At 68.6% G+C, this 55944-nt stretch carries 52 protein-coding genes and 3 pseudogenes (1 of these 55 only partly in view); 21 read left to right on the top strand and 34 right to left on the bottom strand.

The window, feature by feature from the left end:
- Window positions 1-3, bottom strand: partial view of a hypothetical protein gene (locus ABT009_RS25650; RefSeq protein ID WP_351299336.1) — the 5' end (the start) only. It extends 540 nt beyond the left edge of the window; the window shows 3 of its 543 coding nt (coding positions 1-3); the start codon lies at window positions 1-3; the stop codon falls past the left edge of the window.
- Window positions 4-232: 229 nt separating this feature from the next.
- On the opposite strand from ABT009_RS25650, the gene ABT009_RS25645 reads away from it, so the two are divergent.
- Window positions 233-640, top strand: a complete 408-nt coding sequence (locus ABT009_RS25645; protein WP_351299333.1) for an SgcJ/EcaC family oxidoreductase — start codon at window positions 233-235, stop codon at window positions 638-640.
- A gap of 68 nt (window positions 641-708) precedes the next feature.
- Here the strand turns inward: ABT009_RS25645 and ABT009_RS25640 are convergent, their stop codons facing one another.
- Window positions 709-1701 carry an RNA polymerase subunit sigma-70 gene (locus tag ABT009_RS25640; protein ID WP_351299330.1) on the bottom strand — a complete coding sequence of 331 codons (993 nt, stop codon included), beginning with the start codon at window positions 1699-1701 and terminating at the stop codon, window positions 709-711.
- 648 nt (window positions 1702-2349) lie between these two features.
- Between ABT009_RS25640 and ABT009_RS25635 the strand changes: the two are divergent.
- Window positions 2350-2523, top strand: a pseudogene (locus ABT009_RS25635) (DUF1272 domain-containing protein); the annotation flags it as partial.
- Window positions 2524-2684: 161 nt separating this feature from the next.
- Here ABT009_RS25635 and ABT009_RS25630 read toward each other — a convergent pair.
- Window positions 2685-3030: pseudogene (locus tag ABT009_RS25630) on the bottom strand (C40 family peptidase); the annotation flags it as partial.
- A gap of 271 nt (window positions 3031-3301) precedes the next feature.
- Between ABT009_RS25630 and ABT009_RS25625 the strand changes: the two are divergent.
- Window positions 3302-3571: pseudogene (locus ABT009_RS25625) on the top strand (carboxymuconolactone decarboxylase family protein); the annotation flags it as partial.
- 5 nt (window positions 3572-3576) lie between these two features.
- On the opposite strand, the gene ABT009_RS25620 reads toward ABT009_RS25625, so the two are convergent.
- On the bottom strand, window positions 3577-4296 hold the full coding sequence (locus ABT009_RS25620) for an SDR family oxidoreductase (protein WP_351299327.1): 720 nt from the start codon (window positions 4294-4296) through the stop codon (window positions 3577-3579).
- Between the two features lie 54 nt (window positions 4297-4350).
- Here ABT009_RS25620 and ABT009_RS25615 point away from each other — a divergent pair, with 54 nt between their 5' ends.
- The 3 genes from ABT009_RS25615 (at window position 4351) to ABT009_RS25605 (ending at window position 7127) form a co-directional block, all read left to right on the top strand.
- Window positions 4351-4983: a TetR/AcrR family transcriptional regulator gene (locus ABT009_RS25615; RefSeq protein WP_351299324.1), complete on the top strand. Its 633-nt coding sequence runs from the start codon at window positions 4351-4353 to the stop codon at window positions 4981-4983.
- Window positions 4980-5813, top strand: a complete 834-nt coding sequence (locus ABT009_RS25610; protein WP_351299321.1) for an SDR family NAD(P)-dependent oxidoreductase — start codon at window positions 4980-4982, stop codon at window positions 5811-5813. The genes ABT009_RS25615 and ABT009_RS25610 overlap by 4 nt, the downstream gene beginning before the upstream one ends.
- Window positions 5814-6062: 249 nt before the next feature.
- On the top strand, window positions 6063-7127 hold the full coding sequence (locus ABT009_RS25605; protein ID WP_351299318.1) for an IS630 family transposase: 1065 nt from the start codon (window positions 6063-6065) through the stop codon (window positions 7125-7127).
- A 16-nt stretch (window positions 7128-7143) separates the two neighbouring features.
- On the opposite strand, the gene ABT009_RS25600 is transcribed toward ABT009_RS25605, so the two are convergent.
- The 3 genes from ABT009_RS25600 to ABT009_RS25590 form a co-directional block, all read right to left on the bottom strand.
- On the bottom strand, window positions 7144-7632 hold the full coding sequence (locus tag ABT009_RS25600; RefSeq protein WP_351299315.1) for a hypothetical protein: 489 nt from the start codon (window positions 7630-7632) through the stop codon (window positions 7144-7146).
- 245 nt (window positions 7633-7877) lie between these two features.
- Window positions 7878-8417, bottom strand: a complete 540-nt coding sequence (locus ABT009_RS25595; protein WP_351299312.1) for a GNAT family N-acetyltransferase — start codon at window positions 8415-8417, stop codon at window positions 7878-7880.
- 343 nt (window positions 8418-8760) lie between these two features.
- Window positions 8761-9897: an amidinotransferase gene (locus tag ABT009_RS25590; protein WP_502989952.1), complete on the bottom strand. Its 1137-nt coding sequence runs from the start codon at window positions 9895-9897 to the stop codon at window positions 8761-8763.
- Window positions 9898-10752: 855 nt separating this feature from the next.
- Between ABT009_RS25590 and ABT009_RS25585 the strand changes: the two genes are divergently transcribed.
- Complete coding sequence (locus tag ABT009_RS25585; RefSeq protein WP_351299351.1) at window positions 10753-11361, top strand: MmyB family transcriptional regulator; 609 nt, start codon at window positions 10753-10755, stop codon at window positions 11359-11361.
- A gap of 320 nt (window positions 11362-11681) precedes the next feature.
- On the opposite strand, the gene ABT009_RS25580 is transcribed toward ABT009_RS25585, so the two are convergent.
- The 5 genes from ABT009_RS25580 to ABT009_RS25560 form a co-directional block, all read right to left on the bottom strand.
- On the bottom strand, window positions 11682-12551 hold the full coding sequence (locus ABT009_RS25580; protein ID WP_351299309.1) for a class I SAM-dependent methyltransferase: 870 nt from the start codon (window positions 12549-12551) through the stop codon (window positions 11682-11684).
- Entirely contained in the window at window positions 12544-12921 is a 378-nt protein-coding gene (locus tag ABT009_RS25575) for a VOC family protein (RefSeq protein ID WP_351299307.1), read from the bottom strand. The genes ABT009_RS25580 and ABT009_RS25575 overlap by 8 nt, the downstream gene beginning before the upstream one ends.
- The gene (locus ABT009_RS25570) at window positions 12911-13090 is read right to left on the bottom strand and encodes a ribbon-helix-helix domain-containing protein (protein WP_351299304.1); all 180 of its coding nucleotides are present in this window, start codon (window positions 13088-13090) and stop codon (window positions 12911-12913) included. Before ABT009_RS25570 ends, ABT009_RS25575 begins: the two co-directional genes overlap by 11 nt.
- A 98-nt stretch (window positions 13091-13188) precedes the next feature.
- Window positions 13189-13284, bottom strand: a complete 96-nt coding sequence (locus ABT009_RS25565) for a hypothetical protein (RefSeq protein WP_351299301.1) — start codon at window positions 13282-13284, stop codon at window positions 13189-13191.
- A gap of 102 nt (window positions 13285-13386) precedes the next feature.
- Window positions 13387-13782 (bottom strand): recombinase family protein, encoded by a 396-nt coding sequence (locus tag ABT009_RS25560; protein ID WP_351299298.1) that lies wholly within the window; start codon window positions 13780-13782, stop codon window positions 13387-13389.
- 477 nt (window positions 13783-14259) lie between these two features.
- Here ABT009_RS25560 and ABT009_RS25555 point away from each other — a divergent pair, with 477 nt between their 5' ends.
- Together ABT009_RS25555 and ABT009_RS25550 are read left to right on the top strand one after the other, a co-directional pair.
- A complete protein-coding gene (locus tag ABT009_RS25555; RefSeq protein WP_351299295.1) occupies window positions 14260-14928 on the top strand; it encodes a S1 RNA-binding domain-containing protein in 669 nt (222 codons plus the stop codon).
- Between the two features lie 825 nt (window positions 14929-15753).
- The gene (locus ABT009_RS25550) at window positions 15754-17022 is read left to right on the top strand and encodes a YeeE/YedE family protein (protein ID WP_351299292.1); all 1269 of its coding nucleotides are present in this window, start codon (window positions 15754-15756) and stop codon (window positions 17020-17022) included.
- 444 nt (window positions 17023-17466) lie between these two features.
- Here the strand turns inward: ABT009_RS25550 and ABT009_RS25545 are convergent, their stop codons facing one another.
- From ABT009_RS25545 to ABT009_RS25525, 5 genes are all read right to left on the bottom strand, one after another.
- Window positions 17467-18630 (bottom strand): LLM class flavin-dependent oxidoreductase, encoded by a 1164-nt coding sequence (locus ABT009_RS25545; protein WP_351299289.1) that lies wholly within the window; start codon window positions 18628-18630, stop codon window positions 17467-17469.
- 72 nt (window positions 18631-18702) lie between these two features.
- On the bottom strand, window positions 18703-19140 hold the full coding sequence (locus ABT009_RS25540; RefSeq protein WP_351299286.1) for a nuclear transport factor 2 family protein: 438 nt from the start codon (window positions 19138-19140) through the stop codon (window positions 18703-18705).
- Window positions 19141-19638: 498 nt separating this feature from the next.
- Window positions 19639-20484, bottom strand: coding sequence for an SDR family NAD(P)-dependent oxidoreductase (locus ABT009_RS25535; RefSeq protein ID WP_351299283.1), 846 nt, complete (start codon window positions 20482-20484; stop codon window positions 19639-19641).
- A gap of 210 nt (window positions 20485-20694) precedes the next feature.
- Window positions 20695-21222, bottom strand: a complete 528-nt coding sequence (locus ABT009_RS25530; RefSeq protein WP_351299280.1) for a flavin reductase family protein — start codon at window positions 21220-21222, stop codon at window positions 20695-20697.
- On the bottom strand, window positions 21219-21551 hold the full coding sequence (locus ABT009_RS25525; RefSeq protein WP_351299278.1) for a hypothetical protein: 333 nt from the start codon (window positions 21549-21551) through the stop codon (window positions 21219-21221). Before ABT009_RS25525 ends, ABT009_RS25530 begins: the two co-directional genes overlap by 4 nt.
- A 580-nt stretch (window positions 21552-22131) precedes the next feature.
- Between ABT009_RS25525 and ABT009_RS25520 the strand changes: the two genes are divergently transcribed.
- From ABT009_RS25520 to ABT009_RS25495, 6 genes are all read left to right on the top strand, one after another.
- Entirely contained in the window at window positions 22132-23703 is a 1572-nt protein-coding gene (locus tag ABT009_RS25520; RefSeq protein ID WP_351299275.1) for a class I adenylate-forming enzyme family protein, read from the top strand.
- A 289-nt stretch (window positions 23704-23992) separates the two neighbouring features.
- Window positions 23993-24913, top strand: a complete 921-nt coding sequence (locus ABT009_RS25515) for a TIGR03619 family F420-dependent LLM class oxidoreductase (protein ID WP_351299273.1) — start codon at window positions 23993-23995, stop codon at window positions 24911-24913.
- Entirely contained in the window at window positions 24910-25359 is a 450-nt protein-coding gene (locus ABT009_RS25510) for a nuclear transport factor 2 family protein (protein WP_351299270.1), read from the top strand. The genes ABT009_RS25515 and ABT009_RS25510 overlap by 4 nt, the downstream gene beginning before the upstream one ends.
- Window positions 25360-25399: 40 nt before the next feature.
- A complete protein-coding gene (locus tag ABT009_RS25505) occupies window positions 25400-26173 on the top strand; it encodes an SDR family NAD(P)-dependent oxidoreductase (RefSeq protein WP_351299267.1) in 774 nt (257 codons plus the stop codon).
- 274 nt (window positions 26174-26447) lie between these two features.
- A complete protein-coding gene (locus ABT009_RS25500; RefSeq protein WP_351299264.1) occupies window positions 26448-27356 on the top strand; it encodes an alpha/beta fold hydrolase in 909 nt (302 codons plus the stop codon).
- Between the two features lie 65 nt (window positions 27357-27421).
- Window positions 27422-28468: a phosphotransferase gene (locus ABT009_RS25495; protein ID WP_351299262.1), complete on the top strand. Its 1047-nt coding sequence runs from the start codon at window positions 27422-27424 to the stop codon at window positions 28466-28468.
- Between the two features lie 664 nt (window positions 28469-29132).
- Here ABT009_RS25495 and ABT009_RS25490 read toward each other — a convergent pair.
- The 5 genes from ABT009_RS25490 to ABT009_RS25470 form a co-directional block, all read right to left on the bottom strand.
- Window positions 29133-30107 (bottom strand): ABC transporter ATP-binding protein, encoded by a 975-nt coding sequence (locus ABT009_RS25490; protein ID WP_351299259.1) that lies wholly within the window; start codon window positions 30105-30107, stop codon window positions 29133-29135.
- A complete protein-coding gene (locus tag ABT009_RS25485) occupies window positions 30097-31110 on the bottom strand; it encodes an ABC transporter ATP-binding protein (protein ID WP_351299256.1) in 1014 nt (337 codons plus the stop codon). Before ABT009_RS25485 ends, ABT009_RS25490 begins: the two co-directional genes overlap by 11 nt.
- Window positions 31111-31143: 33 nt before the next feature.
- Entirely contained in the window at window positions 31144-32592 is a 1449-nt protein-coding gene (locus ABT009_RS25480; RefSeq protein ID WP_351299253.1) for an ABC transporter substrate-binding protein, read from the bottom strand.
- A 208-nt stretch (window positions 32593-32800) separates the two neighbouring features.
- Window positions 32801-33703 (bottom strand): ABC transporter permease, encoded by a 903-nt coding sequence (locus tag ABT009_RS25475; RefSeq protein ID WP_351299250.1) that lies wholly within the window; start codon window positions 33701-33703, stop codon window positions 32801-32803.
- A complete protein-coding gene (locus ABT009_RS25470; protein ID WP_351299247.1) occupies window positions 33700-34653 on the bottom strand; it encodes an ABC transporter permease in 954 nt (317 codons plus the stop codon). Before ABT009_RS25470 ends, ABT009_RS25475 begins: the two co-directional genes overlap by 4 nt.
- A 274-nt stretch (window positions 34654-34927) precedes the next feature.
- Between ABT009_RS25470 and ABT009_RS25465 the strand changes: the two genes are divergently transcribed.
- The 4 genes from ABT009_RS25465 (at window position 34928) to ABT009_RS25450 (ending at window position 39101) form a co-directional block, all read left to right on the top strand.
- Window positions 34928-36154, top strand: coding sequence for an LLM class flavin-dependent oxidoreductase (locus ABT009_RS25465; protein WP_351299244.1), 1227 nt, complete (start codon window positions 34928-34930; stop codon window positions 36152-36154).
- 122 nt (window positions 36155-36276) lie between these two features.
- Entirely contained in the window at window positions 36277-37065 is a 789-nt protein-coding gene (locus tag ABT009_RS25460) for an SDR family NAD(P)-dependent oxidoreductase (protein WP_351299241.1), read from the top strand.
- Window positions 37066-37180: 115 nt separating this feature from the next.
- Window positions 37181-38233, top strand: a complete 1053-nt coding sequence (locus tag ABT009_RS25455; RefSeq protein WP_351299239.1) for a 2,3-butanediol dehydrogenase — start codon at window positions 37181-37183, stop codon at window positions 38231-38233.
- 28 nt (window positions 38234-38261) lie between these two features.
- Window positions 38262-39101 (top strand): enoyl-CoA hydratase/isomerase family protein, encoded by an 840-nt coding sequence (locus ABT009_RS25450; RefSeq protein WP_351299236.1) that lies wholly within the window; start codon window positions 38262-38264, stop codon window positions 39099-39101.
- Between the two features lie 48 nt (window positions 39102-39149).
- Here ABT009_RS25450 and ABT009_RS25445 read toward each other — a convergent pair whose 3' ends face one another.
- Together ABT009_RS25445 and ABT009_RS25440 are read right to left on the bottom strand one after the other, a co-directional pair.
- Window positions 39150-39938 (bottom strand): hypothetical protein, encoded by a 789-nt coding sequence (locus tag ABT009_RS25445; RefSeq protein ID WP_351299233.1) that lies wholly within the window; start codon window positions 39936-39938, stop codon window positions 39150-39152.
- 11 nt (window positions 39939-39949) lie between these two features.
- The gene (locus ABT009_RS25440; protein ID WP_351299230.1) at window positions 39950-40717 is read right to left on the bottom strand and encodes an enoyl-CoA hydratase-related protein; all 768 of its coding nucleotides are present in this window, start codon (window positions 40715-40717) and stop codon (window positions 39950-39952) included.
- Between the two features lie 107 nt (window positions 40718-40824).
- Here ABT009_RS25440 and ABT009_RS25435 point away from each other — a divergent pair, with 107 nt between their 5' ends.
- A complete protein-coding gene (locus ABT009_RS25435) occupies window positions 40825-41619 on the top strand; it encodes a FadR/GntR family transcriptional regulator (RefSeq protein ID WP_351299228.1) in 795 nt (264 codons plus the stop codon).
- A gap of 63 nt (window positions 41620-41682) precedes the next feature.
- On the opposite strand, the gene ABT009_RS25430 is transcribed toward ABT009_RS25435, so the two are convergent.
- The 7 genes from ABT009_RS25430 to ABT009_RS25400 all read right to left on the bottom strand — a co-directional run bounded on the left by ABT009_RS25430 (window position 41683) and on the right by ABT009_RS25400 (window position 49619).
- Window positions 41683-42603, bottom strand: a complete 921-nt coding sequence (locus ABT009_RS25430; protein ID WP_351299225.1) for a TIGR03619 family F420-dependent LLM class oxidoreductase — start codon at window positions 42601-42603, stop codon at window positions 41683-41685.
- A gap of 189 nt (window positions 42604-42792) precedes the next feature.
- On the bottom strand, window positions 42793-43710 hold the full coding sequence (locus tag ABT009_RS25425; RefSeq protein WP_351299222.1) for an SDR family oxidoreductase: 918 nt from the start codon (window positions 43708-43710) through the stop codon (window positions 42793-42795).
- 54 nt (window positions 43711-43764) lie between these two features.
- Window positions 43765-44970, bottom strand: a complete 1206-nt coding sequence (locus tag ABT009_RS25420; RefSeq protein ID WP_351299219.1) for an acetyl-CoA C-acetyltransferase — start codon at window positions 44968-44970, stop codon at window positions 43765-43767.
- A gap of 74 nt (window positions 44971-45044) precedes the next feature.
- Window positions 45045-45965 carry a TIGR03619 family F420-dependent LLM class oxidoreductase gene (locus ABT009_RS25415; RefSeq protein ID WP_351299216.1) on the bottom strand — a complete coding sequence of 307 codons (921 nt, stop codon included), beginning with the start codon at window positions 45963-45965 and terminating at the stop codon, window positions 45045-45047.
- On the bottom strand, window positions 45962-46936 hold the full coding sequence (locus ABT009_RS25410; RefSeq protein ID WP_351299213.1) for an acyl-CoA dehydrogenase family protein: 975 nt from the start codon (window positions 46934-46936) through the stop codon (window positions 45962-45964). Before ABT009_RS25410 ends, ABT009_RS25415 begins: the two co-directional genes overlap by 4 nt.
- Window positions 46927-48126 (bottom strand): acyl-CoA dehydrogenase family protein, encoded by a 1200-nt coding sequence (locus ABT009_RS25405; RefSeq protein ID WP_351299210.1) that lies wholly within the window; start codon window positions 48124-48126, stop codon window positions 46927-46929. The genes ABT009_RS25410 and ABT009_RS25405 overlap by 10 nt, the downstream gene beginning before the upstream one ends.
- Before the next feature lie 251 nt (window positions 48127-48377).
- Entirely contained in the window at window positions 48378-49619 is a 1242-nt protein-coding gene (locus tag ABT009_RS25400; protein WP_351299207.1) for an amidohydrolase family protein, read from the bottom strand.
- 228 nt (window positions 49620-49847) lie between these two features.
- On the opposite strand from ABT009_RS25400, the gene ABT009_RS25395 reads away from it, so the two are divergent.
- Window positions 49848-51014, top strand: coding sequence for an acyl-CoA dehydrogenase family protein (locus ABT009_RS25395; RefSeq protein ID WP_351299204.1), 1167 nt, complete (start codon window positions 49848-49850; stop codon window positions 51012-51014).
- A 126-nt stretch (window positions 51015-51140) separates the two neighbouring features.
- Here the strand turns inward: ABT009_RS25395 and ABT009_RS25390 are convergent, their stop codons facing one another.
- The 3 genes from ABT009_RS25390 to ABT009_RS25380 all read right to left on the bottom strand — a co-directional run bounded on the left by ABT009_RS25390 (window position 51141) and on the right by ABT009_RS25380 (window position 55334).
- Window positions 51141-52787 carry an MFS transporter gene (locus tag ABT009_RS25390; protein WP_351299201.1) on the bottom strand — a complete coding sequence of 549 codons (1647 nt, stop codon included), beginning with the start codon at window positions 52785-52787 and terminating at the stop codon, window positions 51141-51143.
- A gap of 429 nt (window positions 52788-53216) precedes the next feature.
- Window positions 53217-54161, bottom strand: coding sequence for an LLM class flavin-dependent oxidoreductase (locus tag ABT009_RS25385; protein WP_351299198.1), 945 nt, complete (start codon window positions 54159-54161; stop codon window positions 53217-53219).
- A gap of 237 nt (window positions 54162-54398) precedes the next feature.
- Entirely contained in the window at window positions 54399-55334 is a 936-nt protein-coding gene (locus ABT009_RS25380; protein WP_351299196.1) for an alpha/beta hydrolase, read from the bottom strand.
- Between the last annotated feature and the right edge of the window lie 610 nt (window positions 55335-55944).

Below are 55944 nucleotides of genomic sequence, written 5' to 3'. Positions count from 1 at the left end.
CATCCGCCACCCTCCTCCACCACCACGGTAGAGAGGAGCAGCCCGGAACACAGCCCGTCCGCATCGTCCACGCCCTCCCGTCGGCTTTCAAGCGCCGGCAGGCCGACGGTGCAGAGGGGACTGCGCTCCGAAGAGAAGATCTTGAGGTTCGCGCGATGAGTTCCGAAAGGGACGCCGGTATGTACTCACGGGCCCCTTCGGTCCCGACCAAGTGCAATGACTGGAGAGAACGATGTCCGACAACCGCGCAAACGACACGGCCGCGATCACTGCCGTCCTTGAGAGCCTCTACAAGGCATGGGACGCCGGCGACGCCGACGCCTTCGTCGCCGACTACACGCAGGAGGCCACCGCGATCATGCCCGGCTCCTACCGCGCATCCCGCGAGGAGGTTCGGCAGGGCATGGCGGCGGGGTTCGCCTCCTTCCTGAAGGGCACCACGACGACCAACCGGCAGCTGGGGATTCGGTTCCTGGGTCGCGACGGCGCGATCGTCGTGAGCGAGGCCGGCATCCTCTTCCCCGGCGAGTCCGAGGTTCCCGCCGACCGGATCGTGTACGCGACCTGGGTGTTGGAGAAGCGTGACGACGCCTGGCTGATCGCCGCCTACCACAACAGCCCGGTCAAGTCCGATAGCTGATCGAGAGTCAGTCCTGCCCGGGTCCGCCCGCACCTGTCGGGCGGGCCCGCCCGACAGGTGCGGGCGGATCAGCCGTCGACCTTCGGCGCCAAGCCGAAGGCGGCGAACACGTCGGCGTGCTGGAAGACCGAGATACGGCTGATGCCGCCAGCCGTGACCGTGAACACCTGCAGGGTGTGCAGCTCGAACACGCCGGCGTCCCCGCGCCGATAGGCGGCGAAGCCGGACTGCCCGTTGGCCCGCACCGGCAGCAACCGCCAGGCCTTGCCGGCCTTGGCGAATACCCAGCCCATGAAGCTCGCGTAGTTCTCCCGGCCGGTGAACCAGTTGACCATGGGCGGCATCTCCATGAGGACGTCCTCGGTCACCACCTGCAGCAGCCCTTGGATGTCCGCCCGGACGAAGGCCGCCATGTACCGGTCCACCCACGACCGTTGCTCTGCGTCGGAAGGCTCAGCGACCTGCTCCTGCAGCACTCCCGCGGCCCGGATCCGGGCGCGAGCCCGCTGCAGCGAGCTGTTTACGGCCGCGACCGAGGTCTCCAGGATGTCCGCTGCCTCCGCCGCCGGGTAGTCGAGCACGTCGCGCAGGATCAGGACGGCGCGCTCTCTCGGTGACAGCAATTGCAGTGCTGCGACGAAGGCCAGCCGCAGGCTGCCCCTGTCGATCGCCGCGGTGGCCGGGGCGCCCAGGCCGAGCAGGCTATCCGGGAGTGGCTGCAACCAGGTTGCCTCCCCGCCGTGGACGAGCGGGCGCAGCGGTTCGCTCTCGGTGACCAGACCCGAGGGCATGGGGCGGCGGCCGAGCCCGTCCAGCGCGGTCAGACACGCATTCGTGGCGATCCGGTACAGCCAGGTCCGCAGGGAGGCACGCGACGGGTCGTAACGGTCCCGCGCGCGCCACGCCCGCAGACACGTCTCCTGCACGAGTTCCTCGGCGTCGTGGACCGAGCCGAGCATCCGGTAGCAGTGCGCCAGCAGCTCCGGCCGGTACCGCTGCACCAAGGTCTCGAAGTCCCCCGTCGACGTCATCCCGCGCTGCCGCCCTTCCGGTCTGCTCATCCGCCCCTACGGTAGCCGCCTCACGGGGCCGGTTGTAGCCGTTCTGCTGCCGGGAACATTCGGTCGCGGCGGGCGCTGTGCTCTCGCCGCGTCCAGCGCGGAGCAGGCGGGTACGTGAGGAACCGAGCGGTTCCACGCCGCCCACGAGCACCCGCGCCTCTACCCACCCCGACCAGCAGGATTACGACCTCACCGCTTGATCGCGAGCTTCACTCGAAACGAACCGCACCCGCCCGCGTTGGCGAGTGCCTCGCACACGCACGTCGGGAGGGCCGGCATGGCGAGATCGAAGGGCTCCGCGCCAGCCTGCCCGGCGCCGAGTCCAAGATCAGTCAGATCGACGCCGCACTCCTCGGCGGACCGGTGAATCTCGGCCTGCCTACTCGACGGAAGAAACGGTGACGCGCGAGCTAAACAGCGCCTGAACAGCTAGTTCAGAAAAGCCCAGCGCACGGCATCCGCGCCCACGTCGAACCCCAATCCCTCCCACCCTCAACAGTCACGGCAGCTGTAGATGTGTCCGTGCGGACTGGTGGCCCGATCACGTTGATTCTTGTCCTTCCTGGTGCTTTCGCGTCCGTCGTGTGTGCGAAGGATGAGATCTGCAGGTCGTCGAGTCGCGATGCCTGCGTGGAGAGGAGAAGCACCATGGCCCTGGAGATGCGTGAGCGATGCGAGCGCTGCACGACCATGGCCCTGCCGCACGACGCGCCAGCACGCATCTGTTCGTATGAGTGCACCTTTTGCCTGCCGTGCAGCGAGGCCATGCAGCAGCACACCTGCCCCAACTGCGGCGGAGAGCTGGTCCCTAGACCCTGTCGGGCGGTGAACGTCCTGACGGCTGTCTGGTCTTGTCGACATCTGAAGGCAGCGCAGATACCTCTTCGATCAAGAACTACAGCTGCCATGGCGTAGCAGGGGTCCTGGAGTAGTTCGGAGAATGACCAAGCCGGACCGGCGTGACGCCGGGAAGGAGCGGCGCAGACCCGCGTCACCGAGGAGATGGGCATCATCGCCACGGGGTCGTAGCGCACGGGGCGCCGGGGTAGGGCGCGTGAATGACCCGGCCGTTGCCCACGTACATCGCGATGTGGCTGGCGTCCGAGCGGTAGGCCACGAGGTCGCCGGGCCGGGCCTCGGCGAGGGACACCCGCCGGCCCGCGTAACGCTGCTCCTGCGACGTGCGCGGCAGCGCGACGCCCGCCTGCGCGTACGACCACTGCATGAGGCCCGAGGGCATGAGGCCCGAGCAGTCGAAGCCCGAGGGGCCGTTGGCGCCCCACACATAGGCAGTCCGATGGCCCAGCGGGCGGCGGCGACAGCGGCGCGAAACGAGATGGCGCCTGAGCAGACGGGGCGGGGCGTGGCGGACCTCCGTGGTGTGCCCCGAGCGTGTCCAGCGTATGGTGGCCGCTGCGCTCCGGCACGCACGAGCATCTCGCAGCAACCTATTGCGATTATTCGATCTCACGAATGCAGGGCGGTTACGGGTAATCGCTGCTCGTCACTAAGTGGTCTCGCCTGGAAGTCCTTCGGGGGTTGATCATTCGGTCTTGCCGGTGGTACTGGTTGCTGCGCGACTGGCCGCTGATCACCCCGGCTCGCCGCGCTCGGCGGCTGTGAGATCGTGCTCGAAGTACGCATCAACGCCGCGCTCAACGTCGGCCTGCTACCTCCGAGATCGCCGAAGTGCTGCTGCACTCGGCCGTCTACTGCGCGATGCCACGGTCCATCAACGCCCACCCTCGTCGCCAAGAAGGTCTTCGCCGAGCGTGAACTGCTTCCGGGGCCACCCCGGTGTTGGGCTTTGAGTGTCGGTTTCCTGCCCTGCCGAGGTGAGGCGGCAGGGCAGGACACCACGGCGCGGTGAGCGGGTCAGCCGAGCGAGACCAGACGCGCGCCCCCGTCGGTCTCGATGATGGTGCCGGTGAGGTTGGCATTGGTGGCGGCCAGGGCCACCACCTCGGCGATCTCCTGTGCCGAGGCGATGTGGCGGACCGGCAGCGTGGCGGCAGTTTGTGCGAAATACTCGCGCTTGGCGTCTTCCGGCAGGCCGTTCCACCAGGGCGTGTCGACGAGCCCGGGAGAGACGGCGTTCACCCGTATCGGAGCGAGTTCCGCGGCCAGCGGCTTGACCAGGGCCTCGACGGCGCCGTTGAGGGCGGCGATGCCAGCGGTTCCTGGCATGCCGGTCCGCGCGGTGATGGCGCTGAGCAGGGTGATAGACCCGTCCGGTGTGAGGTGCGATAGGACCGCCTGGATCGTGGTGACGTGGGGCCAGAACTTGGCCTCGAACGCGCGTCGCAGCATCGTCAGGTCGAGATCGGCTACCGCCCCCGGCCCTTCGCTTCCGCTGGCCGCCAGGACCAGCCAGTCGATGCTGCCGGTCGCCTCGGCGAGTGCGCTCATCTCGTCAGGGTTTCCGGCGTCGGCCCGGTGCCCGACCAGTTCGGCGTCGGTGACGGCAAGGGCGTCAAGGCGCTCCTTGCTGCGGCCGGCGATGTGCACCGTTGCGCCACGTGCCTGGAGCAGGCGGGCCGTTGCGAGCCCGATGCCGGACGTTCCCCCGACCACGAGGGCAGTGCGCTGGGACATGGCGTCTCCTTATTTCGAACCGCTGCGTCTCGCATTAAGCTAGTCTCCATGGTCATGGACAAGCAACCCCCCTCGGAGTCACGCCCGGGACGCAAGCGCAGCGAGGAGAGCCGGATGGCGATCCTGGTCGCGGCGTTCGAACTGGTCGGCGAGGTCGGCTACGCGGGCCTGACGATCGAAGGAATCGCCAACCGCGCCGGATGCGGCAAACAGACGATCTACCGCTGGTGGCCCTCCAAGGCCCACGTTCTCCTCGAAGCACTCGCAGTGAAAGCCGATCTGTTCGTCACGAACGCCGACCACGGCTCCTACGCCGACGACGTACGGGCTTTCCTGGGGGACACGTTCCGGCTCAGCCGCCAGCAGCGTGTTGTCGACATCCTGCGCGTCCTGATGGCGGAGGCCCAGATCAACGAGGAGTTCGGCGAACTCTTCCGTAGTGCCTTTCTGCAGCGTCGGCGCGACGCGCTCCAGGTGGTCCTCGATCGGGCCCGGACACGGGGCGACCTGCCGCCCCGTCCTGCTGCGTCCACCGTCCTGGACATCGTGTTCGGCACCTTGTGGTACCGCCTCCTGGCCACGCGCCAGCCCATGGGCGACGACCTCGTCGAGGACCTCGCGGCCACCCTCACGCAGGCTGCACAACCCCCGACCAGCACAGCGATCGACCTGGGAGACCAGCAATGACCCTTCCCCGCACCATCCTCATCACCGGCGCCACCGACGGCCTCGGCCTGGCCCTGGCAGAGCGCCTGGCAGCCGACGGCGCCGACGTGATCCTGCACGGCCGCGACCAGGCCAAACTCGACCGCATCGCAGACCAGTTCGCGGCCCGCGGCGTATCCAGGCCCCGGACCGTGACCGCGGACCTCGCCGACCTCGACCAGGTCCGCCGCATGGCCGCTGAGATTCGCGCATCGGTGGACCGACTCGACGTCCTGGTGAACAACGCCGGCATCGGCGGCGGGCAACCGGACGGCCGCACCCGCCGCACCAGCGCCGACGGCCACGAGCTCCGCTTCGCCGTCAACTACCTCGCCGGCTTCCTGCTCACCCTCGAACTCCTGCCGCTGCTGCGCGCGTCAGCGCCGGCCCGCATCGTCAACGTCGCCTCCATCGGCCAGCACCCGCTCGACTTCGAGAATCTGATGCTGGAGCGCGACTACGACGGCATCCGAGCCTACGGCCAGAGCAAGCTCGCCCAGATCACGTCCGGCTTCGAACTCGCCGCACGCCTGCCCGCCGACGAGGTCACGGTCAACAGCCTGCACCCCGCAACCTATATGCCGACCAAGATCGTCCTCGCCGAGGTCGGACACAGCATCGACACACTGGAAGAAGGAGTGACCGCCACCCGCCAGCTCGTCACCGATCCGGCACTCGCCGGTACCACCGGACGCTTCTACGACCGCACCCGTGACGCACGCGCTCATTCCCAGGCATACGACAGCGAGGCCCGACTGCGCCTGTGGCAGGCGAGCCTGCAACTCACCAAAGCCGAGGGCCCCCTGTGTTGAGTGCCGCTGAAGCGGAGGCCGTGGGCAGGGCCGCCATCCTGCCCGACGCTCGCAGGACCAAAGGACCTCAGACTACGGCCCGTCGTGATCCACTTCTCGTGATCGGCCTGTCTACATGCCCGCTGCCGCCGCCCGTCCAATCGTCCTGGCCGCCTCCGAGCGGCACCGACTGAAGAAGGCGGCCTACGGTCACAAGACCGAGCACCAGGCCCGGCAACGCGCCACCGTCGTGCTGTATGCGGCCCGCGGGTGCTCCAACGCACCATCGCCCGCGAGACCGGGCTGCACATAGACACCGTGCGGACCTGGCGCGGCCGCTTCGCCCACGGCGGGCTGCCGGCCCTGGCCGACCGCAAGCGCAGCGGGCGCCCCGCACGGTTCACCCCCGTGCAGGTCGCCGAGGCCAAGGCACTGGCCTGTCAACTCCCCACCGAGACCGGCGTGCCGCTCTCGCGCTGGTCGTGCCCGGAGTTGGCCGCCGAGCTGACCGCGCGCGGGATCACCGACAGCATCTCGGCGTCCACGGTGCGCCGCTGGCTGCACCAGGACGCGATCAAGCCCTGGCAGTACCGGTCCTGGATCTTCATCCGCGACCCGAACTTCCGCGCCACGGCCCAGCGGGTCCTGGACTTGTACGCCCGTACCTTCGAGGGCGTCCCGCTGGGCGAGGACGAGTACGTCATCTCCAGCGACGAGAAGACCTCCATTCAGGCGCGCTGCCGCTGCCACCCGCCCCTGGCGCCGGGGCAGGCCCGGGCGATGCGCGTCAACCACGAATACGACCGCGGCGGCGCGTTGGCCTACCTGGCCGCCTACGACGTCCATCAGGCGAAGGTCTTCGGCCGCTGCGAGCCGAAGACCGGCATCGTGCCCTTGATGAACCTGGTCACCCAGATCATGAGCACCGAGCCCTACGCCAGTGCCAGACGCGTCTTCTGGATCGTCGACAACGGCTCCTCCCACCGGGGGAAGAAAGCCATCGACCGCCTGACCACAGCGTTCCCGAACACGGTCCTGGTCCACACCCCCGTCCACGCCTCCTGGACGAACCAGATCGAGATCTTCTTCTCCATCGTCCAGCGCAAGGTCGTCTCGCCCAACGACTTCACGGACCTGATCCAGGTCCGGGACCGGCTCCGATCATTCGAAGACCGCTACAACGCCACGGCACAGCCGTTCCAGTGGAGGTTCACCACCTCCGACCTGGACGATCTGCTAGCCCGGCTCGGCCGCCAGACACTCGACCGACAAGAAGAATCCTCCGCCCAGCACCATCATGATCAACCCCGAAGGACTTCCGCAGCCGACCACTAAGCGGACTGAGCCGACGTCACCATGTCAGCATCAGCGAACCTCCGACCGGCAGCGTATGCCAGCGGTCGGCGTAGTCGTCGAACCGGGACACGATCCGGTCGACCACTGGGGGGATCTCCCCCGCCGTCACATACGCCGGCAGCTCCCGCGCGTGGCCGTGCCGCACCTCCCACACGGGTACGGCGATGCCTGCCAGCTCCTCCGACCTGGCCATGTCGGCCTTCGCCTGGGGGGACGACGTCACTCGCTTCGACTTGCGGCGCCGGGCGGCCTTGGCGCGCTCCGCGGGGTCGGCGGGCCAGAACAGGCCGTTGTCACCGGCGGCCAGCCGCCCGTAGACCCCGAGCTTGATGCCCGCCTCCGCCTCGACGAGGAAGTGCACCAGGTCGTGCGGGAGATACGGATGCCCGCCGGGCCCGTTGCGCGGGGCGAGCGCGGCACCGGTCTCGCGGTGCACGGCGATGTCGTAACTCGTACCGGGACCTTTAGTGAAAACGACGCGCATGCCCGGCACGGCAGGTGACAGTCGCGGCCGCACGCACCTGGTTTTCCGGCGCGCGTAGCGGGCACGCCTCCCGGGTTGCGGCAGTCGCGGCGCCTCAGGGGAGACGCGCCATCGCCGTGCCTCCGTCCAGGTCGATGTTGGTGCGGTGCAGCGGGGCCCCGTCCATGATCCCTCCCACGGGGGCATCCGCTGAGGCGGAAGCCCCCTCGCAATCGCAGCCTGACCAAGCGCCGCAGCGGAAAACGTCAGATCCTCGCACTACGAGCGATGCGGTACAGCACGTTCGGACGCAGTAGCCCTTCGGGCGCGGTGGGGTCGTCGAAGTCGTCGGCCGGGTCCCACGTCATGCCGATTCGGCGCATCACCGCCTGCGAGCGGAGGTTGGTGGCCGTTGTCACAGCAAGGATCTCGGGAAGTTCAAGAGTGTCGAAGCCGTAGGCCAGGACTGTCAGCGCGGCCTCGGTGGCGTAGCCCTGGCCCCAGGCCGAGCGGGCGAGCCGCCAGCCGATCTCCACTCCAGTGAACGGCATGCCGTCATCCACCTGGTCCAAGCCCGCGAAGCCGATGAACTCACCCGTGGCCAGCACCTCAACCGCCCACCACCCGTAGCCTCGCTGGTCGAACTCGGCCTGGAACCGCGCCACGGAGGCATCGCTCTGTTCGCGGGTAAGCAGGTCGCCCAAGTGCTCCCGAACCTCAGGATCGGCATTCATCGCCGCCCATGGTTCAAGGTCGGAGTCACGCCATCGACGGAGGGTGAGGCGATCGGTACGCAGTTCAGCCATGTTGCCCAGCCAACGTGAACTCTGGCCTCGAGGCAATCTTTTTTCTTGGCGACACCACGACACAGAAAAACATGCACTTGGCTCGCTCCCAGGCTGAACGAAGCGACCACCGATCCGGCGAACCTACGCGGTCACAGTAGACGAGTTGACTGCGGAAACCCTCCCGCAGAGCGCTGACGCACCCCAGCTCGGCTGATGTACTCATCCCACACGCAGATCACGCCGAGAGGACCCGCAATACAGTCGGCGGGTTGGTTCCCCTGCGGGTTGCCGAACGAGTTCCAGGCCACAAGTCAAGGGCGCCATCACCGGACCTTTGGCAGGGAGACGATTTCGGGGCCGGTCAAGGGAAATACGCCTCCAGCGTGCCGCGACGCCGTACATCGAGTGTCGCGCAGTGGAACGAGCCGCCGAACGGCGCGTAGTGCAACAGGTCGCACGGGATCGGCTCGAACCCCCATGTCTCGAGTGCGCGCAGCATGTCGGTGTGGTGCCGCTCCGCGATCACCCGCTTGTTGTCGATCATGAGCACGTTCATGTTGAGCCACTTGCCGCACATCGAGGTGATCTTCAGCAGGCGGTCGTCGATCGGGTTGGGCTCGGGGGCGATCAGGATGTCCCACGAACTCAGGACCTCGGGCAGCCGGTCGACGTCGATGTATTCCGGATTGACCAGCACCTTGCCCGGCGCGAGCAGAGTGAACGTCGTATCGATGTGCATGGGCGTGCGGCAGCGGCTGTCGATCTCATGGATGCGATAGCCGGGTCCGAGATGGCGGCGCAGCCAGTCGATGCCCATGCGGTTGGTGACGTTGCTCCGCGTGACGAACAGGTCGCGTCCCGCGCGCACGACATCCGCCGCGTCAAAGACCGGCTCGAACTCGGTGAGGATGTAGCGCACGGGCTCGCCGGCTTCGGGGACACGGAAATCCGCATCGAACAGTTCGTTGGTGAGCTGCGGTTTCGGTGCAGCCGTCCAGCGTGCGCCGCGTTGGAAGTAGTCCTTGAGGATCGGGCGGTAGGAGTGGGTTTCGAAATAGCGGCACGGCCATGCCATCGGGGTCTCGATGATCTCGTCGCCGATCACGAGCATGCTGTCCCGCGGGCAGGTGTTGCAAAAGCCGCGCGAGGACCAGTCGGGGGTGCCGAAGCGTTTCTGGTGGTCGACCGGGTCCGGGCGCCTGACCGTGACGCCGAGGGACTCAAGGAGTGTGATGAACTGATCGAGCTCATGCTGGGCCGGCTCGATCAGCCTGCGCGGATACCGGAAGCCGGCGGCCAGCCCCTGCACCCACGCCGCCCATGGTGGGACGTTGCACGACACGACCGGGTGGTTGGAGGGGATCGTCGCGCCCTCCAGACGCCCAACGATGATCTCCTCCAGGGGGTCCCACTCGTTGTGTGAATTGACCGGCGAACATGTCGGCGTGCTCATGGAACCCACCTCCATGGTCATCAGGCGTCGGAGCGGGTCGGGCATGCCGGTTGGCGCTCCTGGTTCGCAGCGCAGCGTGTCCTGCCCACCGCGGTGCCGGTTCGATTGGCCTGTACCCCGCGGTACAGGCCGATCTGCACATCGGGCACACCCGTCCTTGGGAACTGCTGGCCGAAGCCTCGCTCTGACTCCCGCCTGTACGGGTAGCTCCCGCCACCCTGCACGCGGGCTGGCCAGCGGCGCGCGTCAGGTTGAGCCACGGGGATGTCGCCCATGGCGGAGGCGGGTTCGTGGGTTCCTGGATGGGGCCGGCGGGGAACCTGTACGCCGAGGGCCGCATCTGCAGTCACGGGCTGCGGGTTCGCGTCGGATGATCGCGGTTCTGCGTGAGGTAAGGGCCCTGGGCTGGGCCATTGGTGTGATAGCGGCGCGGAGGCGTTGTCCTCGGTCTTGAGAGCACGTTGTGCATCGTGTTGTACGTCGCGGTGGAGCCGTCGCGCCCTGCTGGCTGGGGTCCTCCGGGCGCGGTACCAGGAGGCTCACCAGTTGGATTAGCCAACCGTAGTGGTGCTGTGTGGCAGAGTGTGACGCGCACGTCCGGCGCCCAGGCGACGTCGGGCACCCTCCCCGGCCAGGTGTTGTACCTGCCTGACCGGCCAGCGTCCGGAGGGACGTGTCACGCGGGCCGACGGCTTTGCCCATCGGCACCAGGGCACGAAGGCGATTGGCGGCATGGAGCGGTTTTCAGCGCTCTGATCCTGTGCAACCCATGGGATCGCTAAGCCAATCAGAGACGCTACAGGGGTCAAGCCCCTAGCTCCTGACGGAAAGCGGTTTCGGCCGTGTGGACAGCTGGGTGACGCGATTGTCTGCGCGTGAGGAAACGGTGTCCCCGGGTGTCTGGCCGTTTTAGGTGGTGACCGTGTCGCCGGGCAGCGACAGGTCCAGGTCGAAAGAGTCAGCGACGGCATCCGCACGCTGATCAACACGTGGCCACTCACCCCGGCCTACGTCCACGGCACCTACATGGACGTACTCGCCGCCAACCGCCTCGCCATCGCGCTCTCACCGTTCAACGCACCCGGTCACAACAGCATCCTCGCCGCCTTCTTGGAACCGGAACTGCGAGAGCTGCACGCGGACTGGGAGGACATGACCGCACGGATCGTCCCCTACCTACGCTCCGTCGTCGGTGCGGACGTTGAGGACCCCCGCCTCGTCGAAATCGTGGGCGAACTCTCCCTACGCAGTGAACGCTTCCGCAGGCTCTGGGCACGTCAAGACGTCAAGCACAAGGCCACCGGAACCAGCCTGCTGCAGCACCCCCAGGTCGGCACCCTGGAACTGCACTACGAGAAACTGCTAATCCCAGGCGCCGCAGGGCAGACCCTCGTCACCTACCACGCCCGCCCCGGCACTGACTCCGAGGAACGTCTGCGCCTGCTCGCTTCTCTGGACAGCCCCACCCGCACACCCCGGGACGCCACGCGCATCGCCACCGAGAGCTGAACCCGGCCCGGACGCGGCCTGTGGTGGAGCCCCTGCTGCGGCTGACCAAACAGCAGGCTTGGTAGCCGTCGGCGATCACCCGGGCTAGCAATACCGCCACACCTGTTGCGCTTGCTAAGAAAGCCATCCGCTTACCGATCAATGGATCTGATCGTCGCTTGATGTGAGCGTTCGTGGGGCCAGACCGATGGCCAGTGGGCGTTGATCGAGCCATTGCTGCTGGACCGGACGCCGCAATGTGGTCGCCACCGACTCCGTCCGGGTTTGCATTATGCCGTTCAGCTGAGAGTCGCCTCCGGCGTTGCGTCGTCGTCGGAGAGCTACACCTCGGCGACGAGGAATTGTTCGGCCCTGGGCGGGCGCAGGCCGTCGTGACGGTCGGCGAAGTACCGAGCGGCCAGGTCGTCGGGAGATACGTGCACAGCCTTCGTGAACCCCGCCTCCAGGGCTGCTTGCCGCATGTCGTCAGGCGAGTACAGGCTGATGAACGGGGTGCCCGACGCGGCGGCGTTGCGCATCGAGAACTCCTGGACCTGCCGCTGGTCCGGGTCGAGCATGTCGAGCGGCAGCAGGAACGTCGTGGCGAATACGGAGCCAGGTGCAAGCGCGGCGACCTGGCGCAGCGTCGCGGTGTTGGCTTCGTGTGTGAGGTACATGCTGACGCCGGTCGACGCGACGACCGTCGGCTGCTGCGGATCGAACCCGGCGGCGGTCAGCCGCTCCCACCACGAGTCGCCGGCCTCGAAGTCCACGGGCACCAGGGTCAGCCAGGACGGGATGTCGTAGCCGAGTTCGGCCAGGCGCTGCCGCTTCCACGCCTGCGTGCCTGGCTGGTCGACCTCGAAAACGCTGAGGCGGGAGGCGAGTTCAGGGCGCCGCTGAGCGAAGGTGTCCAGGCCCGCGCCGAGGATGACGTACTGCGCCACGCCGGCGTCGGCGCGTTCGGCGACGAGGTCCTCGATGAAGCGGGCGCGGGCGACGATGGACGCGCGGACGCCGCTGATGCCCGGCATGGTCATGTCGCCGCGCTCTCGCCAGTTCTGCCCGGGGTCGGCGAGCTTCAGCCCGATCTCGTCGTTGAGCACGTGGGGCGGGGCGTCGGCCTGGACGTGAAGGGCACGCCACAGGGCGACGCGCACAGCGGTGTGGTCGGGTTCGTGCTGGTCGGAGACGCGCCGTTCGTCAGCCATGGTGGTGTCCTTCCGCGCCGTCGTTGCCGTCGGGGAGTGGGGCTTCGAGAGCGACGATCCGCCCGTCGGGGTCGCGGGCCAGCGCCTGTCGGACGCCCCAGTGCGTCGACGTGAACGGCTGGGCGAACTCCGGAGTGCGGTCGGGCGCGAAGGCCTCGGCGTCGGCCACCTTGAGCACGGGGTGGGTGGCGAGCTCGCGTTCGTGCTGTTCGACGATGAACACGTACGGCCCTCCGGCCGGATGGGACCAGTGTCCGGAGCCGTGGTCGGTCTCCAACACGTTCTCGAAGCCGAGCGACTTCCAGAACGCGGCGGTCGCACCGTAGTTGCGGGTCTCGACGAGGAACCCCTCGATGCCGTCAGTCGTCATGCATGCTCTCCTTCCCGGCGGTTGCGACGCGCTGGAGATACTCGGTCAGGGCCGTCTCGACTATCGCGGAGAGTGATCGCTCAGTGTCGACAGCGTGATGCTTGACCTCGCGGATGAGGTCGACGGGCAGGTAGACGTTGAACTGCTTTACCTGTCTCTCGGCGGCCATGGTTAGGATGCTAGCACTCTAGCGGCGTTTGGTTTCGTGATCGGCGGCGCCATATGGCCCCCGGACTCCTCTCTCTGGCCCCAGGTGCAAAGGAGAGGTCAGGGCTTGGTGACCGTGGTCCTCTTCGGCTGGCGGGGGACGGTCTTGGTCTTCTCGAGGTGCCCGTACACCGTCGACCTCGGCACGCCGAACATGTCGGCGATCTGCCGGACGGTCTTCTCCCGCTCGTCGTAGAGCCGTTGGGCGAGCGCGGCCTGGTCCTCGGTAAGCTTGGGCCGGCGTCCGCCGACCCGGCCTCAGGCCCGTGCGGAGGCGAGCCCGTCGTTGGTGTTCGCCACGAGCAGTTCGCGCTGGAACTCTGCCAGTACAGACAGTGTCCCGAGCATCGCCCGGCCCTCCATCGTGGAGGTGTCGATGCCCTGCTCGATGACGTGCAGCCCGATGCCGCGTTCGCGCGGCTCGGCGCCGAGGGTCACCAGGTGCAGGACGGAGCGCGAGAGCCGGTCGAGCCGGGTGACCTTCAACGTGTCGCCCTCGAGCAGCAGCTGCGTGACGAGATCGAGCTTCGGGCGGAACGCCTTCGCGCCGCTCGCGGTATCGACGTGGATGTGGTCGCGGTCAACGCCGGCCCACAGCAGGGCGTCGATCTGGTCCTCTCGGCGCCGACAGACCCGGCTCGCGACCCCTGTCACCCGCCAACGTTGCCGACGTGTTCCGAGGACACAAAGCAATGGCAGCCATCAGCTTGGGAAGCTGCCATGATCGAGGGGCCGATCCGGCATCTGACCTCGGCGAACGATCGGCTCGCGGCCTTGGCGGTCTCCCTCGTCACCGGCACCCGCGTTGGTCGGCGGACCGGCTGGCCGGCCGGATCGACGGGAGCATGCCGGCATGGTTTCGACGTCCTGCCATGGCCGCGGGGACGCGGCCGGGGCCCGCCAATCTCAGCACGTGCAGGCGGTTGCCCTTATCGCGGGTTGGCGCACGGCTCCTCATGGGAAGCTGGACGGCATGGGCGAAGTTCCGGACGATCAGGCTTCCCGGGAGTTCTGGCAGCGATCCGCGTTGGTGATCTATGCAGCGGCACCATCACGGAGGTCAAGCGTTCTCGAGGGGCAGCGGTGACCCTGGACGGATTCTCCACGCGACGGCTGGGGACAGTTGGACCGTTGGAACTGTCCTGGCGTCAGCCTCCTGCGGTCAGCCAGCGGATCACTGCGGAGGTGATCGCGATGGATCTGGACGAGGGCCGAGTCCGGCTATCAATGGCCGCCACCGGGAACCCGGAACTGTGGGCGTTCCTGAGATCACTTCACCGCGGCGAGATCCTTTCCGGCACGGTCACGGCGATCGAGCGGTTCGGCGTGTTCGTGGCGCTGGACGACGGCCCCGACCACCCGGTCTTCCCCGGCGTCGGCTTCATCACGATCCCCGAGCTGTCCTGGCGGCACTTCGAAGCAGCTTCGGACGTCGTTCAGGTCGGACAGCACATCTTGTGTGTGTTCCTCCAGTTCGACACATGGAACGGAGAGGCCAGGCTGTCTCTGCGGGCAACGCAGCCGGACGCTTTCCAGGCGTTCGTCGACGGCATTGCGGTGGGCCAGACGCTACGTGGCAAGGTCACCAAGCTCGTCCCATTCGGCGTGTTCGTTCAGGTCACAGGTGGGATCGAGGGATTGGTCCATCTTCGAGAGCTCGCATCGATGCCTCCGGACACTCCGGAAAGTGTCGTCCAGGTCGGTGACGAGGTCTCGGTCGTCGTCACCGAAATCGACCGAGAAAAACGCAGGCTGGCCCTCTCCCGGCGACAGGCCTCACCCTCAGCCGACCTCCGGTGACTCCCGGGTTCTGCCTACAACGGTTCCTCTGCGCGAGCGTCCCCCGGGGCTCCATTGGCCTACGTCGTTGGCGTACAGGCCACGTTTGGGTGTGCGCCGACAGAAACCGGCCTGAGACAGGAGACACGGACGGTTTCCGCCGGCGCCCCCGTATTCCCTTGTCCGCCCGGCAGCAGGCGCCGACAACCAACAGCCGCTCGCATCGCTGGAATTGGGCAGGGGAACGCATGCGGACTGCCATCGAAACGACACTACTGCAGTTGCACTGCTTCCAGCCCGGCGACACAGCGGACTGCGCGAAATGTTCAGCGACCCGCTGACGAATACCCTCGGCGCCGGACCCTTTGCCGAAGTCGAACAGACCGCAGCCTGGATCGAGCGCGGGTTCGCGCTGTACAGGAGAGCGGGTTGGTCTGATACGGACTGCGCCTGCGCAACAGCGTTGCGATCCAGCTCCTTGCGTACGGGATGCGCGCCCTCGGTGCTGGCCTAAGCACGCGCCGTCCACGCTGCTGCACAACTCGGATCAGTCTCGTCTGCCGCCGGTCCTCGACATCGCACCTGCGTGACGCGACGGTTGACAGGACGTGAGGCGGGTTTGACTGATCCATTGCTTACACGTTTCAATGTCGACGATTCAGTACGCCGACGCCGATGACCAGGGAGGAAGGGACCGATGTATCGCGGCACCCTGCTCCTGGTGAGTCGGCGTGTCGTGGACTTCGTCCGGATCACGGCCAGCAGATGTTGACGCCTCGTCAGCCACTGCCCTCACCTCCCGTCTCCTACGCTCCGTACTGACTCGATCCCTCGGAGAAATCCCACATGGCTCTCAACACCCTGCTGGCCCGGCGTGCCGCCCCGCTGGCCGGCCGGACCACCACGCCCCCGCCCGCCGCGCCGTCCGCCCCGTCGGTCAACCGAATACCGCTGGTCATCGCCCTGATCGTGCTGGTCGGGCTGGCCGTCTGGGTGTTCGCCGCCCACGGCGCCAAGCCCGGCGTTCTGCTCTTGCTGGGCAGCGGGCTGGGCTTCACGCTCTTCCACTCCCGCTTCGGCTTCACCGGCGCCTGGCGGCAGCTGGTCGGAGTCGGCAACGGCGCCGGGCTACGCGCCCACGCGCTGCTACTCGGCACGACCGCGACGCTGTTTGCACTGGTCATCGGCACCGGGACGGGGCTGTTCGGCAGCAAGCCGGCGCCGACCGCCGGGCCGCTAGGGGTCTCCCTGCTGCTCGGCGCCTTCCTCTTCGGCGTGGGCATGCAACTGGGTGGCGCCTGCGCCTCGGGCACGCTCTTCGCAGTCGGTTCCGGACAGACGTCGGTCCTGATCACCCTCGTCGGATTCGTGATCGGCTCCACCCTGTACACCTGGCAGTACTCGCTGGTCGACAACCTGCCTGCCTTCCAGCCGTTGCTGCTCTCCGACCACGTCGGCTGGGCCGGGTCATGGGCGATCACCATCGCGGCGCTCGCCGTGGTCGTGGCGATCTCGCTGGCCGTGCAGCGACGGCGCAACCCGCCGCCGGTCGGAGCGGTGCCCACCGCGCGCGGCGGCTTGCGGATCGTGCGTGGCTCGTGGCCGCTGTGGGTCGGGGCCGTGGTGTTGGCGGTACTGGGTACGGGCGTGCTGCTGGTCTCCGGTGGCGCATGGGGCGTGACCAGTGCGTTCGGGCTGTGGGGTGCCAAGATCGTGCAGGCACTCGGCGGCCACCCGGAAACCTGGGCGTTCTGGCAGCAGCCCGCCTCGGCAGCCAGCCTCTCAGGGCCGGTATTGACCGACAAGAACAGCCTCACCGACATCGGCATCGTGGTCGGCGCCGCCCTCGCGGCAGCCGCCGGCGGCGCGTGGACGCTCCACCGCCACATCCCGTGGCGCACCGCGGTGGCCGGGCTGCTCGGCGGCGTCTTGCTGGGCATCGGCGCCCGCCTGGCAAACGGCTGCAACATCGGCGCCTACCTCGCCGGGATCGCCTCCGGCAGTCTCTCGGGCTGGCTCTGGGGCGTGGCCGCGCTCGCCGGCACCTGGATCGGCCTCCGCCTGCGCCCCCTGTTCGGCCTCCACAACCCCAAACCCACCGACAGCGTCTGCTGACACACCGCCAGGCAGACACCGCCGCGGCACGATGAGCCGGCAGCCTGATGGTGCTGCCCGACCAGCGCCGGCCCCGCAGTACGGGGCCGGCCCGGCGGTACGGCGGTGGCTTGGCATGAGCCAGCATCACAGCACCAGCGCCACTGGGGCGTTGACTCGGCATCGACGAGGGTTGGACGCGGTCCGAGACCGGCGCGTACAGCGCGCTCGCGGCCGGCGCGGTAGCCGGTGCTAGGCGGCGAGCGCGTCATGCGGCAGGGCGGGGCCCACTGGCGGATCGTCGCCGAGTGACCTGAGTTGCAGGGCCGGAGGTCGCCCCGGCTGGTGGCCGATCGGACCGCTGCCGACTCCCCCGGTGCAGGCGACGACGTCGCCACGGATGGCGGTGGGGGCGTCGCACCTTCTTCGGGGTGTGGGCGAAGCCCGCACCGTTGACAAAAAGGGTCAGTGGGCGGTGGCCGTTTGCTGGGCGTACTTCTCGGAAGCGGCGTTGATGGCCGCCATCGTCTTGGTCTTCCACTCGTTGTCGCGGACCCATGCGTTGTGCTCGCGGATGGGTTGCAGCTGGCCCCGGAACTCCGGGATGACGTACTCGGCCCAGAGCTCGAGGGCGCGCTTTTGCTTGTCGAAGGTGGTGAAGTCGGTCAGCGTCATCACGAAGCTGCCGAAGCCGCCGGTCTGGTCCGCCAGCTTCCGGATGAGTTCGATGGCCGTGTCCGGCGTGCCGATCAGGACCGACCCGGACTCGATTGCCTCGTCGATCATTCCCTCGATGTCAGGCTTCTCCGAGGCGGGCAACGGCGAGATGTGGGCTAGGTAGTTCCAGATCTCCTCGAACCCGTAGGTGCAGTCCTTGCGCGCCTGCTCCTCGGTCTCGGCGATGTGAGTGATGGCGGAGAGGCGCCAGTTCTTGCGGTCGATGGTCCGACCGTGGGCCGCGGCCTCCTTTTCCGCGATGCTCCAGTGCGTCCGGAGCGCCTCGAAGGCCGCCGGTGAACTCGCCGAGAGGTTGATCATGCCGATGCCGAGCCTGCCGGCGGTCACCGGACCCGAGGGCGAGGTGACCGCGGCGACGACCACATCCAGTTCGGGGACGGTGTAGGGGCGCAGTTGCAGTTTCGCCTCTTGCAGGTCGTACCAGTCTGTCTTCTCCGTGACGGTCTCGCCGCGCAGGAGCCGCATGATGACGTCGGCCGCCTCGAGCATCCGGTCGCGCTGGGTGGCCGGGTCGATGCCCAGCATGTAGGCGTCGGAGAGCAGCTGACCCGGGCCGAAGCCCATGATCGCTCGTCCGTGGGTGAGGTGGTCGAGCATCACCAGCCGTTCGGCGAGCAGGAAGGGGTTGTGGTAGGGAAGCGAGTTCACCGCCGTGCCGAGCTTGATGGTGCGCGTGCTCCGCGAGACTGCCGCGAGCATCAGCTCCGGGGACCCGATCGGCTCGTGTCCTCCGGAGTGGTGCTCACCCAGCCAGGCCTCCTGGAAGCCGAGCCGGTCGGCCATCTCGATGATGGCCAGGTCCCGCTCGAAGAGAACGGTCGGGCTGACTCCGATTTTGTGGAAGGGAGCCATAAAGACGCCGAAGTTGGTCGGGTAGTGCGATGCGGACATGATCGATGAGCCTCTCGTGGGCGAGCGTTCGCGGACCGGACAGGAGGAATGGGGGCGCGGAGCGTGCGCGCCTCAGAGCGACGGCGGCGTCACACTGCCACCGAAGGCGACGACCAACGGGATGGGGTCGTAGTACTCCTGGAAGTGGACGATCTTGCCGTCCCGGATGGTGAAGCAGGTGACGTACTCGTTCTTGTACTCGACCGGCTGCACCATCGTCATATCGCTCTTGTAGAAGGCGACAACCCGGCCGGGGTCGGAGTGCAGGGTCTCGACGCGGATGTCGTAGAGGCCCTCGGTGACGATGGACTCAGGCAGCGGAGCGAGGAACTCCATGACGGCCTCCACGCCGTCGATACGGCGCGGAAACCCCTCCGGCGCCCACCGCATCTCGAAGACCACGTCGGGCGCGAGCAGTTCGCGCTTGATGTCGAAGTCCCAGTCGTTGATCGCCTGGAGATACCGTTTGGCAATCGCCGTGTTCGTCTGCCGCAGTGTGTCTTGTTCCACAGGGTGCCCTCACTGAGTCTGGTTCGATCCGCCCCAGGGAATCTGAGCGGCTTTCATGGGCAGCGCTCGGGTTTGACGTCGCTACCCCGCTGCCAGGCGCTCCGACTTGACCGAGGCACCCACGCAGGGATGCGGTCCCAAAGAAGGCGCCGGTTCGGCGAGACACTGCTGCAGTGCGCGGTGTCATGAGCGCCGTCCAGACGCCGGTGGCCCGGCACGTCCGGGACTGGTCACTCGGCGGCTCGCAATGCACAGCACGTACTGACGGCGGTGGGTCCGGGATGTATCAAATGCCGTCTAGCCGTGCGCGGATCGTATCGAGGGGCACGCGTTCCTGATCGTCGGCAGACGGCGCCCACGGGACTGGACGAGCCTGACACCTGCAGCATCCACGGCATCGGTCATCGGCGGCGCAGGTATGCCGACAGAGGGCCGCGCACACGATCGCTCAGCACCTTTACTTCGCGGATGTCCTGAGACGGTCCACGCGGCACGGTCTCACGCCCGGCCAGCCACCAGTCCCGACGCCCGCGCCTCGGCGACCATTGGCGAGTGCTCGGTGAAGCCACCGTCGACCCTGATGACCTGGCCAGTGATGTAGCGGGCCGCGTCGGAGGCGAGGAAGGCCACCACGTTGGCGACGTCTTCTGGTTGGCCAACGTACGGTGTGTCGCAGTGGCGGGTGTACTGCGCAATCAGTTCCTCGCCGATCTTCAGTCCGGGGGAGCTGAGGATCAGCCCCGGGGCGACGGCGTTGCAGCGGATCCCTTGCTTGCCGTACTGGGCGGAGACCGCCCGGACGAGCTGATTGATGCCCGCTTTGGCGACCCCGTAGACGGTCAGGTTGAGCTCTCCCATCTCGCCGGAGATGGAGGAGGTGCAGGTGATGCTCCCCCCGCCGGTTTCAAGCATCACGGGGATCGCGTGCTTGCAACCGAGCATCACGTCGAGGAGCACTGTTTCGAGCTGAGCGTGCCAGTTCTCGACCGTCATATCGGTGATCTGCGGGTCTCCCGGGTCCCATTGGCGCGACAGATCGGCCGCGTTGTTGTGCAGGATGTCGAGTCGGCCGAAGTGCTTCACGGCCGTAGCCACCATCCGCTGAACGTGTTCTTCGATGCGGACGTCGGCCTCGACGGCGACCGCGACGGCCCCTTTGGACCTGATCGCCTCGGCGCGCTCCTCGGCGAGAGCACCATTGATGTCCGCCAGCACGACGGCGGCGCCGAGACGAGCGAGCGTGCTGGAGGTGGCTGCTCCCTGTCCGACGCGGTACGGGTCATCGTCGCCGTGGTAGGAGGCGGCGCCGGTGACAATGGCGACTTTGCCGTCAAGGTCGATCATCAAAACTCCTTGTGGTGAGAAGGCTGGAGCCGGTGGGCAACGGCTCGTCGGGCCGGTGATGAGTACCGTCCCGCTTCGCCTCGACGTCCAAGCGATGGATGGCATTGATGAAGTGGCACAGCAGGTCGGCGCTGGCAGGGTGGGGTGCCGTCGTGTCGTCGATGTTCGTGCGTCCTGCGTCATCCCATCCAGGAGCCGACAGGAACAGACTTACTGCCCCGGCATCCGGCCTGCGAGTTCGTCGTCCAGTCGTCCCATCCGGCCCCGGAAGTAGGCGAGCGGGGATCCTTCGCGAGCGCGAGCCCGGTCGACCTCTGCGAGGAAGACGGAATGAGTGCCGCCGCTCACTTCCTGCACCACCTGGCATTCGAGGATGGCGAGGGACCCATCCAACAGCGGCGGCCCGCCAGGATCCCCCGAGAAGGGCACGCCGGCGAACTTGTCGCCGCCCTTGCGGGCGAACCGCTCAGCTGTGGCGACCTGCTTCTCGCTGAGGATGTTCACGGCGAAGCGACGCGAGACAGTGATCGCCTGTGCGGTCAGAGACTGCCGATTCATACAGACCACGAGCATCGGAGGTTCGAGCGACAGTGCACTGACTGCGCTGACGGTCGTACCGCACGGTCTGCCGTCATGACGCGCGGAGACGACCGTGATGCCGCTTGCGAAGTGCCCAATGACATACCGGAAATCATCGGGAGACGGCTGCTGTCGGGTCACCACCGACGGCGGTGTCATCGCGGGCTTGCCTGCTGCGACTCGAGGTGAGCGCGAAGCGACGGGCCGGCCGCGAGCCATCCCCTGGCCCGGGCATATTCGATCATCGCATCGAAGCCGGCCAGCCACACGGGATCAGCGGCGCGTTCTCCACTGAGCCGCCGCAGGGCCTCAACCAGCAGGCAGGCGTGCCCATCAGCGTCGAGTGTCCCCACGCCTGCAAGCGCCTGTGCCAAGCGTCCCGCGTCGCCGTCATCGTTCAGGACTACGACTTTGAGGGACCGGAAGTCATCCGCTTCCAGGAGCGCAGTGGATGCGGCTGGTGATCGGAGATCAACCTGGACGTACATGATGTGACGTTCTCCCTGATCGAAGGTCGCCCGGCGCCTGAGAACGGCATGCCCGGTGTCCCGCAAGCACCGACAGGCGCTAGCAGTTCGTTGCAGGAACCTGAATCGAAGTCAGGTTGATTGAAGGACGTACCCCGTGATGCAGTCAATAGGTGTGCCGAACAAGAGGGCACGTTGACTGCAACCCAACAGCAGGGCTACCTTCCCCGGAACATGAAGTTAGTTCGCTTCATCTTCGGGGTTCACGTAGCGTCAGGTCTCAACGAAGAGAGTGGGTGACAGTGGTCGGCTGGCTGGCCTTCGGCGTCTGCCTCGCGTTCCACTCCCCGCACATCCAGAACCTGACTTGGGCGTCCCCAGGGCGCCGGGGCCAACGGTGCGAGCGGCCCGCTCCCGCACGTCAGCGGTGTGCTCGCGGTCGACCTGCACGGCCTGGCAACGGACCGCGGCGGCGCGCGGGCCGCAAGCGCGGAGCCGGCCATCGCGGGGGCCGGTACTCCGACGTGATCGAGGCGACGGGCGGGGTGCGCCCGAGCGACGAGATGCCACGTACGACCGTGGGAGTGGAGACGGAAAACCGATGAGCAACCACGCCGCATCCGAGACGACCCTCGCGAAGACCCTGGACCACCACCGGCGGGAGCGACCGCACCACAGCGCCGTCACGACACCGACGGGCACGCGCACCTACGCCGCACTCGCGGACGACGTCGCCCGCATCGCAGGCAGGCTGAAGCAGGAGCACGCCGGTCCCGGATCCCGGATCGCGGTAGTGGCCAAAAACGGGCTGCCGTACGTGCAGCTCGTATATGCCGCCTCCTGGGCGGGAGTGCCGCTCGTGTGCGTGAACTGGCGTCTGGAACCGGAGGAGAGCCAGGCCATCCTCTCAGACAGCGCACCGGCCCTGGTGTTCGCGGAGCGCGAGTTCGCCCATCTGGTCGGCCGCCACCGACGCGTCGTCTGGCTCGACGGCTCCGAACACGACCCGGCGGACTTCGGGGCCTGGTACGCCACGGGTGACCCGAACACACCCCTCGACCCGGCACAGGGCCCGGAGTCAGTGGCCCTGCTGCTCTACACCACCGGCACCACAGGCGCGCCGAAGGGCGTCCAGTTGATCGAACGGAACTTCCGCCACACGTGCGAGCAGGCCACGAGGGCCTGGCGCATGCATTCCGAGATGACGTTCCTGGCCTGCCTGCCCATGTTCCACGTCAGTGGCATGAGCTCGGTCATGTGCTCGGTGCACATGGGTGGCGAACTCGTCGTGCCAGCCGGCACCTCTGTCGCCGACCTGGGCACGGCCGTCGAAGAGCGTGGTGTCACCCACACCGTCCTGGTACCGACCGTATTGACCCGGCTGGTGGCCGAGCAGGCGGCTCAGACCTACGACCTCAGCTCCCTCGAGGTGGTCATCTACGGCTCAGCACCGTCCGGCAACTCACTCATCGACAGGGCCATGGAAATGCTGCCGCACACCGGGTTCTCGCAAGGATACGGACTCACCGAGACCTGTGCCGGCGTCGCCATCGCGCCCCTCTACGCCTACGGGGACGTCGACCGGCATCCCGGCTCGGTCGGCACGGTCCTGGACACCTGCGAGTGCCGCATCGTCGACCCACTGACAGGCGAGGATGTCGCGTCAGGCGCCGACGGCGAGATCTGGCTGCGCACGCCCCAACTGATGGCCGGCTACCTGAACAAGCCGGAGGAGACGGCTGCGGCAATCTCGCCCGACGGGTGGTTCCGTACCGGGGACATCGGCTGCCTCGACGAGGAGGGGTTCCTCTACATCCGGGACCGACTCAAGGACATGATCATCTCGGGAGGAGAGAACATCTACTCGGTCGAGGTCGAGAACGCCATCGCGGCTCATCCGGCCGTCCTTGAGGCGGCGGTCGTCGGCGTACCTGACCCGGCATGGGGCGAGACGGTCAAGGCCGTCGTCGCGTTGCGCCAGGGACAGTCACTCAACGACGCAGCGCTGCAGGCGTGGCTCAACGGACGTCTCGCCCGCTACAAGAGACCACGGATCATCGAATTCGTCGACGAACTACCGAAAACGGGCAGCGGCAAAATCCTCAAGAGTGCACTCAGAAGCCATCCGCATGCCCCTCATGGGCGTGGTGGTGTGGTCGAACAAGGCTCCTGATCAAGCGACCGCGTGGCTCCACGAACGGCGACCCGAGTGGAGCCCGCTCCCCGACGAAGCCCCAACAGGGGCCCTGCTGGCGCCAGTCCCTGCCGACCACCCCGGCGTCATCCCGCACCCCGCGCACCGGATCCAGCGTCACAGGGTCCTCAGCGGACCATCCACAAGTATTACAGCGTCGCTTGACGAAGTTCAGATAGTCGCTGAACAGCCAGGTCAGCTAGCTGCGGGACTTTTGGCCCCTACAGGACCGGTGACCTCCCGTGGGGAGAATGTATATATTATTTTTATGACCGTGAACAGCTCGGCTCGGCTGGCGCTCACCCTGCCCGTCGCGGGTCAGGTCTATGGCAGTCGGCTCGACGGCATGCTTGACGCCATACGGCACGCGGAGGATGTAGGCGTGGATACGGTCGTGGCTGCGGACCACGTCGTGATGGGGAACCGGCTCGACCGCTATCCGTGGGGTACGTTCGCCTTTGCCGAGGGCGCGCCCTGGTATGAGCCGCTGACCGTTCTCACGTCCATCGCGGCGGTCACGAGCCGGCTGCGGCTGGCCACCGGCATCCTGATTGCCGGGTTGCGCCCGCCCGCGCTGCTGGCCAAGACGGCGGCCACGCTCGACGTCCTGTCCCGCGGGCGGCTTGAGCTCGGAGTGGGCACCGGATGGCAGCGCGAAGAGTACGACGCGTCGGGGTACGACTTCGGCGCGCGGGCACAGCGTCTCGATGACACGATCGGTGCCTGCCGGGCACTGTGGGCGGGCGGGCCTGCCGACTTCGCATCGGAGACGGTGACCTTCTCCCAGGTACGGTGCGACCCGCAGCCGGTGCAGGACGGAGGTCCCGGCATCCTGTTCGCGGGTCCGCTGACCAAGCGGAACCTGCGCCGGATCCGCACACTCGGCAACGGCTGGATCCCGATCATGGGTGAGTCGGGCGACGGCGTTCGCAAGGGCATCGCGTTGCTGCGCAAGCAGTTCGCAGGCGCCGGTCGGGACCCGGAGACGCTCCGAGTGCGTGTGCCGCTGCGTACCAGGAAGGACGCTTCCGGCGCCTCGTCGGTGGAGGCGACGTTGGAACAGGCCGCCGAACTCGCGGAGTACGGCGTGACCGAGGTCAGCGTCGTACTCGCCGCTTTCGCCAAGGAACCCGAGGACGTCGGCCCATTCCTCGAACGCCTGGGCAAAGCTTGGGGGAAGGCCCGATGAGCGGGATCGCCATCGAGGAACGGCTCGCGGTGCGGGAGCTGGTGGACTCCTACGCGGCCGCGGCCGACCGCAGAGACCATGAGATGTTCGGGCGGCTGTGGACGCCCGACGCCGTGCTCCGCGTCAACTGGCCCGGCCGCGACGACGACGTCGTCATCTCCACGCCCGAGGAGTTCGCCGCGGTCATCGACCGGCTGCGCACGTACGAGCGGACGATGCACCTGGTGGCCAACCAGCTGTGCGCTCCCAGTGAGACGGGAGAGGTCGTCGCCGATGTGTACTGCGAAGCTCATCACCTCAGCGTGACGGCCGATCGGATCAACGACTGGGTGCTCCACATCAGGTATGCCGACCGGTACCGACGCTGCGGCGATGGATGGCGCTTCGTCTACCGGAGGGTGAACGTGATGTGGACCGAGAAGCGCACGGTCAGGGCGGCGCCGTAGCCGGGCGGGCGGACATCATTCGAAGAGATCGGGAGGCGACGTGCGGAACGAGTTCGCCGGCAAGTCAGCACTGGTTACCGGCGGGGCAGGCGGATTTGGGCGTGGGTGCGCACTGGAGCTGGCTCGTGGCGGCGCCGCGGTGACGCTGATGGGTCGCACCTCGGCGTCCCTGGAACGCTCGCGCGAGCGGATCCTTGACGCGGTTCCCGATGCGTCGATCGAGCTCTACACGGGAGACGCGACGAAGGCTTCCGACGTCGAGGCGGCACTTGATGCCGCGACAGCCCACGCCGGGGCCATCGACGTGGTGATCGGAACCGTCGGCGGTGGCTCGTACGTCAGCGTCGTCGAACTCGGCCTTGCCGACTTCATGAACGACCTGCTCGTCAACGTCGGCACGGCGATGCTCGCAGTCAGCCTTGCGACTCCGAGGATGGCCCCGGGCGGCAGCTTCGTGTTCATCTCCTCGACCGCGGCGCAGCTGAGCTTCCCGCGGCTGTCCGCCTACTGCGCGGGCAAGGCCGCACTTGATCATTTCGTCCGGGTCGCAGCCGACGAGTTGGGGCCTCGGGGTATCCGCGTGAACACCGTGCGGCCTGGTCTGACGGCCACGGACGGGCTCCAGGCCGCGCTCAGCCGGCCCGGATATGTCGACGGGTTCACACCACTGATTCCCCTGGGCAGGATCGGACAGCCCGAGGACATCGTCCGTACGGTGGCCTTCCTGGCCGGGCCGTCGGCCGCCTGGATCACCGGGCAGAGCATCGCGGTCGACGGCGGAAACGAGCTGCGCGGTGCGCCGCATCCGGCCTGACAGGACAGCGGGCCACGCAGATCCACTGCGTCGGACCGGCGCATGTCATGTGATGGCGACCAGGTTACGGGGCTGCCGCTGCCGTCCACGAAGGGCTCCGGCGAGATCCCGGTGTGCCCGCGTCCCGCGGGCCACTGCTCGTGTCCGCTGTCTACCTGGCCTCACAGCCAGGTACGTCGGCCGCACCCGGCCCAGGGACCTCCAGCGAGGTCACGCTCGAGACGAGGTTTCGCATCGGCCGGGGCACCGCGCCGAAGGCGCAAGGAGACGATCAGTGAGAAAGTCAGAAACGACGACGGTGAAAATCCAGAGCGACGACAGGGTCACGCTGGTCGCCGATGCGTACGGCAGCCAGAGCGATCCGCCGGTCGTGCTGTTGCACGGAGGCGGCCAGACCCGCCACTCCTGGCGCTCGACCGCACGTGACCTCGCCGCCTCGGGATGGTACTCACTCGCCGTGGACCTACGCGGCCACGGCGGAAGCGGGTGGTCACCGGATGGGCGATACGGCCTGGACAAGTTCGCCGGCGACGTTTCCCGGATCGCCGAGTTCCTTGGCCAGGCTCCCGTCCTCGTCGGCGCATCCCTCGGTGGCAACTGCTCACTGGCGGCTCTCGGACACCAGCCGGAGCTCGCCCTCGCCCTGATCCTCGTGGATGTGTCACCGTTTCTCCAGCCCAAGGGAACTGGTCGGATCAGCGAGTTCATGAGGAGCGGGTCGGACGGATTCGCCTCCCTGGAGGAGGCCGCCGACGCGGTGGCGGCATACCTCCCACACCGGCCACGGCCTCGGAGCGTCGAGGGGCTGCGCAAGAACCTCCGCGAAGTGAACGGCCGGTTCTTCTGGCACTGGGATCCAGCCTTCCTTCGCACCCCCTCCGACCAGGCCGTCCAGCGCGACGCGCTGATCGACCCCGCACGACTCGGCGCGGCGGCGATGTCCCTGCGCGTGCCGACGCTCCTGGTGCGCGGCGGAGAGTCCGATGTGCTCACCATGTCCGACGCCAAGCGATTCCTCGAACTCGTGCCCCACGCGGAGTTCACCGACGTCAAGGGGGCCCACCATATGGTCGCCGGAGATGACAACGCCGTGTTCGGCCGTGTCCTCGGCGAGTTCCTCGAACGCCGCGTCAGATCCCGTCTGCACCTGTTCGAGCAAGCTGCCCAGGAGGGCGTCGAGTGAACGCCGTGCACGTCCCCGCGGGCCTCAAGTCCGCTCCATCCGGCCGACGATACGAAGGAGAGCTCATGCGGTGGCGCCCCGTACCCCTGAACGTCGAGGAACTGCTCAGCCCCGAGTGGCTCACCGGCTCACTGGCCAAGCGGTTCCCCGGCACCGAGGTGGCAAAGGTCGAAGCCGGTCCGGTGACAAGCCGAGTGACGACGAACGTCCGCTTCACCATCGAGTGCGCCGGCGACCGGCCCGGCGGGCTGCCCACAGCACTCTGCGCCAAGGGCTACTTCGCCGAGGAGTCCCTCCCTCTGGCCACCCTCGGCGCGACCGAGGCCGCCTTCTACCGGGACCTCGCCGCGGCGACGGGAGTCCGGACGCTCGCCCCGGTCTACGCGGAGGTCGACGCGCAGACCGGGCGCCCCATCCTGATCACTGAGGATGTGATCGCCTCCGGTCACCGCTTCATCGACGCCACCTGCCCGTACACGCCCGACCAGGCCGCCCAGAGCCTGGCCGAGCTCGCCCGGCTGCACGCCTTCGCATGGGAGAAGCCCGAGTACATCGAGTTGCCCTGGCTGCAGCCGCAGCTGCCGCGCTACCTCGACTACCGTAGTGAGCAGGACATCCGCGACAACTTCGAAAGCCCACTCGGCGCGCGGGTACCGGCCGAGGTCGCCGATCCGGCCCGGCTGATCGCGGCATTCCACGTGCTCGCCGCCCGCGCTGCCGGCCCCGCGCGGACCGTCATCCACGGCGACCCCCACATCGGCAACCTCATCATCGACGGTGCCGGCCGGCCGTCGCTCGTCGACTGGCAGTGCACGCAGGCGGGCGACTGGGCGCTCGACGTCGGCTACCACATCGCGTCCACGCTCGCCGTCGACGACCGCGAGCAGCATGGGGACGACCTGCTCGCGCATTACCTCGACGAGCTGCGGGCGCACGGGATCGACGCACGCGGCCTGGACACCGCCCGCCGGGAGATCCGCAGGGGCATGGTCTACGGGTTCTTCATGTGGTCGATCACTCTTCGCGTCGACCCATCCTTGATCGAAATCCTGCTTCATCGTCTCGGCACGGCCGTCGCGGCGACCGACGGATTCGCGGCCCTCGGAGTATGAGCGCTGAACCGCGCCTGTACCGTGCCGGGCGCACGACTCCCGCAGCCGGGCGAAGAATGCCCGGCTGGGTGGGGTGAAGCGGACAGGCTCGAGGATGAACGCCGCGGGTATCCCGGCGCCAGGGGCGCGGACGGCTGGTCATTAGGTCATTACCGCGGTCGGCGACGAGCTTCTCGATGGCCAGGGTGTCGATGTAGGGGAAGTTGAGGGTGCGGGCGGCGGGCTGGGGGCTCCGCGGGCTGGATGCCTTCTGGGGAGATGATCCTCGGTGGTGGAAGTGGACCGGGGCCGTAGGTGGTGCTGAGCCGGTGGCTTGAGGCGCTGGCGCGGGTGGCGATGATCTCGACAGCGACGGGCAAGGCGGTCTCCTCCGGGGCGTTCGCGCCGATGTTCAGCCCCCTCGGGGAGTGCGGCCAACAGCTCCGCGCCGTCGGCCGCGGCGGCCGGCGTCTCGGCCAAACCACGGCGAGCGGCTCACCGACCCAGCGCACCTCGTTGGAGAGCAGCTTCAGCTCCGGCAAGGGTGACGGGGTGCCGACTGGCCGGGCAGCTGGCGCCCGGCTCGGGCAGCCTGCGGATCCACGGGATCGGCCGCATCGACCTGTCCAGGTCGGTGGCGGTGAGCACTCGGACCAAGCCCGGTCAGCGTAGGAGTACCTTTCCCTCAGCCAAGCGGGAAGTGGCATGCCGCGTACTGCCCGGGGCGGACCTCGCGGATCTGCGGTTCTTCGCCGGCGCAGCGGTCCTGGGCCAGTGGGCAGCGGGTTCGGAACCGGCAGCCTTCGGGGGGCGACAGGGGTGAGGGCACGTCGCCTTCGAGGGCGGGGCCGGCGAAGCCCTTGTCGGGGTCGGTCAGCGGAACCGAGTCGAGCAGGGCCCGGGTGTAGGGGTGGGCAGGGGCGTCGTAGACCTGGACGGAGTCGCCGAATTCGCAGACCTTGCCCAGGTACATGACCATGACGTTGTCGCTGACGCTGCGCACGACGCCGAGGTCGTGGGCGATGAACACGACAGTCAGGTCGTACTGCGCCTTGAGGTCCTCGACGAGGTTGAGGATCTGCGCTTGGACCGACACGTCCAGGGCGGACACGGGTTCGTCGCAGATCAGCAGACGGGGGCCGACGGCAAGGGCGCGGGCGATCGCGACGCGCTGGGCCTGGCCGCCGGAGAGCTGCCGGGGCAGCTTGTCGGCGAACTGCTCGCCGGGCAGCCCCACTTGGGCCAGGACCGCGGTCGATGCGGCGGCCCGCTCTTCCGCCGGGGCTCCGGCCAGGCCCTCGACGACAATGTTCTTCACCGTGCGGCGCGGGTTCAGCGACGCCACTGGATCCTGGAAGATCATCTGCATGTCACGCCTCAGGGTGCGCATGCGGCGCTCGCCAGCCTGCTCGATCCACTCGCCCGCGAACGAGATCCGCCCGGCGGTGACGCGCTCAAGGCGCAGGACCGCCCGCCCGGTCGTGGACTTGCCGCACCCTGATTCGCCGACGATCCCGAGGGTTTCCCCGGGCAGGACGTCGAAGCTGACCTGGGAGACCGCCTGGACGGTGCCCGCCTTGCCGGGGTACTCGACGACTAGGTCATGCACGCTGAGCAGCGCCTTGTCGCCGCGCAGGTGCGCCGTTCCGCTACCAGCCACGGGGACCACCTCCGGCAGGGAGAGCTGATTTTTCGGTTACCGGGTGGGTGCAGGCCACGAAGTGGTCCGGGCCGACCGGCGTCATCCGTGGGCCGGGGTCGCAGCAGTCGCCGGCGGCGTACGCGCAGCGCGCCGCGAACCGGCACCCCTCCGGCGGAGCCGTGGGGTCTGGCAGCGAGCCCGGGATCAGCCGCAGTGGGGCGTGCCGCTTGTGGTCGATCGTCGGCGTAGCTTCCAGCAGCGCCTGGGTGTACCGGTGTTGGGGTGCGTCGAAGACCTGGCGGGTGGACCCGGTCTCGGCCAGCCGGCCGGCGTAGAGCACCGCGACGCGGTCGGTGCGTCCGGCGACGACGGCCAGGTCATGGCTGATCAGCATCAGCGACATGCCCCGCTCCTGCTGCACCCGGCGCAGCAGGTCGAGGATCTGGCGCTGGACAGTCACGTCCAGCGCGGTGGTCGGCTCGTCCGCGATCAGCAGGTCGGGTTCGCACGCCAGGGCGATCGCGATCATCACCCGCTGGCGCATTCCCCCGGACAGCTCGTGCGGGTGGTTCCGCAGCCGCCGCTCCGGGTCGGGCACGCCGACCTCCCGCAGGAGGTCGAGTGCCCGGCCGCGGGCCTCGCTGCGGCCGATTCCCAGCAAGTGGCGCATGCCTTCGGTCAGTTGGCGCTCGACCCGCACCACCGGGTTGAGGGAGCGGCCGGGATCCTGGAACACCATGGCGATCTGCTTGCCCCAGATCTCCGCCTTCTCCTTACGGGAGAGGGAGAGAAGGTCCCGGCCCTGGAAGAGCACCTCCCCCGAGCAGCCCGAGCGCGGCGGCAGCAGACCCATGATCGCTCGAGCCGTCACCGACTTGCCGGATCCGGACTCCCCTACTACTCCCAGCGCTTGTGCGTGATCGACGTCCAGGGACACGTCATCCACCGCGCGTACGACGCCCCGCGGGGTGCCGATGTAGGCGTGCAGATTCCGCACCTGCAGAACGGGCTGAGTACTCATGGTCTGCCGCGTCCTCTCATCCGGCGGTGCCGGCTACTTCTGGATCCACAGTTCCTCGGGCAGGAGCGAGCCCAGGCCGTACTGCACGACGCCATGCACCTTCTTGCTCGTGATAGTGGTCGCCGCGGTCCGGTAGGTGAAGATGATCGGGGTCAGTTCGGCCAGCCGCTCCTGCACCGTCTGGTATGCCGCCTTGCGCTCCGCGGTCGTCTTTCCCGTCCGGCCGGCGTCCAAAGCCGCGTTCAGCTCCTTGTCGTCGACCCCGGAGTAGTTGCCGGCCGAACGGCCTGCGAGGGCCCCCCACAGCCGCGGCTCCGGGTCCCCGAAGAAACCGCCCTCGACCATCATGTCGAAGTCGTGGCTCGCGTAGAGGCCGAGGAGTGCCGCGGGGTCGACTATCTCGACCTTGACGTCGACATTCTTGAACGCGCTGAGCTGGGCCTGGATGTTCTCCGCGGTGGCCTTGTTATGCGCCGTGGACATGGCTTTGAAGGTGAAGGACACCGGCTTGCCCTCAGCGGCCAGCTCGTCGAACAGCTTCTGCGCGGTGGCCTTGTCCGTCTTCTGCAGCTCCGTGTCGGAGTAGAACGGCGACGACTTGGTGAACAGCGTCCGCACGCTCTCCGCCTTCCCCTCGCTCACCGCCAGGTTGTACGCGTCGAAGTCGATTGCCGCGGCAACGGCCTTGCGCGCCCGCACGTCGTCGAACGGCGCTTTGCGCATGTTCATGGAGAGGTACTGTCCGCCGCTCAGCGACGGGCTGTAGGTCAACAGGCCCGCGTTTTCGGCCTTGTCCACTGTCGCCCAGCTCGACTCCATCGCCACGTCGGCACCACCGCTCATCATGGTGTTGAGCCGCTGGCCGGAGTCGGGGGCAGTGCGGATAGTGAGGGCCTCGAGGTAGGGCTTGGGGGCGTCCCAGTAACCGGGGTTCTTCACGAGTTCGATGCTGTTCTGGCGGGTCCACTTCTTCAGCGTGAAGGGGCCCGCGCCGACCGGCTTCGCGTCGAACGCCTGCCGGCCGGCCTTCAGCGCCTTCGGCGACGCGATCCAGTTCAGCGAGGAGGACGGCACGGCCTGGGGGTAGTGCGGGTTGGGCCGGACCAGCGTGACCTTGAGCGTGGTGGCGTCCATGGCCTTGGTCGAGGCGATCTCCGCTGCTTCCCGGATCGAGCGCGACCCGGTGGCCGGGGCCTTGATCCGGTCCCAGTTGAACTTCACGGCCTCGGCGTCCAGCGGGCTGCCGTCGGAGAACTTCAGTCCCGGGCGCAGCTTGAGGGTGAACGTGGCACCGCCGTCGCTGCTGGAGAAGTCCTCGGCCATCGTGAACTTGAGCTTGCCCGTCTCGGGGTCGTTGGTCATCAACGTCCCGAACAGCGCGTTGCCCACGACCGCGGTGAGCGCCCACACGTTGGTCAAAACTGCGGGGTCCAGGTTCTGGGGCTCGACGACCTGGATGACGCGTGCGGTACCACCGGCCACCGGTTTACCGCCCGTTGGTGAATCTGACGAGGTGCCGGCGTTCGTACCACCGCAGGCCCCCAGGAAGAGGGCTGCGGCGCACGCCGCCGCGACCGTGAGGAATCGCCTGTTTCGGATCATCGTTGACCTCTTATCGGCGTTCAATACATTGCGGGCAACTCGGAGGCCGGCGAGACACGATGGGACGGCCGGCCAGGAGGGGAGTCGGTCAGTCGTGCATGGTGCGGTCGAACCGGTGCCGCAGATGGTCTCCGACTTGGTTCAGGGCGAACACGGTGAGAAAGATGACCAGCGACGGTACGAACACCACGTGCGGCGAGTCGGCGATCGCGTCCTTGCCGTCGGAGATCATCCCGCCCCAACTCGGAGTGGGCGGCGGAATGCCCAGCCCCAGGAAGCTCAACGATCCCTCGGCCACGATCAACGCCGCCATCACGATCGGCAGGTACGCCCCCAGCGTGGGCAGCACGTTGGGCAGGATCTCCTTCGCCAGGATCCGCCGGTGCCCGGCGCCCATGTTCCGCGCCGCCAGGACGAACTCCCGCGCCGACCAGGTCAGGGTGTTCGCCCGTGCCAGCCGGATGAACGACGGGATGATCACCAGCGTCAGGCCCACCAGCAGGGTCCGCACGCTGGGGGTGAGGATCGAGGCCAGCGCCAGCAGAAGGATGAGCGGAGGAAAAGCCAGCATCGCGTCGGCCAGCAGCCGCACGACCGAGTCGAGCCGTTTCCCGAAGTAGCCGCCCAGCATGCCCAGGACCGAGCCGATGACGGCTCCCACCAGGCCCGCGACCGTGCCGACCAAGAGCGAGACCTGGGCCCCGTGGATGCACCGCGACAGGATCGACCGGCCCTGGGTGTCGGTGCCCAGCAGCAGATTCCACGACCCCCACTGCGGGGCATATCGCGGCGTACCGACGGGTGTGGCGTACGACGCCAGCGGCAGCAGGTCTGCCACCGCCGCCAGCGCGATCACCGCGATCAGCCAGGCGTAGGACAGGTACACCAGGACCGAGCGGGTCGCGCGTACTCGGTGGACGACCGGCTCCGCTGCCGCCGGGGCGTGTGGAGCACTCTCTTCGCGGCCCACCACGACATCCGATTGCGTCATACGCCGGCCGCCTTCCTGATCCGCGGGTCGATCAGCCGGTAGCTCAGATCGACCGCCATGTTGACCACCACGTAGACCACCGCCATCAACGCCACGATGCCCTGCACCATGACCACGTCCCGGGAGATGATCGAGGTCGCCAGCAGCTGCCCCAGGCCCGGCAGCGAGAACAGGGACTCCACGATCACCGTCCCGCCGATCAGCCGTCCGAGGTTGATCCCGACCAGCGTGATCAGCGAGAAGGACGAGGGCCGCAGCGCGTGCCGGAACATCACGTAGGCCGCGCTCATGCCCTTCGCCCGGGCGACCCCGACGAAGTCCTCCCGTAGCGTTCCGATCAGATCCGTCCGCAGCAGGCGGTGGAACGAGGCAATCTCCGTCAACGCGATCGCCAGTGCGGGCAGCACGGCGCCCTTGAGGTTGGGGCCGATGCCTTCGCTGATCCATGACCACCCGTTCACCGGGAACCATCCCAGCTTGAGCGCGAAGAAGTAGATCAGCAGCGGCCCGGCGATGAACGCGGGCACCGACAGGAACACCGACGACACCGCGTTGATCGCCCGGTCCACTGCACTGCCCGGCCGCGCCGCGGAGACCACGGCCAGCAGGACCGCGACAATCAGCGCGATGAGGAGCGCCATCACGGCCAGTTGCAACGTCACCGGCAGCCGCTCGGCGATCGCCGTACTCACCGGCTGGCCCGTCACCGGCGAGGTCCCCAGGTCTCCCTGCACCGCACCGCCCAGCCAGTCGGCGTACTGCGACCAGAAGGGCCGATCCAGGCCCAGCTTCGCGTTCAGCTCCGCGACGGCCTCAGGCGTCGCGTTCTCGCCCAGGATGACCGACGCCGCCGAACCGGGCGCCAGACTCAGCAGCCCCACCACTGCCAAGGTGACCAGCAGCACTACGAGCACACTGCGACCGATACGTCGCGCAACAGGAGGCACCATCGCACTCGCTCTCAACGACGGGGAAAGGTCTGTTGGTACTCCGCTCAGCTCTCATCACCGACTGCCGGGATGGTGAAGACCCTCTGTCGGGAGCCGACGTTGCATCAGCCTTTAGGAGCTAGCTTATCAATGATAGAACTGTAAGCCGTGGGCGCCTGATGGTCCATAAGCTGTGCACGCCTGGATGGCCGGACCGGCCCTGAGGGCAAGCCGGGCGGGGGTCAGCGCCCGGAGTCGCCTGCGCCACCTCCCGACGAGCCGGAGGAGTACCCGGATGACCCACGCCTCGCCGCACGACATCTCCGCCGCCGTCGCCTCCGGCCGACGCACGCCGCTGCAGTTCGGGGTGTTCCTCGCGCCGTTCCACCAGGCCGGACGCAACCCCACGCTCAGCCTGGAACACGACCTGGCGCTGCTGGAACACCTGGACCGCCTGGGCTACCACGAGGCGTGGATCGGCGAACACCACTCGGGAGGCTGGGAGATCTGCACGTCCCCGGAGGTCTTCATCGCCGCCGCGGCGGCTCGCACTCGCCACCTGCGCCTGGGCACGGGGGTCGTATCCCTTCCGTACCACCATCCGCTGCACGTGGCCGACCGCATGGTGCTGCTCGACCACCTCACCCGCGGCCGCGTCATGCTCGGGGTGGGCCCGGGACAGCTCGCCTCCGACGCCCACATGCTCGGCATCGACCCCAACCGCCAGCGCCCGATGATGGAGGAGGCGCTGGAGGCGGTCATCGCCCTGCTCGACGGAGGCGAGCCCGTCACCCGCAAGACCGACTGGTTCACCCTGCAGGACGCCCAACTGCAGCTGCGCCCCTATCAGTTCTCGGGTCTGGAGGTCGCCGTCGCAGGCACCTTCTCGCCCGCAGGCCCGAAGGCTGCCGGACGGTTCGGCACCGGGCTGCTGTCCATCGGCGCCAGCCAGAAGCGCGGCTTCGATCTGCTCGGGGACCACTGGAGGATCGCCACCGAGGTCGCCACGGAGCACGGGCAGGTGATGGACCGGCGCAACTGGCGGCTGATGGGCATGATGCACATCGCCGAGACCGAGGAGCAGGCCCGCCGTGAGGTGGCCTACGGCCTGGCCGATGTCCAGAACTACCAGGCCAAGGTCCTGCCCGTGCCGCTCGACGTCGACGCGCCCCTGGAAGCGCGCATCGAGCAGGGCAACTCGGTGGGCAGTTTCATCTGCGGCACCCCCGACATGGCCATCGCCAGGATCGAGCAGCTGTGGCAGCAGTCTGGCGGCTTCGGCACCTACCTGTTCATGGCCGCCGACTTCGCGGACCCGGCGGCCACACAACGTTCCTACGAGCTGATCGCGCGTGAGGTGATCCCCCACTTCACGGGCGCCTCCGCAGGCCCGCTCGCCTCACAGGCGTGGCAGACGAGCCTCTCCCAGACCTGGCGCGACCAGACCGCCGGCGCGATCGGCCAGGCCGTTCAGGACTACGAGTCCGCCCGAACTGCACGAGGGCATGCCGCGCCTTCCTGAGCCGGCACCCCCATACCCGCCACGTCCGTACTCGGCCATGTCCCGCACCCCCTGCCCCACACATGCCCGTCGCCGCGTACGGACCCGCTGCCCCGCACCACTGATCGAGAACAGGAGTACCGATGGACCGACGTTTTGCAGACAAAGTGGCCCTGGTCTCGGGTGGTGCCAGCGGCATCGGCGCGGCCATCACGGCGCGTCTGGTGGCCGAGGGGGCACGCGTCGTCGTCGGCGACATCCAGGAAGCGGCGCTGCCCGCAATCCTCGAACGCCACGGCGCACAGGCGCGCGTCGTGCATATCGACGCCACCCTCGAGGAGGACGCGCAGCGGCTGGTCGCCGAGGCCATCGCCGCCTTCGGCCGCCTGGACTGCGCTTTCCACGCTGCCGGCGGTCAACGTCCCGCCCGGTTCACCGAGGTGTCCGACAAGCACTGGGACGCCACCATCCGCCTGAACATGTACAGCGCCTTCTACGGCACCCAGCACGCGGCCCGCCAGTTCCTGCAGCAGGCATCCCCGGGCTCCATCGTGAACATCGCCTCGCTCAACGCAAGCCTGCCCATGCACGGCGGCGTCGGCTACGCCAGCGCCAAGGCCGGGACCGTGATGATCAGCCGGCAAGCCGCGCTGGAACTCGGGGAACACTCCATCCGCGTCAACAGCGTCTCCCCGGGCATGGTGCACACGCCGCTGACCGCACCAGTCCTGGAGACACCCGAGATGCGCGACCTGTACCTGGAACGGATCCCCTTCCGGCGCTCGGCGCAGCCCGAAGAGATCGCCGCCGCGGCCCTCTTCCTGGCCAGTGACGACGCCTCCTACATCACCGGCCACGACCTTGTCGTGGACGGCGGCTGGTCGCAGACCGGAAATCCCGACCTGCGGCCGTTCTTCACCTCGGCCCCCTGACCCCGCGCCCGCCGGCGCCGCCCCGCGGAGGGTGTGCCCGGCTACCCCGCCTGTCCCCCCAACAAGCGCCGGCGGTCCTCAGCCACGGGCGCTCGTCCTGAGCGAAAGGCACCTCATGCGCGCACTGCGCCTGCACGGTCCCCGGGACCTGCGCCTCGAGGACATACCCGAGCCCGCACTGCGGCCCGGGGCAGTGAAGGTCAAGGTCGAGTGGTGCGGAATCTGCGGCAGCGACCTGCACCTGTTCCGCGACGCGCCGATACCCGCTGCGTATCTGCATCCCATCACCAACGAACCCGGCCCCCACACCATGGGGCACGAGTTCGCCGGCCGGGTCGTGGACGCAGCCGACGACGTGGCCGGACTGCCTCTGGGGACGGCTGTGACCGTCGAGCCGACGCTGTTCGACGCCACGTGTCCGGCCTGCCGCCGCGGCGAGCCGAACCTGTGCGATGTCGGCGGCTTCGTCGGCATCAACGGCTGGGGCGGCGGGATGTCGGACTACGTCGTGCTGCCCGCCGACCGGCTCCACCCGATCCCCGAGGGGATCTCCACCCAGACCGGCTCCCTGGTCGAGCCGCTCGCGGTGGCCTGGCACGCCGTACGCCGCTCGGCGCTGCGCCCCGGCGACAGCGTCCTGGTCGTCGGCGCCGGCCCCATCGGCCTGGGGGTGCTCATCGCCGCCAAGGCCCAGGGTGCGGGGCTCGTGGTCGTCAGTGAACCCGGCGCGGCGCGCAGAAAGGCGGCGCTGGCCTTCGGTGCCGACCTCGCCCTGCACCCCTGCGAGCACGATGTGGTGGCCCGCGTGCGTGAACTCACCGCGGGCCGTGGGGCCGACGCGGCGTTCGAGGCCTCGGGGGCCGGCAAGCCCGCAGCGCAGGCCTTGATCGCAAGTCTGCGCAAGGGCGGCCGAGCCGTCACCGTCGCCGCCGGACGGCCCTACGAGTTCGACCCGAACACGCTGATGGTCACCGAGATCACGCACACCGGCAGCCTGGCGTACGACGCCGACGACTTCCCCTCGGTCCTCACCGCCCTCAGCACCGGCCGGATCCAGCCCGACGGGCTGGTCAGCGACCGCATACCCCTCGAGCGCGCCGTCCACGACGGCTTCGAGGAGCTGCTGGCCCACCCGGACCACCACGTCAAAATCCTCATCGGGCTCTGACGCCCTCACCTGTGAAGGGGAGACACCTATGGCCGACCGCGAGACCTCGGCGCAACCGGCACCGGAGTACGGCGAGGTCGCCGGGCTCCGTGTCGGCCTCGAAGGGACGGTGCTGCGGCTGACCCTGGATCGCCCGGAGAAGAAGAACGCTGTCTCCGACACCGTCAACCGTGCCTTGACCGCCCTCCTGGGTCAGGCGCAGAACGATGAGCGGGTGCGCGCGGTCCTGCTGGACTCCAGCGGCCCGGACTTCTGTGCCGGCGCCGACATCGTCGCGCGGAACAGCGGCGGTGGGCCCCGTCCGAGGCCTGGCGCGATCCAGCGTCGGCTGCCGTCGTTGGCCCACGGGCTGATCCCCACACTGATGGAGCTGCAGCTGCCGGTGGTGTGCGCGGTGCGCGGCTGGGCCGCCGGCCTGGGGCTGCACCTCGCCCTGGCATGCGACTTCGCCGTCGTCGCGCGGGACGCCGTACTCTGGGAGCCTTTCCTCACCCGCGGCTTCACACCGGACAGCGCGGGCACGTGGCTACTGCCGCGGCTGGTGGGCCCGGTCCGCGCCCGCGAACTGGTGCTGCTCGGCGAGCGCTTCAACGGCGAGGACGCAGCGCGGTGGGGTCTGGTGCACCGTGCCGTCGACGACAAGGATGTCGACGGAACCGCGCAGGATCTCGCCCGACGGCTTGCCAGGGGGCCGACGGTCGCCCTCGGTCTGGCCAAGAAGCTGCTCAACGACGGGCTGCAGGAGCCGTTGCGCAGGCATTTGGAGAGCGAGGCGTTCGCGATGGAGCTGTCCTCCCGGGCGCGGGACTTCGGCGAGGGCATGGCGGCTTTCGCTGAGCGCCGCCCGCCCCGTTTCGAGGGCCGCTGACCGAACCTTCCCGATGCGCCGCTTCCGCCACCCGGCGCGGCCGGGCCGTCAGGCACTCCGCCGCGGACCGGGCTCCTCCTGCCAGTCGGCCCGCCGGTCGGTACGGCTGGGCTGGCGGCCCAGGCGCATCGGGTTCAGCTCGGAATCAGCCATCAGGAACCGCTGGAAGGAGGTCAGTCCGGACTGGAAGGTACGGCGCCAGCGGCCGAACTTGGTGTCCGCGCGCTCTGCCTTCTCTGCCTCGGACCACTGCTCCCAGGTCGGGATCGCCCAGACCAGGATCGCCTCGCTGTCGCCGACCATGGCCGTCTCCCAGGCTCCGGCCAGGACCCATCCGAACTCGTTGAGGAGCGGCTCGCCCTCTTCGGCGATCCGGTCCAGGAGACCGAGTATGCCGCCGGGCGGGGTGGTGATGATCTCGTGGGCGTACGCCTCACCGCGCACCTTGTCGGCGCACAGCTGCTCGATGGTGCGGGTCCAGGGGGCGGGGACGAGCAGGCGGTCGTAGCCCCCTGAGCGGAAGTCTGCGGCCCGGGCCCACCACTTCTCCAGGTTGGGGTCCTGGAGGCCGGGCCGGCCCACCTCGTGCCGGAACGACTCCGCCATCCCGTCGAAGCCGTCCTCCTCCCAGATGTTCACCGTGGACGGCCAGTTGCGTGTGGAGCCGACGATGCCCCACACCCCGTAGCAGAGCTGATGACGCTCCTCCTGGGCGATGGGGCTCCAGTTGGCGGTCATGTGGTACATGTAGTTCGCCCGATTGTGGCCGATGATGTCGATGAACTCGTGGATGTAGAGCTTGTCGTTGACAGAGCCTTCGGATCCGACCGTGTTCATGGGACTCCTTGTCAGGTCTGCGTCGTCTGCCGGCTCCCCTTGTGGAGGCGGCGACGCAGTCGGGCGACGCCCTCCGCGAAGGCGGGGCGGTCCATGGACCACCGCTGAGCGTCGGTTTCCAGATCGAGAGCGGCGCGGGCGTCGCTGAGCGTGGTGGAGACGGCCAGGGTCTCCTTGGTACGGCGGACCAACTCGCCTGAGCGTCCGGCGGCACGGCGGGCCAGCCGCAGGGCGGCGGGCATCAGCTGGTCGTCGTCGACCACCTGCCAAGCCAGACCGAGGGCGGCGGCCTGTTCGCCGTCGAGAGCCTCGCCGAAGAGCACCATCGCCGCGGTGGCCTGGCGGCCGACCAGGTTCTGCAGTCGCCACAGGTGGCCGCCGCCGGGGTGGATGCCGATGTCCAGGAAGCAGGGGTCGAAGCGTGCCGAGCGGGCCGCGATGATCACGTCGCAGGCAAGGGCCCAGTTCATGCCGGCGCCGACCGCCGGGCCGTTGACGGCCGCGACGGTCGGTATCGTGAGCTCCGCCAGGGCGGTGACTCCCTCACTGAACACGGAGAGCGGTTCGGAGCGAGCGGCGAGCGAGTCGACGTCCCCTCCGGCGGAGAAGGCAGGGCCGGCACCCGTGAGCACAACCGCCCGGACCTCTGCACGCCCGCGGATCTGTGCGACGGCTGTCCGCACCGCGCGGGACAGGTCCGCGGTGACCGCATTGCGGCGGCCCGCGTCATCAAGGGTCAAAACCGCCACGTGGTCGTCGACTTCAAGCCGTACCGCCATATACGGGATCTCCCTGTGACTGGTGCGCCATCTCACCCGCCTGAACGACTTCTATGCTAGCTATCATAGAAATGATTCGTAAGACTCTGAGCGGACGAGGAGATGGCATGCCACAGCTGCGGCAGCCGCGTTTGGCTGAGATGGTGGCCGCCAAGCTGCGTGAGGACATCCTGAGCGGGCGGTTGAAGGAGGGCGACAGCCTGCCCCGCCAGGAGGACCTGTACGCGGAGTTCAAGGTCAGTCTGCCGGCTGTTCGGGAGGCGATGCGGATCCTGGAGACCGAGGGGCTGATCTCGGTGCGCCGCGGCAACGTGGGCGGGGCGGTGGTGCACGAGCCCACCGCCGACCGCATCGCCTACATGGTCTCGATGGTGCTGCAGACCCGTGCGACCTCGCTGGACGATGTCAGCGGCGCGCTGCTGCATCTGGAGCCGGTCTGCGCGGGCATGTGTGCGGCCCGGCCCGACCGGGAGAGCACGGTGCTGCCCGCACTGCGTACCGCGGTGGAGGCGCAGCAGGCCGCCTTCGAGGACCCGGGGCGGTATTCGCCGCTGGCGCGGCGCTTCCACGAGGAGCTCGTCGAGCACTGCGGCAACGAGACGATGATCGTGCTGATCGGTTCGCTGGAGTCGATCTGGTCGGCGCACGAATCGTCTGTGTGGGGTGCGGTGGCCGGGGACGGTCGTACCCAGGAGCCCGGTTCGCCCATGTCCGCCTCCACCCGCCGGGCGGCGATCCGCGACCACGAGAAGCTCATCGCGGCGATCGAGGCAGGCAATGTCACCCGGGCGGTCACACTGGCCCGTACCCACCTGACCGCGACCCGCGCCAGCACCCTCGCCTCCGAGGACCTGCCCCTCGTCAAGGCCAGCACCGTCAGCGGATCCCGACTCGTCGGCTGACCACCGAAGGGGGCCCGCCGGCTGCCCCCATGGCGCTCCGTGACCCGTGCCCCGCGGCACGGGTCAGGCAACGGCGGGCATGATCTCCTCGGCCACCCATTGTGTGTAGTCGAAGTAGTCCTGGATGTGGTTGACGCTGGGGATCGGCACCGAACTCATGGTGACGCCCAGTTCCTTGAACCAGCCGAGGCGGTCGATGATCTCCTGTTTGGCCATGCCTGGGCGAGCGCGCGGGTCGTCGTGCACGACATGGCCCTCACCGACGCGTGTGGTGCCGACGGCGTAGAACACATCGGTCAGTTTGCCGCTGTAGTCGGGCTGCGATTTGATGAAGTCGATCCTCGCCGGGATGTCCTCGGGTTTGGTCAGGAAGGGCCACCAGCCCGATGCGTAGCGGGCGATGCGCCTCAGCGCGGCGTCGGCGTCACCGCCGAACCACACTGGCGGATGCGGCTTCTGGAAGGGCTTGGGTTCGAACGCGACGTCCCGGAAGGACACATACTTGCCCTCGAACTCCGGTTCCTCCTTGGTCCAGAGCTCGATGATCGCCTGGATGTACTCCTCGCTCATCGCTCCGCGTTCGTGGAACGGAACGCCCAGAACTTTGAACTCCTCCTCCAGCCAGCCGACCCCGAACGTGATGGTGACGCGGCCGCTCGAGAGCCAATCGATGCTCGAGAGCGCCTTGGCGGTGATCACGGGGTGCTGCAACGGCAGGATCGCGATGCACGAGTTGACCCGTATCCTCTCCGTAGCCCCGGCCAGATAGGCCATGGTCGGATACGCGCTGAAGTAGTGCGGCCCGGACAGCTCGACATGGGCCTTCGGGATGATGTGGTGCTCGGGCACACTGATCATGGCGTAGCCCAGCTCTTCGGCCCACTTGGCCAGGCGCGTCTGGTCCGCGCCCGTCACCGCCGCTTCCCATGGCTGGCATGTGGCCTTCAGCCGCATCAGATGCGGCATGGCGAACCCCAGCTTCACGTTCGCTCCTGCCTTCCCTCTTCGCTTCGGTCCCCTGCAGCAAACGGGTGCAGGCCCCAGCACCGCACGGCCGCCCGGTCCAGTCGTCGCGGTCGGGCCCCGGGCCCAGGGCGGCGTCGCGGTCCGCGGCCAACGCCGTCCCTGCGCACGAGGCATGCGACCTGAGCTACGCCTCAGTCCGGCGTCGCGTCACAGCTGCGGTACGACACCGTCGGTACCGGCGTTCGGTGCGGCCTTGGCCACCAGGTCCGGGATCACCCCACCCAGCTCGGCGGGGTCCCAGCGGGCGTCCTTGTCCACACCGGGACCGGCGTGCCAGCCCTCGGCAACGCTGATGTGCCCACCACGCACGTTGAACACCCTGCCAGTGATCCCCCTGGCTTCCAGACTCCCCAACCAGACCACCAGCGGGGCGATGTTCTCCGGAGTGCGCGGATCGAACCGATCATGCACGAGCTCCCCGCTCCACCGCGGCAGATCCTCGGTCATCCGGGTCAACGCCGCCGGCGCGACCGCATTGACCGTCACTCCGTAGCGCCCGAGCTCCTGCGCGGCAATGACCGTCAACGCCGCGATGCCGGCCTTCGCCGCACCGTAGTTCCCCTGCCCCGGATTGCCGTAGATACCCGAGGACGAGGTCGTATTGATGACCGCGGCCTGCACCGGCGAGCCGGCCTTGGCGCGCTCCCGCCAGTACGCCGCAGCATGGCGCAGCGGCGAGAACGTGCCGCGCAGATGCACGCGGATCACCGCGTCCCACTCCTCCGCCGACATGTTCACCAGCATCCGGTCACGCAGGATCCCCGCATTGTTGACCAGGACATGCAGGTCGCCGAAGGCATCGAGCGCGCTACGCACCAGGCGCCCGGCACCGTCGAAGTCTGAGATATCCTCACCGTTGGCGACCGCCTCGCCGCCGAGTGCGCGGATCTCCTCCACGACCTCCCCGGCGGGTCCGTCGGAGGACCCGCTGCCGTCCACCTTGGCACCGAGGTCGTTGACCACGACCTTGGCACCCTGCCGGGCGAACTCCACCGCATGACCACGACCGATCCCACGGGCCGCACCGGTGATGACGACCACACGGCCGTCCATGATTCCGGTCATCTCTCCCCACCTCCCTTGAACACCAGAACAGTGACGACTCGACAGGGCCGCGGGTCAGTCGGGGACTCGCTCGAGTACGGCGGCGATGCCCTGGCCGCCCCCGATGCACAGGGTCTCCAGGCCGTAACGGGCCTCCCGGCGCTCCATCTCATGCAGCAGGGTGGCCAGCAGGCGTCCGCCGCTGGCCCCCACCGGATGCCCGATGGAGATGCCCGAGCCGTTGACGTTCAACCGCTCGAAGTCCTTCTCCCCCAGTCCCCACTCCCGTGTGCAGGCCAGCACCTGCGCGGCGAACGCCTCGTTGAGCTCGATCAGGTCCATGTCCGCCAGCGTCAGGCCCGCGCGTTCCAGCGCCTTGGCGGTGGCGGGCACCGGACCGATGCCCATCGTCTCCGGCGCCACGCCCGCCACCGCCCACGACACCACGCGCGCCAGCGGCCGCAGCCCCAGCCGCTCGGCGGTCTGCCGCTCGGCCACCACGCACACCGCCGCGCCGTCGTTCTGACCACTGGAGTTGCCGGCGGTGACGGTCGCTTCCGGGTCCTCGCGCACCCGCACCGGTCGCAGCGCCGCCAGCCGCTCCAGGCTGGTGTCCGCCCGAGGGTGCTCGTCGACCGCCACGGCCGTGCCGCGCACCTGGACCGGCACGATCTCCTCGGCGAACCGCCCCTCCCGCTGGGCGGCCACTGCACGCCGGTGCGACTCCAGCGCCAGCGCGTCCTGCTCCTCACGCGGGATGGCGTACTGGCGCCGCAGGTTCTCCGCCGTCTCCAGCATCCCCCCGGGCACCGGATGCTCGCGTCCGCCGGCCGTGGTGCGTCCGCGTGCCAGGCGGTCGTGCAGGGTGACACTGCCCTGTGCGCCCCAGCGCGTGAGTGCGTAGAACTCGGCCTGGCTCATGCTCTCCGCGCCCCCGGCCAGGACCACGTCGCTCACCCCGGTCTGCACCTGCATCGCCGCCGTCATCACTGCCTGCAGCCCGGAGCCGCAGCGCCGGTCGATCTGCGCGCCGGTCACCTCCAGCGGCAGCCCGGCGTCGAGCGCCGCGACCCGCCCGATGGCCGGCGCCTCGCCGTTCGCATAGCACTGCCCCAGCAGCACGTCGTCGACGCGCGCCAGTTCGAGTCCGGTGCGCTCGATCACCGCCCGGATCACAGCGGTGGCCAGATCCACCGCCGGGACGTCCCGGAAGACGCCCCCGTACCGGCCCACCGGCGTGCGCACGGGCTCGCAGATGACCGCCTCACGCAATGAGGACATGTTCGGTTCTCCTTCTTCGTGTGCGCTGCACAGCAGTCGGCGGAGGTGCACCACGCGGTCGACGGCCGGTCAGGTCACGTACGCAGGACCTCCGCGCCAAAGCGTTCGACGTTTTCCAGGTAGCCGGCCCTGCTGGGCGCGGGCAGGCGCAGTGACATCCAGGTGACGCCCAGTTCGCGCATCCGCGCGGCCTCCTCGACAAGGAGCCGCGGTTCGAAGCGGTCGCGGTGGTGGGGGTGGGTGAACGGGGCGCAGCAGATGTCGATCGGTTCCTCGCGGCCTGCGGCGTCGGCTGCGGCGCGCAAGGAGGCGATGCCGCGTCGGAGGTCGGCGAGGTCGGCGAGCTCTACGGTGCGTACGGCGGCGGCGAAGCCGCCTCGGGCGGGGAAGGGCATCCAGCCCTGGGCGGAGGCGACGGCGCGTCGTATGGCGGCTTTCGAGTTGCCGCCGAGCCACAGCGGTGGGTGGGGCCGGGTGGCGGGCAGCGGGCGCAGCACGTTGCCGTGTTTGCCCTCCGCGCCGGCCCAGGCGTCCTTCATCGTGGCGATCGCCTCGTCGAGGCGGGCCCCGCGGCGGTGGAAGTCGGCTCCGAGGGCGTCGAATTCGGGTTCCAGGTAGCCGACGGCGGTGCCGACGATGAGGCGTCCGCCGCCGGTGAGGGCGTCGAGGGTGGCCAGGGAGTGGGCGGCCAGGACGGGGTGGCGGTAGCCGAGGACGAGGATGTTGGTGTGCAGGATCAGGCGCCGGGTGGCGGCGGCCGCGCAGGTGAGCGTCACGAGCGGGTCGAGGGTGTGGTGGCCGCCCTGGGCGACCCAGCTCGCGGGCGGGTAGGGGTGATCGCTGACGTGGCAGGCGTCGGCGCCTGCGGCTTCCAGGGCGGCCGCCATCTCGGTGATGGCCTGTGCAGTGCCGAACTCCTCGCCGCGGTCGACCAGGTCGGTGGGCAGGGCCAGGGACCAGCGCATCGGAGCGCTCGTCTGCGTTGCGGTGTTCACAGGGCCTCCGCCAGCCGTAGGGCGTGCTCGTGGGCGGAGCCGTACCCGGTCTCCAGCAGCCACGCGCGCTTGAGGTAGAGGTGCGCGAGAACCTCCCAGGTGAAGCCCATGCCGCCGTGCACCTGGACGCAGGTGCGGCCACCGGTCACGGCGGCGTCGTCGGCGAGGACCTTCGCCGCGGCGGCCGCCTCGTCCGGATCCCCGGTCTCGGGGGCCTCGATGGTCAGGGCCGCGGCGTGCACGGTGGCCCGGGCCAGGTCGGTGCGGACCAAGCAGTCGGCCAGGAGGTGCTTGACCGCCTGGAAGGATCCCACGGGCCGCCCGAACTGGGTGCGCTCCTTGACGTACCGCACGGCCAGGTCGAGGGCGCCCTGGGCGATTCCGGTCTGCAGGGCGGCGGTCAGCACCGCGCCGCGCAGCCGCCATCGCCGTGCGTCGGAGGCGGAGCCGATGCGTTCGCCGCGCTCGGAGGCGACCAGGCCACCGGGCAGTGCAGCAACGGGAGTGAGCGGGTCGAGGGGCCGCGCCGCAGGGGGCGTTGGCAGGGCGTTCGCGGGAAGCAGGAACAGACCGTCGTCGTCCACCAAGATGAGGTGGGTGGAGCTGTCGGGGTGCTCGGCAAGGAGCGTGTGGTCGCGCAGGTCGACGGCGGTGACCACGGCTTCTCCGGCACGGGCCGCCGGGAGGTGGTCGGCGGCCAGCAGGGTGGCCGTCAGAGGGCCGGGCACCAGCGCGCGGCCGAGTTCCTCGAAGACGATGGCGGCGTCGACCGTGCCGAGGCCCAGACCGCCGTCGGTCTCGGGGGCCAGCACGGCGAAGACCCCCATGTCGGAGAGGGCGGACCACTCCCGGCGGTCCAGGCCGGGAGCGTCGGAGGCGGCCCGCAGCCGGTCCGGTGCCCAGGCGTCCTTGAGGTAGGCGCGCAGGCCGTCGCGCAGGTCGCGCTGCTCTGCAGTGAGCGTCAGGTCCACCGCGGCTCCTTGGGCAGGCCGAGCGACCGCTCGGCGAGGATGTTCCGCTGGACCTGCGAGCTGCCGGCGGCGATGGTGTACGACAGCGTGCTGACCCGGTCCTCGACCAGGCGCCCGCCGCCCTTCGGCGCGAGGTCCGTCATGGCCAGCCCGGCGCGGCCGAGCACTCGGGCGGCTAGGTCGTCGATATGCTGGCGGTTCTCGGCGAAGCGCAGTTTGAACACCGAGGCGCCCTGGACCGGCACGCGTCCGGCGGTGGCCTCCGAGACGTTCTTGCGCACCAGCGCCCACAAACCGGCGACCTCGGCGGCGAGTCGGCCGATGTCGCGTCGCAGCGCGGCGTCGTCCCACAGCACGCCGCCACCGGGGGCCGGGGTGACGCGGGCGAGGGCGGCGGTCTCCTCCAGCAGGTTGCGGGATTCGATGAGGTCACCGATGAAGGCGGTGCCGCGTTCGAAGGAGAAGGTGACCATGGCGACGCGCCAGCCGTCGTTCTCGGCGCCGACGCGGTGGGTGACGGGGATGCGGACGTCGTCCAGGACCAGTTCGGCGAATTCGCTGCTGCCGACGGTGGTGCGCAGCGGGTGCACCTGCACGCCGGGGGTGTCCATGGGCAGGATCAGCCAGGTGATGCCGCCGTGCCGGGAGCCGGGCGGGCCGGTGCGCACGAGCAGTTCGCAGTAGTCGGCCACGTGGGCGTTCGACGTCCAGATCTTGCGGCCGTTGACGGTGTAGTGGTCGCCGTCGCGCACGGCCTCGGTGCGCAGGGAGGCGAGGTCGGAGCCGGCGTCGGGTTCGGAGAAGCCTTGGCACCAGACCTCCTCGCCGCGCAGGATGCGCGGCAGGTGGCGGGCGCGCTGCGCGTGGGTGCCCTCGGCGATGAGGGTCGGGCCTGCGTGGAGCAGGCCGACGAAGTTGACGCCGACGTAGGGGGCGCGGGCCCGGGCTGTCTCTTCCAGGAAGATGAGTTGCTCGGTGGGGGTGGCGCCCAGGCCGCCGTGCTCACGAGGCCAGTCGACGCCGGCGTATCCGGCGTCGAAGAGCGTGCGCTGCCAGGCGGTGTCGTAGCGGCGGCGGGCGGTCCAGTCGTCGCGGTCGGGCCCCGGGCCCAGGGTGGGCAGGGTGTCGGCCAGCCAGGCCCGCAGTCGGTCCCGGAAGGCACGTTCCGGGGCGGTGAGGCGCAGATCCACGACGGCTCCATCAGGGTGTCGGACGGGTGTCGGACTGGTGTCGGACGCGGGATTCGGTCGGGGTCCCCGGCACGCTGCGGTCCGACCAGGCACACCGTCCGGAGCGGCCTCCTGGAGCAGTCGGTGGCGGCGGTGATCGGTGCGGTCGGGCATGGGGTGGTGCGGGCGCGCATGGGGTGGTGCGGTCTTCGTTCGAAGCGGCGGGAGGTGGCCGGACGGCACGCCGGGCGCCGTTGCCGGCGTTCGGAACGTCACCGCTCGGGCAGGTCGAGCCCGAGCAGATCGATGGCGTTGCCGCGGGCGATGCGGTGGATGGTCTCCTCGTCGAGATGACCGAACTGGAGGGCCGCCTCCTCGCGGGAGTGCGGCCAGGTGCCGTCCTGGTGGGGGTAGTCGGTCTCGAAGACGGCGTTGGCGGTTCCGACCTTGTCGAGCAGGTCGATGCCGACGGCGTCCTTGAAGAAGCAGCTTGTGATCTGCCGGTAGTAGTACGTCGACGGGGGCTCCGGGCAGTTGTCCTGCCCGTGGGCCCAGCCGCGGTGGGTCTGCCAGACGTCGTCGAGGCGTTCCAGGAGGTAGGGGATCCAGCCGATCTGAGCCTCGGCGTAGAGCAGCTTCAGCCGCGGGAAGCGGTGCAGCACACCGGCCAGGATGTAGTCGGTCATGCTGGCGATGCTGTTGCCGAAGATGATGGTCGCGCCGACCGCGCCGGGCGCGTCCGCGGAGGTCTGCGGCGTTTTCGTACCGGAGCCGATGTGCATCGCCAGCACCGTCCCCGTCTCCTCGCAAACGGCGAAGAACGGGTCCCAGTAGCGCGAATGCAGGCTGGGCAGGTCCAGGTAGGCGGGCAACTCGCTGAAGGCGACCGCGCGCACTCCCCTGGCGGCGTTGCGGCGCACCTCGGCGACGGCAAAGTCGAGGTCCCACAGCGGCACGATGCACAGCGGGATCAGGCGGCCGCGGGAGGAACCGCACCATTCCTCGACCATCCAGTCGTTGTAGGCCTGCACGCACAGCCTGGCGAGCTCGCGGTCCTTGCCCCAGAGGAAGATCTGGCCGCAGAAGCGCGGGTAGTTCGGGAAGCACATCTGCGCCTGGACCCCGTTGACGTCCATGTCCGCCAGGCGATCCGCCGGCTTCCAGCAGCCGGGCCGCATGTCGTCGTAGGTGATGCCCTCGTTGGTGACCTCGTCGGCGGGCACGCCGGCTGACGCGATGTACCGCTTGACCTGCGTGCAGGTGTCCTCGTAGAACCACCACGCGGCGTCGGGTCCCGACATGCCCGGCGCCTCGATGTACTTGCCGTCCACCAGGCGGACCTCGCCCGCAGGCGCGATGACGTTGCGCGGGCCGGCGTCGCGGAAGCGGGCGGGCAGGCGGCTGCTCCAGAGGTCCGGCGGCTCCACCACGTGGGCGTCCATGTCGACCAGCGCCGGGATCCGGGCCGTACGCTCCGCGAGGATGTCGGCGTCGACTGCTGCCTGGTCTGTCATGTCGTCTCCACTTCAGGCCGTACCGGTCGCCGGGCTGAGCAGTGTCGAGGTCCCGTCTCGGTCCCTGGGCGGACACAGCCGCGGCAACCGACCCGCGGCAACCGACCCAACCAACAGGACAACCGTAGCTGTCTTCATAGCTATCTTTACTATTTATAGGTGCCAAGGGGTAGAGCTTCTACCCCCAGAGACCAGAAAGCGTTGATCCGAGCCCCAGGGGAGAGCGACATGGATTCCGCCGATTTCAGGGCAGTACTCGACGCGGTGCGCCGCTTCGTCCGCGAGGGTGTCGTACCGCGGGAGGACGAGATCGAGGCCGGTGACGCGATCCCGGAGGACATCCGACGCAAGGCCGTCGCCATGGGCCTGTTCGGCTACACCCTGCCCGAGGAGTACGGGGGACTTGGCGCCAGCCTGTACGAAGATGTCCAGCTCGCCTTCGAGTTCGGGTACACCACCCCGGCCTTTCGCTCGATGTTCGGCACCAACAACGGCATCGCGGGCAAGGTTCTGGTCAACGCCGGTACCGAGGAGCAGAAGAAGCACTGGCTACCCAGGCTCGCCGCCGGCGCCGTGGCCTCCTTCGCGCTCACCGAGGCCGAGGCCGGTTCCGACCCCTCCGGCCTGACCACGCAGGCGGTGTGGAACGGACAGGTGTCCGGGCCGCGGGATGGCGGAGAGTACGTCATCTCCGGCGCCAAGCGCTTCATCACCAACGCCCCGATCGCCGATGTGTTCGTGGTCTTCGCCCGCACCGGCCCAGAGCGCCGCGGCACTCAGGGCATCTCGGTCTTCCTCGTCGAAGCCGACCGGCCCGGCGTGACCGTGGGTCCCAAGGACCACAAGACCGGTCAGGCGGGCGCCTGGACCGCGGAGGTCTTCTTCGACCAGGTCCGGGTGCCGTACTCGGCGCTGGTCGGCGGCATGGAGGGCGCCGGCTTCGGTGAGGCCATGAAGTCGCTGGTCCGCGGTCGGGTGCACATCGCCGCGATGTGCGTCGGCATGGCGCAGCGGATCCTGGACGAGTCGGTCGCCCATGCCGCCTCCAACAAGCAAGGCGGGCGTCCGATCGGGGAGTTCCAGCTGGTCCAGGCGATGTTGGCGGAGATACAGACCGGGGTCTACGCGGGCCGGGCCATGGTCCTGGAGGCCGCCAGGAAGTACGACTCGGGCGAGGACCGCCGGATCGGCCCGTCGGCCGCCAAGCTGTTCTGCTCCGAGATGGTCAGCAGGGTCGCCGATCTCGGCGTGCAGATCCACGGCGGCATGGGCTATATGCGCGGGGTGGCGGTCGAGCGCTGCTTCCGGGACGCTCGGCTGTTCCGTATCTACGAGGGCACCAGCGAGATCCAGAAGCTGATCATCGGCAGGGCTCTGCTCAAGGACGCGGCCTGATCCGGCGCCGTCATCCCCGGACACCCGGTGCCTCATGAACGAGGTCTGCCGTTGCTCCTTCACCGGATCGGAAGGGAGCAACGGCAGACCCTGCCGTGCCCTGTTCCACTCAGTTGGCCACCGGGGTCAGTTGGCCACCGAGGCCGCAGCCGGCGGCTTGGTCTCCTCACTGACCGCACCACCCGTTGCCGGGACTCGCCCGTGCTTCATGGCGAGAGCGATCACAAGGCCAAGTGCGGCTGCGATCAGGGCAGCCCAGTAGATCGCGGTCGCTCCGTCCCAGTTCGTGAGTGATGCGGTTTCGGCGAGGTTGGTGGTGCTGACGACCTTCCCGCCGGAGGACACCGTCATGATGAGGGGATTCTCGTAGATGATCGCGGTGACGACGGCCGCCCCGATGGCCGAGCCGAGTGAGATGAACACGTTCATCATGCCCGTGCTCACGCCCTGTTGCTGCGGCGGCACGGCGTCCATGACGAGGTTCGGGACAATGGCGAGGAACGCGCCGAAGCCCAGGCCGAAGACGCCCGCGGCCAGGGCGTAGAACCAGACGCCGTGGGTGGTGGTCGTGAGGAACAGGACGCCTGCGATCACGTAGACCACCAGTGCGCCCAGCAGCAGGGTCCGTGGTCCCTTCCGGCCTGACAGCCAGCCGACCCACGGACCGGCGGCCATGCCGACGCCTCCCTGGAAGACGGCAGCATGCAGGGCGAAACTGATGAGTGTCAGGCCGCCGGCGAAGGCGAGCGAGCCGTTGAAGCCGACGTCGATGAGGGCCGCGGCCGCTGAGTCGAGATTCTGCTTCTCCATCGCCTCGCTGCGCACGCCGTCGGTCAGCTGAGCGGCGGTGGGAGTCTGCAGGAGCAGGGGCATCGCGTAGGCGAAGATGCCGATGACGATCGCCCCGCACAGTGTCGCGCCCAGGGTGAACAGCATCTTCGAGTTCAGCAGCAGGCGCAGATCGATGATGGGCTGCGCGGTGCGCCGCTCGACGGCAACGAAGCAGGCAAGGAGGACCAGGCCTCCGATCAGGCAAGCCAGGGAGGTCGGTTCGGCCCAGCCCCAGCTGTGCCCTTCGCTGAGATACAGCAGGCACAGTGTCAGGCCGCCGCTGAGGATGACAGCCCCGAGGATGTCGAGACGCTGCCGGACCCGCAACGGGGATTCGGGAACGATGAGTATGACAGCGATCAGGGTGACCGCACCGTAGCCCGTCATGAACCAGAAGAGGGCGCGCCAGCTGAAGTGGTCGAGCAGGTAGCCGCTGAGAATGGGGGCGGCGAGCGCTGAGAGCCCGAAGCCCGTTGCCAGCAGTCCCACGGCGGTGGGGACGTACTTGCGCGGGAGGATGTCGCGGAAGACGCCGTAGGTGACAGTGGTGTTGCCCAGCGCCAGAGCCTGGAGTCCGCGGCCGATCAGGAAGGCGGCCCAGCTGTTGGTGAAGCAGCACACCAGCGACCCGATGAGGAACAGTACGCCGCTGACGATGAGCATCTTCTTCTTGCCCCACAGGTCGGACGACTTCCCGACGAGGGGCGCGACAACGCCTCCCACGAGACCGAAGATCGTGGTCATCCAGCTGATGCTGGCACCGACGCCGGGGAAGCTCGGTGCGATACGGATGGCCGCAGGGGCGACCATCGTGTACTGGAGCGCTGCCGTTTCGGCGAACAGCGTCGTGACGATGATGATGACGAATGTTCTTACGCGAGCGGACTCAGGCAGACGACCGGTGGCCTCGTCCGGGATGAGCGGGTCTTCGTGGCCGGCCATGGTGCTCCTCTGGCGACGGGATGGGGAGCCCTCCTGCAGGGGCGGCTGCGAGGCAGCGCTTCTGCCGCCTGGAGACGCTAGTTGCGGAGGGCGGAGACGCTTGCGACAGCGCCTGGACCGGCGCCACCTGAGCGAAGCCCTGAAGTTAGTATCTTTCCTATGATTGATATGTAAGTTATTGCCGGATCCGACGCTTGGGAAGATGCGTGCATGCCGGGACCGCACCTCTGGACGCCGCCGACGAGGTCGCCCACCGCACCCACAGGTCCTTGCCCCGCCGCTGAACTCGCCGTTACGAGGCCGAGCGGGCCTTCAGCCAGGTCGAGCCGGCGAACCGGTCGGCCACATGACGGCACATCAGCACGTCAGCTGGCCACAACTCAAGAAAACAACTCTGACCAGCGAAAATAGTGAGGCGCAGCGGGAGCACTAAGGAGCCCGGGACGCGGGCACGCTGTGCGCACGAACCAAGGGGGCGACCATCGTGAGCAGCTCTCCCATGTGCTGTGCCGTCCGCTTGCACGGCAGCAGAACAAGATGGCGTGCGCCCGCGTCCACGTACTCCCCCAATCGCGCCACCACGTCGGGGATCGTGCCCGCCGCGGCGACATGCGCCGCCAACTGCTCGAAGTCCTGCCGGTACGTGCCGCCGAGGAAGGCCGCCACCTCCCGTCGCGCCCGGGCAGGGTCGTCGTCCACGCAGACGGGCACGTACGCCATCCACGAGAACCCAGCGAGATCACGGCCAGCGGTGGCCGCGAACTCCTGCACGCGGTGCACCGACTCCCGGTAGCGGCGCGGCGAGTACATGTAAGGCATCCATCCGTCGCCGAGAATCGCGGCGCGGCGCATCGCCACCGGCTGCCTGCCCGCCACGACGATCGGCGGCCCGCCCTTCCGGCGCGGACCGGGATGGATCCGCACGTTCTCCATCGGGAAGAAGGGACCGGGATGCGTGACGCTCTCGGTGGTCCACAGCCGTCGGATGAGCGGGATCGCCTCATCGGTACGGCGCCCACGCTCGCCCAATGGGACGTCGAGCGCGGAGAATTCCTGCGGGTACTCCCCTCCCACTCCGACTCCCAGCGTGAGACGTCCGCCAGAGGCCCGATCCAGATCGGCGAACTGCTTCGCGACAAGCGCCGGAGGGTAGAGCGGAAGCAGCAGGACGGCTGTGCCGACCTGCACCGCGCGCGTCTGTTCGACCAGGCGGGACAGCCAGACCACCGGCTCGACCCCTGGGTTCACCGAGGAGATATGTCCGCCCACCCAGAGGGAATCCGCCCCCATGTCCTCAGCGGCACGCACCTCTGCGGCGTCACTGGGGGCGACGATGCCGACTTGGACCACCTCACCGCTTCCTGCTGCAGTCACGACAGCCTGCCCGCGAGTCCCGCGACGCCGGATGCCGCGGCGTCGCCGTCAACCGTCGTTCTCCTTGCGTACCTTGCCCAAAGACCGCCTGGCACGAGATGAGGTTCCTTCCGCAGATGGGGGCCGATACGTGGCGAGCGTGCAAGGGCCATCTGGCGATTCGGTCCAGCGACGGCCGGGCGTGCTCTGTGCTGCGAGGGCATCGATGCGCGGGTGCAATTCGTCGGGTTGCCGAGGTCACGGAGCTGCCCCGGTGGTGAGGGTGTCACACCAGCGCAGGAGCCGGTCCCAGAGGAGATGACGGGTGGTGGCCATGTTGTGGCAGTGAGCGCTTCCGGCGAGCACGTAGAGGGTGACGTCGCGACTGTTGGGGAAGAACGCCGCTTCCTGGTGCGGCCCGGGTGAAACGTCGATCTCGCCGTAGCCGAGGAAGACGGGCACGTCGACGGCTGCTGCCGCGCCGCTGGCGATGCCCGGAACGGCACCTTGGGCCGCGGGCCGCCGGGGCACGACGGTGAGAGTGGTGGCCCAGTCCGTCTGCACGACGATGTCCGGTACGTTATCGAGGTAGAACCACGAGCGCATCGGGGCCCGGTCTGAGGCCAGGAAGCGTTCGGGAAAGGCTGCCGCGGCTTGGTCGACGAGGGCGGCCCGTCCCTCCGGGGTCTGCGCCGCGGCGGCTGCCTCCGGTGACGGCGGGAGCTGGGCCACAAACTGGTTGCTGGTGCCGAGGATGGCAAGAGCGGCGTAGCTGCTGTCGCCGGCCTGCTGCAACATGGCGACGTAGCCGCCCATCGAGTGTGCGATGGCCAGGTACGGCCCGGCATGTCCGAGCTCCTCGGGCATACGTGCAACAGCCGCCGCGGCCGCCGATCCCTGATCGGCCAGTTCGAACTCTCGCGCCGGTCGGGTGCTGTCCCCCGTGCCCAAATGGTCCAGCGCGACAACGCCATAACCGCGGGCAGCCGTGTGGCGGGCGAAGCTGTAGTCGGCGTGGCCGGGGACCTGCAGGTCGAAGTAGCCGCGGTTGTAGGTGGCGCCTGGCAGGCAGACCAGGACAGCCTTGGCCGCCTCGGAATTCGCAGGCGGGAAATACGTGCCGGCGATCCGTGCCGACTCCCCCACACGCTCGCTGACGTCGAACTCCACCGTTCGTGGTTCCGGCGCTTCCATCAGACGGTCCTCCCTGACGTACGTGCTGACCGCATCGCCCCACGCGCCCCTCGGATCGTCAACCGCCACCGGCCATGCCTCGATTCAGGGTTGCCAACGTCGGCCGACTCGAAGACCTCCTCCAACGAATCTCATTTATCATTTATATGATGAGGTTTTTGCAGTCAAGAGGTGGCGGAGTCAGCTGCCAAGGTGTGGTTCCGTGCCGCCCTCGGGCTTGCGACTCCGGCCAAGTGCGCAACGGTCGACGATTCTGATCTAGCCGACGACGTCGGCATCGGCGCGATGCATGGCGACCAGGCGCCCGCGGCCTCGCGGACGTGCGAACTCAGCCCGTGGTGGTCGGGTGGAAGTGCGTGACGGCGACGCCTCTCACGTCGCGCAGCGAGGTCCCCGGCCTGCAGCGCGGCCAGGGAATCCGGGTGCTTGACGCGGCATGCGCGCCCGACGACTCCCCTCCCGGCTGCCCGGCATGGTGAAGCCACAGGCTGAACAGCGTTGGGAGCTGCAAGGGGCGGGAACCTGACGTTGGTTCGAGGTGGGTGGTGCATGCTGCTCGTTACGAGGCTGAGTCAAAATAGGAATCCTATTCCAGTACGCCAAGGGGCCC

It is taken from the genome of Streptomyces sp. NPDC002896 (genome assembly GCF_040295225.1).
In the GTDB taxonomy this organism is placed as follows: domain Bacteria; phylum Actinomycetota; class Actinomycetes; order Streptomycetales; family Streptomycetaceae; genus Streptomyces.
Note: the sequence above shows the minus strand (reverse complement) of the source record. Positions and strands in the feature narration are given on the sequence as shown.

Coding starts and splice junctions, on each gene's coding strand:
- ABT009_RS25645 (WP_351299333.1), top strand. CDS start 233: ATGTCCGACAACCGCGCAAACGACACGGCCGCGATCACTGCCGTCCTT.
- ABT009_RS25640 (WP_351299330.1), bottom strand. CDS start 1,701: ATGAGCAGACCGGAAGGGCGGCAGCGCGGGATGACGTCGACGGGGGAC.
- ABT009_RS25620 (WP_351299327.1), bottom strand. CDS start 4,296: ATGTCCCAGCGCACTGCCCTCGTGGTCGGGGGAACGTCCGGCATCGGG.
- ABT009_RS25615 (WP_351299324.1), top strand. CDS start 4,351: ATGGACAAGCAACCCCCCTCGGAGTCACGCCCGGGACGCAAGCGCAGC.
- ABT009_RS25610 (WP_351299321.1), top strand. CDS start 4,980: ATGACCCTTCCCCGCACCATCCTCATCACCGGCGCCACCGACGGCCTC.
- ABT009_RS25600 (WP_351299315.1), bottom strand. CDS start 7,632: ATGCGCGTCGTTTTCACTAAAGGTCCCGGTACGAGTTACGACATCGCC.
- ABT009_RS25595 (WP_351299312.1), bottom strand. CDS start 8,417: ATGGCTGAACTGCGTACCGATCGCCTCACCCTCCGTCGATGGCGTGAC.
- ABT009_RS25590 (WP_502989952.1), bottom strand. CDS start 9,897: ATGCCCGACCCGCTCCGACGCCTGATGACCATGGAGGTGGGTTCCATG.
- ABT009_RS25580 (WP_351299309.1), bottom strand. CDS start 12,551: ATGGCTGACGAACGGCGCGTCTCCGACCAGCACGAACCCGACCACACC.
- ABT009_RS25575 (WP_351299307.1), bottom strand. CDS start 12,921: ATGACGACTGACGGCATCGAGGGGTTCCTCGTCGAGACCCGCAACTAC.
- ABT009_RS25570 (WP_351299304.1), bottom strand. CDS start 13,090: ATGGCCGCCGAGAGACAGGTAAAGCAGTTCAACGTCTACCTGCCCGTC.
- ABT009_RS25565 (WP_351299301.1), bottom strand. CDS start 13,284: ATGTTCGGCGTGCCGAGGTCGACGGTGTACGGGCACCTCGAGAAGACC.
- ABT009_RS25550 (WP_351299292.1), top strand. CDS start 15,754: ATGGCTCTCAACACCCTGCTGGCCCGGCGTGCCGCCCCGCTGGCCGGC.
- ABT009_RS25545 (WP_351299289.1), bottom strand. CDS start 18,630: ATGTCCGCATCGCACTACCCGACCAACTTCGGCGTCTTTATGGCTCCC.
- ABT009_RS25535 (WP_351299283.1), bottom strand. CDS start 20,484: ATGATCGACCTTGACGGCAAAGTCGCCATTGTCACCGGCGCCGCCTCC.
- ABT009_RS25530 (WP_351299280.1), bottom strand. CDS start 21,222: ATGACACCGCCGTCGGTGGTGACCCGACAGCAGCCGTCTCCCGATGAT.
- ABT009_RS25525 (WP_351299278.1), bottom strand. CDS start 21,551: ATGTACGTCCAGGTTGATCTCCGATCACCAGCCGCATCCACTGCGCTC.
- ABT009_RS25520 (WP_351299275.1), top strand. CDS start 22,132: ATGAGCAACCACGCCGCATCCGAGACGACCCTCGCGAAGACCCTGGAC.
- ABT009_RS25515 (WP_351299273.1), top strand. CDS start 23,993: ATGACCGTGAACAGCTCGGCTCGGCTGGCGCTCACCCTGCCCGTCGCG.
- ABT009_RS25510 (WP_351299270.1), top strand. CDS start 24,910: ATGAGCGGGATCGCCATCGAGGAACGGCTCGCGGTGCGGGAGCTGGTG.
- ABT009_RS25495 (WP_351299262.1), top strand. CDS start 27,422: ATGCGGTGGCGCCCCGTACCCCTGAACGTCGAGGAACTGCTCAGCCCC.
- ABT009_RS25485 (WP_351299256.1), bottom strand. CDS start 31,110: ATGAGTACTCAGCCCGTTCTGCAGGTGCGGAATCTGCACGCCTACATC.
- ABT009_RS25475 (WP_351299250.1), bottom strand. CDS start 33,703: ATGACGCAATCGGATGTCGTGGTGGGCCGCGAAGAGAGTGCTCCACAC.
- ABT009_RS25470 (WP_351299247.1), bottom strand. CDS start 34,653: ATGGTGCCTCCTGTTGCGCGACGTATCGGTCGCAGTGTGCTCGTAGTG.
- ABT009_RS25465 (WP_351299244.1), top strand. CDS start 34,928: ATGACCCACGCCTCGCCGCACGACATCTCCGCCGCCGTCGCCTCCGGC.
- ABT009_RS25460 (WP_351299241.1), top strand. CDS start 36,277: ATGGACCGACGTTTTGCAGACAAAGTGGCCCTGGTCTCGGGTGGTGCC.
- ABT009_RS25455 (WP_351299239.1), top strand. CDS start 37,181: ATGCGCGCACTGCGCCTGCACGGTCCCCGGGACCTGCGCCTCGAGGAC.
- ABT009_RS25450 (WP_351299236.1), top strand. CDS start 38,262: ATGGCCGACCGCGAGACCTCGGCGCAACCGGCACCGGAGTACGGCGAG.
- ABT009_RS25445 (WP_351299233.1), bottom strand. CDS start 39,938: ATGAACACGGTCGGATCCGAAGGCTCTGTCAACGACAAGCTCTACATC.
- ABT009_RS25440 (WP_351299230.1), bottom strand. CDS start 40,717: ATGGCGGTACGGCTTGAAGTCGACGACCACGTGGCGGTTTTGACCCTT.
- ABT009_RS25435 (WP_351299228.1), top strand. CDS start 40,825: ATGCCACAGCTGCGGCAGCCGCGTTTGGCTGAGATGGTGGCCGCCAAG.
- ABT009_RS25425 (WP_351299222.1), bottom strand. CDS start 43,710: ATGACCGGAATCATGGACGGCCGTGTGGTCGTCATCACCGGTGCGGCC.
- ABT009_RS25420 (WP_351299219.1), bottom strand. CDS start 44,970: ATGTCCTCATTGCGTGAGGCGGTCATCTGCGAGCCCGTGCGCACGCCG.
- ABT009_RS25400 (WP_351299207.1), bottom strand. CDS start 49,619: ATGACAGACCAGGCAGCAGTCGACGCCGACATCCTCGCGGAGCGTACG.
- ABT009_RS25395 (WP_351299204.1), top strand. CDS start 49,848: ATGGATTCCGCCGATTTCAGGGCAGTACTCGACGCGGTGCGCCGCTTC.
- ABT009_RS25390 (WP_351299201.1), bottom strand. CDS start 52,787: ATGGCCGGCCACGAAGACCCGCTCATCCCGGACGAGGCCACCGGTCGT.
- ABT009_RS25380 (WP_351299196.1), bottom strand. CDS start 55,334: ATGGAAGCGCCGGAACCACGAACGGTGGAGTTCGACGTCAGCGAGCGT.